At 55.0% G+C, this 57,671-nt stretch carries 53 protein-coding genes, 2 tRNA genes, 2 pseudogenes and 1 riboswitch (1 of these 58 running past the window's edge); of the genes and pseudogenes, 24 read left to right on the forward strand and 33 right to left on the reverse strand.

The features are described from left to right. The 4 genes and pseudogenes from FHW17_RS00005 to FHW17_RS00020 form a co-directional block, all read right to left on the reverse strand. A pseudogene (locus tag FHW17_RS00005) lies at nt 1-653 on the reverse strand (hybrid sensor histidine kinase/response regulator); the annotation flags it as partial. A 215-nt stretch (nt 654-868) separates the two neighbouring features. Beyond that, nucleotides 869-942: transfer RNA gene (locus tag FHW17_RS00010), tRNA-Gly, on the reverse strand. Nucleotides 943-1,034: 92 nt separating this feature from the next. Next, nucleotides 1,035-1,343 (reverse strand): hypothetical protein, encoded by a 309-nt coding sequence (locus FHW17_RS00015; RefSeq protein ID WP_182508945.1) that lies wholly within the window; start codon nt 1,341-1,343, stop codon nt 1,035-1,037. Nucleotides 1,344-1,424: 81 nt separating this feature from the next. Continuing rightward, nucleotides 1,425-2,519: a 2'-deoxycytidine 5'-triphosphate deaminase gene (locus tag FHW17_RS00020; protein ID WP_182508946.1), complete on the reverse strand. Its 1,095-nt coding sequence runs from the start codon at nt 2,517-2,519 to the stop codon at nt 1,425-1,427. 83 nt (nt 2,520-2,602) lie between these two features. Next, a riboswitch (SAM riboswitch) is annotated at nt 2,603-2,682 on the forward strand. 62 nt (nt 2,683-2,744) lie between these two features. Between FHW17_RS00020 and FHW17_RS00025 the strand changes: the two genes are divergently transcribed. The 3 genes from FHW17_RS00025 (at nt 2,745) to FHW17_RS00035 (ending at nt 4,878) form a co-directional block, all read left to right on the forward strand. Next, entirely contained in the window at nt 2,745-3,932 is a 1,188-nt protein-coding gene (locus tag FHW17_RS00025) for an O-succinylhomoserine sulfhydrylase (RefSeq protein WP_091886437.1), read from the forward strand. 169 nt (nt 3,933-4,101) lie between these two features. Next, nucleotides 4,102-4,494, forward strand: coding sequence for a Co2+/Mg2+ efflux protein ApaG (gene apaG / locus FHW17_RS00030; RefSeq protein WP_091886440.1), 393 nt, complete (start codon nt 4,102-4,104; stop codon nt 4,492-4,494). Nucleotides 4,495-4,569: 75 nt separating this feature from the next. Then, entirely contained in the window at nt 4,570-4,878 is a 309-nt protein-coding gene (locus tag FHW17_RS00035; protein WP_112528826.1) for a hypothetical protein, read from the forward strand. Nucleotides 4,879-4,901: 23 nt separating this feature from the next. Here the strand turns inward: FHW17_RS00035 and FHW17_RS00040 are convergent, their stop codons facing one another. Genes FHW17_RS00040 through FHW17_RS00055 form a run of 4 tightly spaced genes read right to left on the reverse strand, consistent with a single transcriptional unit; the run spans nt 4,902 to nt 8,317 of the window. Further along, nucleotides 4,902-5,114 carry an alkylphosphonate utilization protein gene (locus FHW17_RS00040; RefSeq protein ID WP_112528824.1) on the reverse strand — a complete coding sequence of 71 codons (213 nt, stop codon included), beginning with the start codon at nt 5,112-5,114 and terminating at the stop codon, nt 4,902-4,904. Between the two features lie 46 nt (nt 5,115-5,160). Continuing rightward, a complete protein-coding gene (locus FHW17_RS00045; RefSeq protein WP_112528822.1) occupies nt 5,161-6,162 on the reverse strand; it encodes an Hsp33 family molecular chaperone in 1,002 nt (333 codons plus the stop codon). Nucleotide 6,163: 1 nt separating this feature from the next. Next, nucleotides 6,164-7,102 (reverse strand): ornithine carbamoyltransferase, encoded by a 939-nt coding sequence (argF, locus tag FHW17_RS00050; protein WP_112528820.1) that lies wholly within the window; start codon nt 7,100-7,102, stop codon nt 6,164-6,166. A 9-nt stretch (nt 7,103-7,111) separates the two neighbouring features. Then, nucleotides 7,112-8,317: an aspartate aminotransferase family protein gene (locus tag FHW17_RS00055; RefSeq protein WP_112528818.1), complete on the reverse strand. Its 1,206-nt coding sequence runs from the start codon at nt 8,315-8,317 to the stop codon at nt 7,112-7,114. Between the two features lie 484 nt (nt 8,318-8,801). Between FHW17_RS00055 and FHW17_RS00060 the strand changes: the two genes are divergently transcribed. After that, a complete protein-coding gene (locus tag FHW17_RS00060; protein WP_112528816.1) occupies nt 8,802-9,332 on the forward strand; it encodes a GcrA family cell cycle regulator in 531 nt (176 codons plus the stop codon). Nucleotides 9,333-9,382: 50 nt separating this feature from the next. Here FHW17_RS00060 and phoR read toward each other — a convergent pair whose 3' ends face one another. Beyond that, nucleotides 9,383-10,660, reverse strand: a complete 1,278-nt coding sequence (gene phoR / locus FHW17_RS00065; protein ID WP_182508947.1) for a phosphate regulon sensor histidine kinase PhoR — start codon at nt 10,658-10,660, stop codon at nt 9,383-9,385. 97 nt (nt 10,661-10,757) lie between these two features. On the opposite strand from phoR, the gene ppk2 reads away from it, so the two are divergent. Next, nucleotides 10,758-11,666 (forward strand): polyphosphate kinase 2, encoded by a 909-nt coding sequence (ppk2, locus tag FHW17_RS00070; protein ID WP_227987256.1) that lies wholly within the window; start codon nt 10,758-10,760, stop codon nt 11,664-11,666. Here the strand turns inward: ppk2 and FHW17_RS25415 are convergent. Continuing rightward, nucleotides 11,635-13,479, reverse strand: a complete 1,845-nt coding sequence (locus tag FHW17_RS25415) for a glycosyltransferase (protein ID WP_182508948.1) — start codon at nt 13,477-13,479, stop codon at nt 11,635-11,637. The genes ppk2 and FHW17_RS25415 overlap by 32 nt on opposite strands. A 329-nt stretch (nt 13,480-13,808) precedes the next feature. Between FHW17_RS25415 and FHW17_RS00080 the strand changes: the two genes are divergently transcribed. The 3 genes from FHW17_RS00080 (at nt 13,809) to FHW17_RS00090 (ending at nt 16,836) form a co-directional block, all read left to right on the forward strand. Further along, nucleotides 13,809-14,648, forward strand: coding sequence for a transporter substrate-binding domain-containing protein (locus FHW17_RS00080; RefSeq protein WP_112528808.1), 840 nt, complete (start codon nt 13,809-13,811; stop codon nt 14,646-14,648). Nucleotides 14,649-14,755: 107 nt separating this feature from the next. Beyond that, the gene (locus FHW17_RS00085; RefSeq protein WP_112528806.1) at nt 14,756-16,414 is read left to right on the forward strand and encodes a lysine--tRNA ligase; all 1,659 of its coding nucleotides are present in this window, start codon (nt 14,756-14,758) and stop codon (nt 16,412-16,414) included. 38 nt (nt 16,415-16,452) lie between these two features. Continuing rightward, the gene (locus FHW17_RS00090; protein WP_182508949.1) at nt 16,453-16,836 is read left to right on the forward strand and encodes a VOC family protein; all 384 of its coding nucleotides are present in this window, start codon (nt 16,453-16,455) and stop codon (nt 16,834-16,836) included. Nucleotides 16,837-16,849: 13 nt separating this feature from the next. On the opposite strand, the gene FHW17_RS00095 is transcribed toward FHW17_RS00090, so the two are convergent. From FHW17_RS00095 to FHW17_RS00120, 6 genes are all read right to left on the reverse strand, one after another. Further along, nucleotides 16,850-17,722, reverse strand: coding sequence for a thermonuclease family protein (locus FHW17_RS00095; RefSeq protein ID WP_182508950.1), 873 nt, complete (start codon nt 17,720-17,722; stop codon nt 16,850-16,852). Nucleotides 17,723-17,740: 18 nt separating this feature from the next. Further along, a complete protein-coding gene (locus tag FHW17_RS00100) occupies nt 17,741-18,385 on the reverse strand; it encodes a helix-turn-helix transcriptional regulator (protein WP_112528800.1) in 645 nt (214 codons plus the stop codon). Nucleotides 18,386-18,740: 355 nt separating this feature from the next. Beyond that, nucleotides 18,741-20,963 carry a 3-hydroxyacyl-CoA dehydrogenase NAD-binding domain-containing protein gene (locus FHW17_RS00105; RefSeq protein WP_182508951.1) on the reverse strand — a complete coding sequence of 741 codons (2,223 nt, stop codon included), beginning with the start codon at nt 20,961-20,963 and terminating at the stop codon, nt 18,741-18,743. Nucleotides 20,964-20,976: 13 nt separating this feature from the next. Then, the gene (locus FHW17_RS00110; protein ID WP_091886362.1) at nt 20,977-22,185 is read right to left on the reverse strand and encodes an acetyl-CoA C-acetyltransferase; all 1,209 of its coding nucleotides are present in this window, start codon (nt 22,183-22,185) and stop codon (nt 20,977-20,979) included. Nucleotides 22,186-22,211: 26 nt separating this feature from the next. After that, nucleotides 22,212-23,384: an acyl-CoA dehydrogenase family protein gene (locus tag FHW17_RS00115; RefSeq protein WP_112528794.1), complete on the reverse strand. Its 1,173-nt coding sequence runs from the start codon at nt 23,382-23,384 to the stop codon at nt 22,212-22,214. 64 nt (nt 23,385-23,448) lie between these two features. After that, the gene (locus FHW17_RS00120; protein ID WP_182508952.1) at nt 23,449-25,242 is read right to left on the reverse strand and encodes an acyl-CoA dehydrogenase C-terminal domain-containing protein; all 1,794 of its coding nucleotides are present in this window, start codon (nt 25,240-25,242) and stop codon (nt 23,449-23,451) included. Between the two features lie 534 nt (nt 25,243-25,776). Here FHW17_RS00120 and FHW17_RS00125 point away from each other — a divergent pair. The 3 genes from FHW17_RS00125 to FHW17_RS00135 all read left to right on the forward strand — a co-directional run bounded on the left by FHW17_RS00125 (nt 25,777) and on the right by FHW17_RS00135 (nt 31,006). Further along, nucleotides 25,777-29,076: a peptidoglycan-binding protein gene (locus tag FHW17_RS00125; RefSeq protein WP_182508953.1), complete on the forward strand. Its 3,300-nt coding sequence runs from the start codon at nt 25,777-25,779 to the stop codon at nt 29,074-29,076. Between the two features lie 191 nt (nt 29,077-29,267). After that, nucleotides 29,268-30,221, forward strand: coding sequence for a sulfite exporter TauE/SafE family protein (locus FHW17_RS00130; protein ID WP_182508954.1), 954 nt, complete (start codon nt 29,268-29,270; stop codon nt 30,219-30,221). 29 nt (nt 30,222-30,250) lie between these two features. After that, on the forward strand, nt 30,251-31,006 hold the full coding sequence (locus tag FHW17_RS00135; RefSeq protein ID WP_246706729.1) for a TIGR02186 family protein: 756 nt from the start codon (nt 30,251-30,253) through the stop codon (nt 31,004-31,006). On the opposite strand, the gene FHW17_RS00140 is transcribed toward FHW17_RS00135, so the two are convergent. The 7 genes from FHW17_RS00140 to FHW17_RS00170 all read right to left on the reverse strand — a co-directional run bounded on the left by FHW17_RS00140 (nt 31,007) and on the right by FHW17_RS00170 (nt 37,797). Further along, nucleotides 31,007-31,918 (reverse strand): methyltransferase domain-containing protein, encoded by a 912-nt coding sequence (locus FHW17_RS00140; protein ID WP_112528786.1) that lies wholly within the window; start codon nt 31,916-31,918, stop codon nt 31,007-31,009. It abuts the gene before it with no gap. 6 nt (nt 31,919-31,924) lie between these two features. Then, the gene (locus FHW17_RS00145) at nt 31,925-32,971 is read right to left on the reverse strand and encodes a hypothetical protein (RefSeq protein WP_182508955.1); all 1,047 of its coding nucleotides are present in this window, start codon (nt 32,969-32,971) and stop codon (nt 31,925-31,927) included. A 337-nt stretch (nt 32,972-33,308) separates the two neighbouring features. After that, nucleotides 33,309-34,088 (reverse strand): amino acid ABC transporter ATP-binding protein, encoded by a 780-nt coding sequence (locus FHW17_RS00150; protein WP_113096697.1) that lies wholly within the window; start codon nt 34,086-34,088, stop codon nt 33,309-33,311. Between the two features lie 14 nt (nt 34,089-34,102). Further along, nucleotides 34,103-35,071, reverse strand: a complete 969-nt coding sequence (locus tag FHW17_RS00155; protein ID WP_182508956.1) for an amino acid ABC transporter permease — start codon at nt 35,069-35,071, stop codon at nt 34,103-34,105. Beyond that, nucleotides 35,068-35,964: an ABC transporter substrate-binding protein gene (locus tag FHW17_RS00160; protein WP_182508957.1), complete on the reverse strand. Its 897-nt coding sequence runs from the start codon at nt 35,962-35,964 to the stop codon at nt 35,068-35,070. The genes FHW17_RS00155 and FHW17_RS00160 overlap by 4 nt, the downstream gene beginning before the upstream one ends. Nucleotides 35,965-36,004: 40 nt before the next feature. Continuing rightward, the gene (locus FHW17_RS00165; protein ID WP_182508958.1) at nt 36,005-36,805 is read right to left on the reverse strand and encodes a deaminated glutathione amidase; all 801 of its coding nucleotides are present in this window, start codon (nt 36,803-36,805) and stop codon (nt 36,005-36,007) included. Further along, nucleotides 36,802-37,797, reverse strand: a complete 996-nt coding sequence (locus FHW17_RS00170) for a nitrate ABC transporter substrate-binding protein (RefSeq protein WP_182508959.1) — start codon at nt 37,795-37,797, stop codon at nt 36,802-36,804. The genes FHW17_RS00165 and FHW17_RS00170 overlap by 4 nt, the downstream gene beginning before the upstream one ends. Nucleotides 37,798-37,901: 104 nt before the next feature. On the opposite strand from FHW17_RS00170, the gene FHW17_RS00175 reads away from it, so the two are divergent. Together FHW17_RS00175 and FHW17_RS00180 are read left to right on the forward strand one after the other, a co-directional pair. After that, nucleotides 37,902-39,242, forward strand: coding sequence for a PLP-dependent aminotransferase family protein (locus FHW17_RS00175; protein ID WP_182508960.1), 1,341 nt, complete (start codon nt 37,902-37,904; stop codon nt 39,240-39,242). A 138-nt stretch (nt 39,243-39,380) separates the two neighbouring features. Then, entirely contained in the window at nt 39,381-40,343 is a 963-nt protein-coding gene (locus FHW17_RS00180) for a nitronate monooxygenase family protein (protein WP_113096677.1), read from the forward strand. Between the two features lie 30 nt (nt 40,344-40,373). Here the strand turns inward: FHW17_RS00180 and FHW17_RS00185 are convergent, their stop codons facing one another. Then, nucleotides 40,374-40,883, reverse strand: a complete 510-nt coding sequence (locus FHW17_RS00185) for a GNAT family N-acetyltransferase (protein WP_182508961.1) — start codon at nt 40,881-40,883, stop codon at nt 40,374-40,376. A gap of 38 nt (nt 40,884-40,921) precedes the next feature. Between FHW17_RS00185 and FHW17_RS00190 the strand changes: the two genes are divergently transcribed. From FHW17_RS00190 to FHW17_RS00200, 3 genes are all read left to right on the forward strand, one after another. Beyond that, complete coding sequence (locus tag FHW17_RS00190) at nt 40,922-41,491, forward strand: XRE family transcriptional regulator (RefSeq protein WP_182508962.1); 570 nt, start codon at nt 40,922-40,924, stop codon at nt 41,489-41,491. Nucleotides 41,492-42,068: 577 nt separating this feature from the next. After that, nucleotides 42,069-42,144, forward strand: a tRNA-Thr gene (locus tag FHW17_RS00195). Between the two features lie 186 nt (nt 42,145-42,330). Continuing rightward, the gene (locus tag FHW17_RS00200; RefSeq protein ID WP_182508963.1) at nt 42,331-44,382 is read left to right on the forward strand and encodes an AAA family ATPase; all 2,052 of its coding nucleotides are present in this window, start codon (nt 42,331-42,333) and stop codon (nt 44,380-44,382) included. Between the two features lie 144 nt (nt 44,383-44,526). Here FHW17_RS00200 and FHW17_RS25420 read toward each other — a convergent pair whose 3' ends face one another. Next, nucleotides 44,527-44,826 carry a hypothetical protein gene (locus FHW17_RS25420; RefSeq protein WP_348643699.1) on the reverse strand — a complete coding sequence of 100 codons (300 nt, stop codon included), beginning with the start codon at nt 44,824-44,826 and terminating at the stop codon, nt 44,527-44,529. 130 nt (nt 44,827-44,956) lie between these two features. Between FHW17_RS25420 and FHW17_RS25425 the strand changes: the two are divergent. Then, nucleotides 44,957-45,085 (forward strand): annotated as a pseudogene (locus FHW17_RS25425) (helix-turn-helix transcriptional regulator); the annotation flags it as partial. A gap of 254 nt (nt 45,086-45,339) precedes the next feature. On the opposite strand, the gene FHW17_RS00210 reads toward FHW17_RS25425, so the two are convergent. Next, nucleotides 45,340-45,918, reverse strand: coding sequence for a TetR/AcrR family transcriptional regulator (locus tag FHW17_RS00210; RefSeq protein ID WP_182508964.1), 579 nt, complete (start codon nt 45,916-45,918; stop codon nt 45,340-45,342). A 139-nt stretch (nt 45,919-46,057) separates the two neighbouring features. Between FHW17_RS00210 and FHW17_RS00215 the strand changes: the two genes are divergently transcribed. After that, nucleotides 46,058-46,615, forward strand: coding sequence for a DUF308 domain-containing protein (locus tag FHW17_RS00215; protein ID WP_182508965.1), 558 nt, complete (start codon nt 46,058-46,060; stop codon nt 46,613-46,615). 127 nt (nt 46,616-46,742) lie between these two features. Further along, nucleotides 46,743-47,135, forward strand: coding sequence for a GFA family protein (locus FHW17_RS00220; RefSeq protein ID WP_182508966.1), 393 nt, complete (start codon nt 46,743-46,745; stop codon nt 47,133-47,135). Nucleotides 47,136-47,164: 29 nt separating this feature from the next. Here FHW17_RS00220 and FHW17_RS00225 read toward each other — a convergent pair whose 3' ends face one another. From FHW17_RS00225 to FHW17_RS00240, 4 genes are all read right to left on the reverse strand, one after another. Beyond that, nucleotides 47,165-47,800 (reverse strand): class I SAM-dependent methyltransferase, encoded by a 636-nt coding sequence (locus FHW17_RS00225; protein WP_182508967.1) that lies wholly within the window; start codon nt 47,798-47,800, stop codon nt 47,165-47,167. 234 nt (nt 47,801-48,034) lie between these two features. Then, complete coding sequence (locus tag FHW17_RS00230; protein WP_113096669.1) at nt 48,035-48,271, reverse strand: DUF1127 domain-containing protein; 237 nt, start codon at nt 48,269-48,271, stop codon at nt 48,035-48,037. A 73-nt stretch (nt 48,272-48,344) separates the two neighbouring features. Further along, a complete protein-coding gene (locus FHW17_RS00235; RefSeq protein ID WP_175540748.1) occupies nt 48,345-48,485 on the reverse strand; it encodes a hypothetical protein in 141 nt (46 codons plus the stop codon). Nucleotides 48,486-48,560: 75 nt separating this feature from the next. Then, nucleotides 48,561-49,397, reverse strand: coding sequence for an AraC family transcriptional regulator (locus FHW17_RS00240; protein WP_210275794.1), 837 nt, complete (start codon nt 49,395-49,397; stop codon nt 48,561-48,563). Nucleotides 49,398-49,617: 220 nt separating this feature from the next. Here FHW17_RS00240 and FHW17_RS00245 point away from each other — a divergent pair, with 220 nt between their 5' ends. Continuing rightward, nucleotides 49,618-51,405 carry a M23 family metallopeptidase gene (locus tag FHW17_RS00245; protein WP_182508968.1) on the forward strand — a complete coding sequence of 596 codons (1,788 nt, stop codon included), beginning with the start codon at nt 49,618-49,620 and terminating at the stop codon, nt 51,403-51,405. Nucleotides 51,406-51,446: 41 nt separating this feature from the next. Here FHW17_RS00245 and FHW17_RS00250 read toward each other — a convergent pair whose 3' ends face one another. Next, nucleotides 51,447-52,448, reverse strand: a complete 1,002-nt coding sequence (locus tag FHW17_RS00250; protein ID WP_182508969.1) for an aldo/keto reductase — start codon at nt 52,446-52,448, stop codon at nt 51,447-51,449. A 115-nt stretch (nt 52,449-52,563) separates the two neighbouring features. On the opposite strand from FHW17_RS00250, the gene FHW17_RS00255 reads away from it, so the two are divergent. Then, a complete protein-coding gene (locus FHW17_RS00255; protein ID WP_112528742.1) occupies nt 52,564-53,469 on the forward strand; it encodes a LysR family transcriptional regulator in 906 nt (301 codons plus the stop codon). Here the strand turns inward: FHW17_RS00255 and FHW17_RS00260 are convergent. Then, nucleotides 53,466-54,662 (reverse strand): diaminopropionate ammonia-lyase, encoded by a 1,197-nt coding sequence (locus FHW17_RS00260; RefSeq protein WP_182508970.1) that lies wholly within the window; start codon nt 54,660-54,662, stop codon nt 53,466-53,468. The genes FHW17_RS00255 and FHW17_RS00260 overlap by 4 nt on opposite strands. Before the next feature lie 104 nt (nt 54,663-54,766). Between FHW17_RS00260 and FHW17_RS00265 the strand changes: the two genes are divergently transcribed. After that, nucleotides 54,767-55,255, forward strand: coding sequence for an Lrp/AsnC family transcriptional regulator (locus FHW17_RS00265; RefSeq protein WP_112528738.1), 489 nt, complete (start codon nt 54,767-54,769; stop codon nt 55,253-55,255). A gap of 38 nt (nt 55,256-55,293) precedes the next feature. Here the strand turns inward: FHW17_RS00265 and FHW17_RS00270 are convergent, their stop codons facing one another. Next, nucleotides 55,294-55,494, reverse strand: a complete 201-nt coding sequence (locus FHW17_RS00270; protein WP_182508971.1) for a hypothetical protein — start codon at nt 55,492-55,494, stop codon at nt 55,294-55,296. Between the two features lie 353 nt (nt 55,495-55,847). On the opposite strand from FHW17_RS00270, the gene FHW17_RS00275 reads away from it, so the two are divergent. Beyond that, on the forward strand, nt 55,848-56,615 hold the full coding sequence (locus FHW17_RS00275; RefSeq protein WP_348643705.1) for an alpha/beta hydrolase: 768 nt from the start codon (nt 55,848-55,850) through the stop codon (nt 56,613-56,615). A 985-nt stretch (nt 56,616-57,600) separates the two neighbouring features. Beyond that, nucleotides 57,601-57,671 carry the start of a Hint domain-containing protein gene (locus FHW17_RS00280; protein WP_182508973.1) on the forward strand. 1,051 nt of this gene lie beyond the right edge of the window, so the window shows 71 of its 1,122 coding nt (coding positions 1-71); it begins with the start codon at nt 57,601-57,603; its stop codon lies off the right edge, out of view.

Below are 57,671 nucleotides of genomic sequence, written 5' to 3' on the forward strand. Positions count from 1 at the left end.
AGACTGATGGCGTGGATGGGCTGGCGCAGATCATGGCTTGCCTGTGCCAGAAACCGCGACTTGGCAAGGTTGGCTTCCAGCGCTGCATTGTAGGCTTTGTGGACACGCGTGAGCAGAATATAGACATAGGCGGGAACCAGAATGGCGGTCATCACAAGGGTGACGACAACATAGGGTTCACTGCGCCAGAAACTGTTGAAATAGGTGGTGGCTGCCAGGGCAACCAGCGCAACGACCGTGGCCGCTATCAGATAGCGTGGCCCATACCGCAACCCGTTGCCAACAGTAACCCATAACACCATCGCAAACACAGGTGCAGTGATTGCTCCACCGACAGCCATTGCAAATGTCATCGCCAGATAGTCGTTGGACATGGCAAAGATGCGGCGTTTTAGGTTGTAACCAGGCCGTTTTACGATGTTGTGAAGCAGGAACCAGGAAACGGGGATGTAAAAGACGGCATAGATGAGCAGCGCTATGGTAACCGCATTCAACTCGCGCTCGCTCGCGGAAAGAGCGATTATGATGTAGGCTGCAATGAACGGGACTGTAACAATGCGCGATATTGCCTGGCCGCGTTCCGCATCATACCGGTTTCCTCTGTTATCGGCATAAGACGCTATTTTCCCGAAAAGGCTGTTCACCCAGTTCATATTTGTGCCCCTTGCCGATAATTCCCCAGTTGAATGTTATCATTTCGACCAATCGACAAACAGACCTCACAACGGCGCTGTAGCGGTAATCGGGAATTGCGCCTTCTGTCGCTTCATTTGATGATTTTGTCCGTGAGGTCAAAAGAACAATATAGTTTGTAAAACTCTGAATAGAGTAGGCAGGAAATTACAACCAAAACTACTAAAAAGGTTGATGGAGCGGGTGAAGGGAATCGAACCCTCGTATGCAGCTTGGGAAGCTGCCGTTCTACCATTGAACTACACCCGCATATCCGAGAGACCTGCTGGACAGACAATCGAAATCAAAAGCAGACGAGACCGATAGTCAACCGGTTTTGCTGGTCATCCTGCAATCTATTATCAGCCCCTGCGCATCCGCCCCGTCAAGACAGCCACGCCCAGTCCTATCCAACCCAGCACGGCAATCAGCAGGACCGGTGCGGCAGGGATCATCAACCAGCCCATTACGCCCATCGTATAGAGTGTGTCGCCGATATCCATACCGCCTAAAAGGCAGGGGTGAACACTGCCCTCATCCACCGTGCAGCCAAGAGTTGTGGCGATCGCATAGGTCGCCAATACTGAAAACAAGGGCAGCAGGGCAATGATCGTAATGACCGTCAGGACGATGACAATGATGCGTCGTTTGGACTGGGGCTGCTGAGGCATTGCGAATATCCAGTTCCTTCAGGAAAATCCGTCATACGCATCAGCCTCTGCCAAACCAAAGTTTTGTCAATCAGTGACTGTTCACGACCGGAAATGTTTGGAGAGTTTGAGACCCTGCGCCTGATAGTTCGAGCCGAGATCGGTGCCATAAAGGGCTTTTGGCCGCTCCAGCATGTGCTCATAGATGAGGCGGCCAACGATCTGGCCGTGCTCCAGAATGAACGGCACCTCGTGGCTGCGCACTTCAAGCACCGCGCGGCTGCCCGTGCCTCCTGCGGCGGTGTGGCCAAAACCGGGATCAAAGAACCCCGCATAGTGAACGCGAAACTCACCCACCAGCGGATCAAAAGGCGTCATCTCGGCCGCATAGAGCGGCGGCACATGCACAGCCTCACGCGATACGAGAATATAAAATTCATCCGGATCGAGCACCAGTTCGCGGGCGCCACGATCATGGATCGGCTCCCAGAAATCGAAGAGGTCGTGGGCACCGCGCTTGTCAACATCCACCACGCCGGTGTGATGCTTGCCGCGATAGCCAACAAGACCGTTCTTGTCGCCGGTCAGGTCGATGGACAGCGCAATGCCGCCGCCGGAAATGTTGGGCGTATCGGAAGCAACCAGCGTTTCATTTTTATGCAGTGCGGTCAGCTCCGTCTCATCAAGCTGCGCCCGGCCCGTGCGAAAACGTATCTGGGACAGGCGCGAGCCGGCACGCGCAACGATCGGGAAGGTGCGCGGGCTCACTTCGAGATAGATAGGCCCGTGATATCCCGCGGGCACCTTGTCGAATTCCTGAGCGCCATCAACGATAACGCGGGTAAAAATATCGAGACGCCCTGTGGAGCTTTTGGGGTTGGCCGATGCCGAAACGCCCGCAGGCAGAGCAAGGCTTTCCAGCAGCGGGACAATATAGACACAGCCGGTTTCAAGCACTGCACCTTGGCTGAGGTCAATCTCGTGCAGCTTCAGCTTTTCCAGCTTGTTGATAACAGGGGTTCCCGGCCCGGGCATGAAGCTGGCGCGCACACGATAGGCCTTTGTGCCCAGCCGTAAATCGAGACTGGCTGGCTGAATTTGATCGGCATCGAAATCCCGTTCGGTTTTCAGCGCACCGGCCTGATGCAATGCCCTGATACCACTATCCGCCAGAATGCCCGCTTCATGTATACTCATATCAACCGCCGCGACCTCACTAAATTTCACAAAAGCTTTAGCGCCTCACCCGATTGACGCAAGCCGCCAAGAGGATTAAAGCACTTTTATCCCGTGGTGATTTGGCCGGCCGGCTTGCAGCCACGTTAAATAATTTGCTAAAAGAGGCCCGGTCTCGTCCGGCCTTTTTGCGATTCCCGCAAGGCCGGTTTTTTATTGGCCAGATTCTGGCAGATTGAGAAGACGATGACCACAACCCGCAAGCTGCGCCCCGCGACACAACTCGTTCATGCCGGAACCCTGCGCTCCGGTTTCGGTGAAACATCGGAGGCGCTTTTCCTCACTCAGGGCTTTGTCTATGACAGCGCCGAAGCAGCCGAAGCCCGTTTCAAGGGCGAAGAACCCGGCTTCATCTATTCACGCTATGCCAACCCGACCACTGACATGTTCGAAAAGCGCATGTGTGCTCTTGAGGGCGCTGAAGATGCCCGCGCAACCGCCTCGGGCATGGCCGCCGTTGCCGCTTCAATCCTGTGTCAGGTCAAGGCCGGTGATCATGTTCTGGCAGCGCGCGCCCTCTTCGGCTCCTGCCGTTACATCATCGAAACACTCCTGCCGAAATATGGCGTCGATTTTACCCTGATCGATGGTTCGAAGACCGAGAATTGGGAAAAGGCAATCCGCCCGAATACCAAGGCACTGTTTCTGGAAAGTCCGACCAATCCAACACTCGAGATTGTCGATATCGCCGCCGTGGCAAAGATCGCCAATTCTGTCGGTGCCAAGCTGATTGTCGACAATGTGTTCGCGACGCCGCTGTTTCAGAAGCCGCTCGAACTTGGGGCGCATATCGTTGTTTACTCGGCAACCAAGCACATTGAGGGTCAGGGCCGTTGCCTTGGCGGCGTCATCCTTTCCGACAAGAAATGGATCGATGAAAACCTGCACGAATATTTCCGCCATACCGGCCCGGGCCTCAGCCCGTTCAACTCATGGATCATGCTGAAGGGTCTTGAAACTTTGCCCGTGCGCGTGCGCCAGCAAACGGAAAGCGCGGCAAAGATTGCTGATTTCCTCGCCGATCATCCGGCAATTGCCAAGGTGATCTATCCCGGCAGGGCCGACCATCCGCAGGCCGATATTATCGCCAAACAGATGACAGGCGGCTCGACACTTGTTGCGTTTGAACTGAAGGGTGGCAAGAAAGCGGCTTTCGATTTCGAAAATGGTCTGGAGGTGGTGCGGATTTCCAACAATCTGGGAGATTCGAAAAGTCTCATCACTCACCCCGCGACAACCACCCATAAAAACCTTACAGATGAAGCACGCGCAGAACTGGGCATTTCGGATGGGCTGTTGCGCCTGTCTGTTGGTCTTGAAGACGCCGATGATCTGATCGAGGATTTTGACACTGCCCTCAAGGCAGCCAAATAGGCCATCACCGATGCCGCACTGAAACCAATTTCAGTGCGGTTTTGGTATATTTAAGTATAAATTTAGAGATAATATTGAATATTCACATTAATTTTAACCAACTTTATGTATTGTAATGGTTGACGTAATGGCTGCGACCCGCAATATCAGTGGTGAAACAAGGTTTATTATGTATCGCGCCGTTACCCGTGACATTGAAGTTGTCGTAGAACCATTCTATCTGGAGGAGCAGTCCAATCCGGAAGAGAACAGATATGTCTGGGGATATCGGATTACGATTGCCAATGAATCCGATGGGACTGTTCAATTGCGGGCCCGTTATTGGAAAATTACCGATGGAAATGGTCAGATCGAAGAAATTCGTGGACCGGGTGTGATTGGCGAACAACCAGTGCTCAATCCCGGCGACTCATTTCAATATTCATCAGGCTGCCCTCTGACAACAACATCAGGTGTTATGGTCGGGCGCTATTCCATGGAAACCGAGGCCGGAAAATTGTTTGATATCGAGATTCCGGCTTTTTCGCTTGATTTGCCAGACCAATTGCGGACATTGAATTAACTATCGACCAAGCAGTTTGATCTATAGCGCAGTCATTTCAAGCGCCATTTTTGACAAGCAAGAGTACATGACCTGATGACCACCCAAACTGAAATACCCTATGTGAAGGCGCTTGCCTGTTCCATTATCACTTTTGCGGTCGGTTTTGGTGCGCTGCTTATGGGGTATGCTCTGCCAAGCATTCAAGCGGGAAAAGCTGGCATACCGGAACTGCTGGCGCTTGCGCTTGTTCCGGGCCTTGTTGTTGGACTGTTCGCCAAACGGTCGGTCAAGCCATGGCCATTATGGTTGATCATCAGCGCATTTATCGTGCTGCTTATCGTCGTCACCGTTGCTCACGAGGCGCTGGTTTCATGGCGCATGGCCAACGGATTGCTGAAGTAACGGGCAGCTATATTGGCAGCGCGTCAAGCCTTCTTGACGAATTCGGTTCTCAGAACCAAACCCTTGACCTGTTTGGTGTTGCACTCGACCTCACCTTCACGGCCATTCAGACGGATGTTCTTGACCAGCGTGCCACGTTTGATTGTTTCGGATGTCCCCTTGACCTTGAGATCCTTGATCAAAGTGACTGAATCGCCATCCTGAAGCTCGTTTCCGTTGCTGTCACGCACGTCCATAATGGCGATCCTTATTGCCGGGCGCGCTCACGCGCCTGAGGAAAAATCAGTTCTTTGGCAGGAATTCTGCTGGGTCGAACTCATAATGAGTGGAGCAGAATTCGCATGTTACACTGATCTTGCCATCTTCAATGCTGTCGGTGATCTCTTCGGCGGTGAAACCGGAAAGAACACCCGCAATCTTGTCACGCGAGCACGAGCAATCGTCGTTGACTGGGACCGCGTCAAATACACGGACACCGCGTTCGTGAAACAGACGATAGAGCAAGCGTTCGGCTCCAACCTGCGGATCGGTCAGCTCCGAGCTTTCGATGGTGGCAACCAGCGCCTTTACTTCGGTCCAGTCATCATCCTCATCAAACTCTTCATCATCCTGATCAGCATTGGGAGCATCGCCCGCCGGAAGATCGCGCTGGCGAATACGTAACTCGGATTGCGGCAAAAACTGCACGATCAAACCACCCGCACGCCACTGTTCAACAGGCTTACCGTCCTCGCCGCGCTCGATAAGCTTGGCGACCGATAGACGGATATCCGTCGGGATCTGTTCCGACTGGCGGAAATATGTCTTGGCGATCTCCTCAAGATTGGAGCCGTCAAGCGCAACAATGCCCTGGTAGCGCTGGGTGTATTCGCCTTGGTCAACGGTCAGCGCGAGTGTTCCGGTGCCCATCAACTGTTCGGGGGATAGCTCATTTGCAGCAATTGCCTCGGCCAAACGGTCCTCGTCATAACGGGCGTAGGCACGCACTGAATTGGGCGTACGGAAGTCGACAACAAGCATGTCAACAGGCCCATCGGACTGCGACTGAAAAATGAACTTGCCATCGAACTTCAACGACGTTCCCAAGAGAACGGTCAGGACAATGGCTTCCGCCAGCAGTTTTGCAACTGGCTCGGGATAGTCATGCCGACTAAGAATATCGTCCAGCGTCGCACCCAATTGCACAGCGCGGCCACGGGCATCCAGCGCCTCGACCTGAAACGGTACAACGGCATCATCTCCGGCGAAAACATATTCGTCGGAGCGCTTGGCAATGTCAGACATATCAGACACTCGGGCGACCTCCTTCGAGACACCAGGCTAGAATTGCTTTTTGCGCATGCAATCGATTTTCAGCCTCATCAAAAACAACCGAATGAGGTCCGTCAATGACTGAATCCGTTACCTCTTCACCGCGATGCGCTGGCAGGCAGTGCATAAACAGCGCATCGGGGTGTGCATGCTTCAGCAAAGCATCATTGACCTGATAGGGCATGAACACATTGTGACCGCGCGCGCGACCTTCCTGACCCATCGAGACCCATGTATCGGTGACGATGCAATCAACGCCCTCGACCGCAGCAATCGGATCGGTCGTCAGCCTGACATTGCCACCGGCGCTCTTGGCCCAGGCCAGATATTTGCTTTCCGGCTCGCTACCATCAGGCGTGGCAATGTTCAGGTTGAAATCAAAACGCGCAGCCGCTTCAACGAGTGAATGAAGCACGTTGTTGCCATCACCTGTCCAGGCAAACGTCTTGCCCTTGACCGGGCCACGATGTTCTTCAAACGTCATGATATCAGCCATGATCTGGCAAGGATGTGTGTCATCCGTCAGAGCATTGATAACTGGCACGGTGGCGTTCTCGGCCATTTCGGTCAACCGGTCATGGGTCGTCGTGCGCATCATGATGATATCGACATAGCGCGACAGCACCTTTGCCGTATCAGCGATAGTCTCACTACGGCCGAGCTGCATTTCGGACCCTGTGAGCATGATGGTTTCGCCGCCAAGCTGGCGCATACCGACATCAAAGGAGACGCGGGTACGCGTGGAAGGCTTGTCGAAAATCATCGCAAGGACCTTGCCTGCGAAAGGTTTTTCAATGTTGCCAGCCTTGAGCCGGTTCTTGCGCGCACGCGCATCGTCAAGGATCGAACGCAGCACACCGGAAGAAAGCGCCGAGATATCCGTGAAGTGACGGAGGTCCTGCTTGATTGTCATGACAGTTTCCTACGCACTCTTCTGCCGGGCTGTGACCGACAGGCGTTCGGCAGCCGCTTCAATCCGCGACAGAGCCTCGCGCGCTTCTTCTTCCGTTACGACCAGAGGCGGCAACAGGCGAATAACATTGTCACCGGCACCAACGGTCAACAGATGCTCGTCGCGCAGGGCCTGCACAAGCGCTGTGTTTGGAACAACACTCTTGATGCCCATCAACAGACCACGGCCACGCACCTCGGCGATAATATCCGGATAGCGATCGGAAATTGACGCAAGACCCTGCTTCATGAACAGTGCAACCTGCTGAACGTGCTCAAAGAAGCCATCGGCAAGAATGACATCAAGCACAGCATTGCCTACAGCCATAGCGAGCGGATTGCCGCCATAGGTAGTGCCATGCACACCTGCCGTCATGCCCTTGGCCGCTTCAGCGGTTGCAAGACAGGCGCCGAGCGGGAAACCACCGCCAATACCCTTGGCAACGGCCATGATGTCAGGCGTGATGCCCGACCATTCATAGGCGAAGAATTTGCCTGTACGTCCGACACCCGACTGAACTTCATCGAGGATCAACAGCAGACCGTTCTCGTCGCAAATCTTGCGCAGGCGGCGCAAATCTTCATCGGGAACCGGGCGCACACCGCCCTCACCCTGAATCGGCTCGATCAGGATCGCAGCAGTCTGCGGACCAATAGCCGCCTTCAGTGCTTTCTCATCGCCAAACGGCACCTGATCAAAGCCTGATACTTTTGGTCCGAAACCTTCGAGATATTTTTCCTGACCGCCAGCAGCAATCGTGGCCAGCGTCCGTCCGTGGAAGGCGCCTTCGAACGTAATGATATGGAACCGCTCCGGGTGGCCATTCACATAATGATAGCGACGCGCGGTCTTGATCGCACATTCCAGAGCTTCCGCACCGGAATTGGTGAAAAAGACTTTGTCCGCAAAAGTGCTGTCAACAAGGCGCTGACCAAGGCGCTTCTGTCCGGGAATTTCGTATATATTGGACAGATGCCACAGCTTATCAGCCTGGGTCTTCAGGGTCTCGACAAGATGCGGATGCGAATAACCGAGCGAATTGACAGCAATGCCAGCGGCGAAATCGAGATAGCGGTCACCGCCCTCGGTTATCAGCCAGACACCCTCTCCTCGCTCAAAGCGCAGATCCGCACGAGCAAAAGTGTCGTATAGCGGTTGCGCGTTTGCGTCCGTCATGTCGTTTCGGGCCTCCAATACCCTATTTGGATCTGCTGTTTGCTAAGATGAAACCGGCAGCGATGAAATCAAAAAGCCGCCCACAAGGGCGGCCTGACGCAGGTAATATCATCATTCAAATTGCAATTGTCAAATAAACACTTCAAAAACCGGACGAGATATTACCCTTTGCAAAGAACGGTCTTTCCTCAAGTTTTTCAAAACTATAACCGTACCGTCATACGGAAAGCGACATGTCCTCAAGGAAATGTCATTTATCGTGCGTTTCCACGCGCAAGTTGGGGAAAACCCAAAAAAGCATAGCTGCTTCCCATGCCCGACTCTTGTCACAGAGTCATCGCATATTGTAGCTTGAGAAACGGAATAGCTAGATTTCGTGCGGCGGACCTCGTCACCTGGATAGATATAGTATCTGCAATCTGGAGCAATCCAGATGTGAAGGAAGGATTCAGCCTAGAGTCCGCACAATACGGAGCCAAGGAAGATGAACTGGACAGATGAGCGCGTAGAACAGCTGAAAAAGCTTTGGGCCGAAGGTCTGAGTGCAAGTCAGATCGCAGCACAGCTGGGTGGTGTCAGCCGCAATGCGGTCATCGGTAAGGTACACCGCCTGAAATTGTCAGGTCGCGGTAAGACCACATCGACACAAACGCGCAGCAAAAAAGTCAATACAACAGCCTCAAGCGGACATCGCAGCGGTGTTACAACATCCGCACAGATGACAAGCCGGGTGGTGACCAAGAGCGTTGGTGCAACGGCGTTGCAGCAGGAATATTTTGCTGACACCGTGACGCAGACGGTCATGAAAACTTCGTCCACTGACGTCGTTGTGCCCATTTCGCGCCGCCTCGAATTGGTGCAGCTGAGCGAGCGTACCTGCAAGTGGCCAATGGGTGATCCGTTACAGCCTGATTTTCACTTCTGTGGAAATGATGTGGCTGAAGGTGGACCCTACTGCACTTATCACTCCCGCTTGGCTTACCAACCGGCATCGGATCGCCGACGCGTTCGATAAGCGGAAATGCAACTGGAAAAGGCGCCTGATGGCGCCTTTTTTGTTTGTTCTCACGCCTTGGTTTTTTGCGGACCAAAAGCGACCGTAAAAGATGATCCTTCGCCGACACGAGAGCGGACCACAAGGCGAGCGCGATGGCGCGTCAGAATGTGCTTGACGATTGCCAAGCCAAGTCCCGTGCCTTTCTGGGCGCGGCTTGTCTCTATGTTTACCCGATAAAAGCGCTCGGTGAGCCGCGGGATATGTTCTTCCGGTATGCCGGGACCAAAATCCTGAACAGTGGCTTTGATACCGTCGCCATTGTTGCTGAGTTCAACAATGATCTTCTTGCCTGATTGGCCATATTTACAGGCGTTCTCCAGCAGATTTTGAAAAACCTGCGTCAGTTCATCCCGGTCGCCAAGGACCATGACAGGTCCCGGATCAATGTTCCGTTCAATCTCAATGTCCAGATCGGCAGCAAGCGGGCGGAGCGAGTCAACCACATGGTTCAGAACCGTGGTCAGGTCGACCTGATCCTTGACGGCGATATGGGCTTTCATCTCAATGCGCGACAAAGACAGAAGATCATCAATCAATCGTGCCATGCGTTCGGCCTGCTTCTGCATAATCTCAAGAAAATTATCGCGGGCGACGGCATCGTTGCGCGCTGGTCCGCGCAAGGTTTCAATAAAACCACTGAGCGAGGCAAGCGGCGTGCGCAACTCGTGGCTGGCATTGGCGATGAAGTCTGAACGCATGCGTTCCAGCCGATGCGCCTCGGTCAGATCACGGAACGACAGGAGATACTGCCGGTCCGGACCACCCTGATCGAGACGAAGGACGGTGGCGCGATACCAGCGCTCGACCGGAACACGTTCGGAATAGTCAATCGATCCGGCCTGCGCATCGGACATGACTGACTGAACCAGGGTCTGCATTTCTGGCGCACGAAAATGCAGGAGCAGCGTTCCACCCCGTGCCAATGGACCGAATGCACCATTGGCAGCGGGGTTCACATAGAGAATTGTGCCCTCGTGATCGAAGATGATCAGCGGATCAGGCAATTGTGCAGCAAGCTGCTGGCCGGATAGGCGAAAGATCGCGGCATCGTTTATGGGCTGGACTGCGCTCGCATCATCAATGCGCGGAATGCTCGCGGAGAGCGCAACCACACCAAGCAGCAGCAACATCAAAATCGCAAAGCTCAGCCACCAGGAGGCACCGGAATTGAGCACAAGCGCAGTGAGAAAGGCAGCGGCGCCCAGAATGTAGCGCGCACGGATGATCCGTTGCAACGCTCTTTGCCGCAAACCGCGGCTTTCCCGACCCGAACCCAATATGCTCATGCGTTCAACTCCCTGCCCTGCCATGCTTTGTCATCGACACTGGACGCCACAACGCTGTCCCAATAACATGGCTTCATGTCAATTGAGGGAGGCTGTATTGGCCAAGAATTCGAAAAAGAAATCCGACCAGCCACAAGTCGGTAAGACAACGCTTAAACTCAAGATTGATGGGAAGAAGCGCAGCTTCAATATCGATGATCCCAAATTGCCCGATTGGATTGATGATGGTGCCCTTGCATCTGGGGATTTTCCCTACACGGAAAAAATGGACAAGGACGAGTACGCAGACACCTTGGAACAGCTGCAAATAGAACTCGTCAAGATGCAGAGCTGGTTGCAGGAAACCGGCCGCCGCGTGATATCTGTTTTTGAGGGCCGTGATGCTGCGGGCAAGGGTGGTACGATCTTCACCTTGCGCCAATATATGAACCCTCGTAATGCGCGCAATGTCGCGCTGCCCAAGCCCACCGAGACGGAAAGCGGACAATGGTATTACCAGCGTTACGTCTCACACTTCCCGACAAGCGGAGAATTCCTGACGTTCGACCGCTCCTGGTACAATCGCGGTGGCGTCGAACCCGTCATGGGATTTTGCACGCCCGAACAGCATGAATCCTTTCTGGAGGAAACCCCCGGCTTTGAGCGAATGATCGTGGCTGACGGTATTTTCTTTTTCAAATTCTGGCTCAACATCGGTCAGACCATGCAGCTCAAACGCTTCCATGATCGCCGCCATAGTCCGCTGAAGAACTGGAAGTTCTCGCCGATGGACATTGCCGGTGCCGAGAAATGGGATGACTACACAAAGGCTCGCGACGAGATGATGGCGCGGACCCATACGGCCCATGCGCCGTGGACGGTCGTGCGTTCCAATGACAAGCGCCGCGCGCGCATCGCCGTTATCCGCCGCGTTTTATTAAGCCTGCCCTACAAAGATCGGGACCTTGAAGTTATTGGCAATGAAGATGCGCTCATCATTGGTTCTGGCCCGGGGTTTCTTGAATAGATCGCGCGGGGCGATGCGGTGTTTTTTCCCACAGGAATGGCAAGCGGTTTAATTGCCGCAAAGCCCGCCATGCGGCGAAGGACATGAACAGCCAATAAAGCGGTATCCATGGTAAAATCGGGCCGGGCATTCGGGTGCCCGCCAGCGCGCGTCGTCCCAGCGTGTGGAACGATAAATACCCCATGACGATATTGAGGATATCGAGAAAAAGAAGTTCCCGGATATCCGCAAAGACGCCATACCCGGAAAGCCAGCAGAAGGTGGCTCCGGTAATAAAAAACAGAGTGAACGGATAAAGCAGCGAGGAAATAATCATCCCCGCTGCCAACAAATGATAGGCAAGGAAGCGCTGAATGCCCAGTTGCCTCAGCAATATAACAGGCCGGCGCATCTGAACGAGCCAGGTCTGTATCCAGCCTTTGAACCAGCGCGTGCGTTGGCGAAACCATATGTCAATTTCGGTCGGTGCATCTTCAAGGGTTGGACGCGAAATCATATCGATCCGATACCCCAGTCGAGCCAGGCGGGTTCCAAGCTCCGCATCCTCCGTGACGTTGTGCGGGTCCCATCCTCCAGCGGCTCTCAGGCAATCATAACGAAAATGATTGGAGGTGCCACCAAGCGGCATTACCAACCCATGATGCGCAAGCCATGGCAGGAAGCTCCTGAAATGAGCCGCATACTCGAACGCGAACATCCGCGCGATCATGCTTTCATGGGCATTGGCCACCTTAAGTGGAGCCTGAAGACATCCAAGTTTTTCATCAGCCGATTGGAAGCGTTGGAAGGCTTCGAGCAACTGGTCCGGATGGGGGCGATCCTCCGCGTCATAGATGACTACAAATGACCCTTTCGACAGCAACAAGCCGTAATTGAGCGCCTTTGGCTTCGTTCGCGGACCGCTGTCGGATATTGGCAGGATGTCAAAACACTGAGGCATTTCTTCACGTTTGAGCGCAGCCAGCGTCGCCTCATCGTCCGCTTCGCACAGAAACAGAACCTGTAGTTTCGATCGCGGCCAGTTCAGCCCCAACATGGCTTTTACCAGTTGCGGAACAATGTCTGCTTCCTGATAAAGCGCCACCATAACCGTGTAAACAGGAAGCTCATCAGGTCTGATTTCAAGCAGGGGTGATAGGCTATCGCTACTCAGGCTCCTGCAGGCAACCAATCGCAACAGGACGCAGGAAAGGAAGAACAGGGAAAAAATAACGTGCAGCCCCTGCCATGTCAGTCGTGCGTTGTGAAAGACCAACAACAGAAAACAGGTTGCCAATCCGCCGACCAGAATACCTTGCCGGCCTGTCAGGACAATTTTCGCTGAATATTCCTGATGCGTGTCCTCAACCATTCTCGATGCTTCATCGACGAGCAACTTTTCGTGGCCGGATCTTAGAAGCTCACGCACACCTGACGGCGTGGTTACCCTCAATCGTGTTACCAAATCGCCGCGCTCTGACAAACCGCGCTTGATAACAGCAATGTCATTGATGGTTGGCGCGATATAAATCACCGCATTATTGTGGCGGGTGAGCACCGTTGCGATGCGTGCGCGTGGCAGAATGCTCATATTCGGGCCCGTGCGCAAAACAATGGTCGTGCTTCGGGGAACCTCTTCAAAAGCCACCCCCGCAACATCAGCAATACACTGCCCGATCAACCCATCTTCGCCGCATGCACTTGCATAGAGTTCATCGATGAAAGAGGTGTTGTTGTTAATGGAAGCCGTGAAGGCAGCTTCTATCAGCGCTTTCGCCAAACCCGCACGATAGAGTCGCGCGGCCAGAAGAACTTCAATTTCACGGGAAAGCACTGGCCGACTACTGGATATAGGTTTCCTGAATGCTCGCGATGGACAGAACGTGTTTCTTTCGCAATGAACAAGCCAACATTATAAACTCAACCCACAATTCGAAATTGAAAATGAAGTTCAGAACAATTTATAGCTTTATAAACAATAGGTTATACTTGTAGGCGTGATTTACATCTATAACAATCCATCGAAAGTCGAAGCCAGTTATCAAATCCGGTCCTGCCCGGCAGATGGGTACGATGGATAAACCCAACCACAACCATCAAACCTGTCATGTCGGAACCAGCCGTGCTAATCTTCAGGCAAATCACATCAGATTCTGAGATCGAATGCATATCCGGACAATCGCTTTTTGCACTGCAGGTTTCCTCATGGCGGGGCTGTCCCAAGCCGTTGCCGCATCGGATTTTCCGCATTACTGGGATGGGCGGGAGCACGTCGCAAAACCAGACCTTTCCACGGTCGAACGTATCCGGTTTGTCACCACCGTGGATTATCCGCCATTCAATTTCGTTGACGCAAGCGGGCGCATTTCCGGTTTCAATATCGATCTGGTGCGAGCCATCTGCAACGAGTTGAATGTGACTGCGATTTGCCAGATCGAAGCACGGCCATGGAACGAATTGCAGCAGACCGTAGAAAACGGCGAAGCCGAGGCAATCATCGCTGGGTTGAAACCCACAACAGCGCTGCGGGAAAAGTTCGCATTCACCGCTCCCTATATGCGCTTGCCTGCCCGTTTCGTTACCTTAAAGGAAACGGCCCTTGCGGAGCCTTTGGCTGACAAGCTTGAGAACAAAGTGGTTGGCGTCGTTGCCGGGTCCGTTCATCAGGCGATTTTTGCCGACTATTTTCCCAAAGATCGATGGGTCGGCTATCCCACGCGTGAATTGATGTTGAAGGATTTGCTGGACAAGAAAATCGACGCTGTTTTCGGCGACGGATCTGATCTGTCCTTCTGGATTGGCAGCCCGGAAGCCAAGAATTGCTGCACGTTTGCCGGTGGACCTTACATTGCGCCGCAGTTTCTGGGCGATGGTATGATGATCGCCACCACGACGAAAAACACTGATCTCGTTGATGCCTTCAATTTTGCATTGAAATCCATGGAAGAAAAAGGCACGACCTCTGAACTCTATCTGCGGTACTTCCCCGTCGATTTTTATTAAAACCGCCTACCAACAGTCCTGTGTGACGCCGTGGCAATTGACGCGGCGAAGCTGCCGCCATAGTGTCCGCGCGCTTCACCACATGGCAGGAAAACAGGAAACCGAGAATGACTTCGCGCCCCAATACCCAAATCGAACTGACCCCCGAGCTTATCGCGGCGGCAGCAGAGGCCAAAGCGTGGCCCTTCGAAGAGGCGCAGAAGATTATCAAACGGTATGAGAAAACAGGTTATCCTGAAACCGTGCTGTTCGAAACGGGTTACGGTCCATCCGGCCTCCCCCACATCGGCACGTTCGGCGAAGTTGCGCGGACCTCGATGGTTCGACACGCCTTTCGCGTCCTGACAAAGGACAGCGTCAAGACAAAGATTCTGTGCTTTTCAGACGATATGGATGGATTGCGCAAAGTTCCAGACAATGTACCAAACCGGGATATGATGGCGTCGTATCTGGGCAAACCGCTCAGCCGCATCCCTGATCCCTTCTCCAACGAATATCCATCGTTCGGCGCCGCCAATAATGCCCGGTTGCGGGCATTTCTCGACCGCTTCGGCTTCGACTATGAATTCGCATCCGCCACGGATTATTATACGTCGGGCCGGTTTGACGAGACGCTGCTCAAAATGCTGGCGGCCTATGATGATGTCATGAACATCATCCAGCCAACCTTGGGTGAGGAACGCCGGGCAACCTATTCGCCCTTCCTGCCTATCAGCCCGACCACAGGCATTGTCCTGCAGGTACCCATGATTGCCCGCAATGTGCAAAAAGGTACCATTACTTATGAAGATCCGGATACCGGCGAGCACATAGAAACGGAAGTCACTGGCGGCAAGGTCAAGTGCCAATGGAAAGCCGATTGGGCCATGCGCTGGACCGCGCTTGGTGTCGACTATGAAATGGCAGGCAAGGACCTGATCGACTCCGTTACGCTGTCATCCAAGATTTGCCGCGCTATTGGCGGCCGCGCGCCCGAAGGCTTCAATTATGAGCTTTTCCTTGATGACAAGGGCCAGAAGATTTCGAAGTCGAAGGGCAATGGCCTGACCATTGATGACTGGCTGACCTATGCCCCGACCGAGAGCCTGTCGCTCTATATGTTCCAGAAGCCGAAGACCGCGAAAAAACTCTATTTCGACGTGATCCCGAAGGCAGTGGACGAGTACTTCACGTTCCTTTCCGCGTATCAGCGGCAGGAATGGAAGGAGCGGCTGGGCAACCCTGTCTGGCACCAGCATTACGGCAACCCGCCCGTACTTGATATGCCTGTGCCTTTCGCCATGCTGCTCAACCTTGTCAGCGCTTCAAACGCCGAGAATGCCGACGTTCTCTGGGGCTTCATTTCCCGTTATGCACCTGATGTGACACAGGAGAACAATCCGAAGCTCAATGAACTCGTTACCTATGCGATCCGGTATTTCAACGACTTCGTCAAGCCGACGAAGAAGTTCCGCCCGGCTGATGAGGTCGAGCTTGAGGCCCTGAGGGGCATTGACGCGCAGCTCGCGACATTGCCTGCGGATGCGGATGGCAATGCGATCCAGAATGCCATGCTGGACGTCGCCCGTGGCATTGAACGCTATCAGGATCATACCAAGAAGAGCCCCGAGGGTGGACCCGGTGTATCCGTGTCGTTCTTCCAGATGCTCTATGAGGTGCTGATCGGGCAGGAACGCGGACCGCGCTTTGGCTCTTTCGTCGCGCTTTATGGCATCAATGAAACACGGGCGCTCATCAAAAAGGCATTGACGGGTCAATTGGCTTAGTTCTTCCATATCAGGAGTAGAATCCTCGGGAGGAACGGATGATTGACCACACCGGAGTGAATGTCAGCAATTTCGAAAAGAGCAAGAAGTTCTATCAGAAAGCGCTGGCAGCCATTGGTTATGAACTGATTGTCGAGTTTCCTGCCTCTGTCACCGGCAGCGCTGATGTTGCCGGTTTTGGCGAAGGCGGCAAACCGGATTTCTGGATTGCCAGCGGCACGCCGAACAATCCCCCTGTCCATGTTGCGTTTCGTGTTAGCAATCGTGCGTTTGTGGATGCCTTCCATAAGGCGGCGCTTGAAGCGGGTGGCAAAGACAATGGCCAGCCCGGACTGCGCGCCCATTATCATCCCGATTATTATGGGGCCTTTGTACACGATCCGGACAGCCATAATGTGGAAGCTGTCTGCCACGAGCGTTGAGGAGTTAAGCTCTCTACTGCGGCTTCGGCGGAAAGGATGCGTCAGGTGCAGTCACCGGCGGCGGCGCGGGCTGTAGCTCTGGCACATCACCGGAAGAATCAAGCAATGGCGCCTCGTCAATTGCCGGAAGCGTTGGAGGCGGGCTGCCAAAAATGCCAAGCTTCGCCTCCTGCGCCCTTTTCATGTTTTCAGCCAGAGATGTGCCATCTGCGGCCCGTGCCCAGCCATTATCAACCAGCCATGCGGCCAGATTGGTGGTGCCAAGCTTGCATTGGGTCGAAATAACAGCCTCCGGCGGCTGACCGGGAACATTGCATTCAATGGCTTTCGAGCGCAGCCAATTGCGAAAAGCCGTGCGGGCAGCCATGCCGCAAGGCCATGATGCACCACCGTCAATTGCACAGGTTTCATCAGGGGATAGAATGTTGATGCCCTCAACGGTGATCCTGTAGCCGGAGGCCTCAACTGTCCCCGCAGCGGTCGCCACTGGCCGGTAAAGCAATTTGGGTCTTGCCGTATTATCAACCGGCACAGGCGGTGGTGGAGGCGGCGGTACTGCCTGCCCGATCTCGCTCAGCGGTTGACGCGGTTCGATGCGTTGCAGAGGTACTGTTTCCTTACTCGTAAAGGAAAAACCATCCGGATCAACCTGCCGTGCGGCAGTTGTTGTTTGTGGTGCTGGAGGTGCCGCTTCCTGCGGCTGGTCAGAGTTACCCGGCGCTTCACCGCCCGCATCATCGGGTATCTGAAAGTTTTCCGGAGCAATCGTTACATCTTGCCCGCTTACACCTGATGATGGCAGCCCGATATAAAACGGCGAGATGAAGACATAGGCCAAACCAAGCCCGACCAGAATGGTCAGAACATAGAGCGGTATCTGACGCATGGGGGAATTCGCTCCCTGTTATTGGCTGGCCCACAATATCCGGGCAATCCAGTCGATATGAACGGCATCGAATGTCCGGTTGGCGTGCTCCGGGTTCATTGACAGCAGTTCAACAGTGCGCGGGGTCTGGCGTGCGAGAATTTTGGCCATGACCTCACCCTCTTTTGTGCGGACAACGACACGATCGCCGCGACGCACGGGAGCACCGGGCGCGACAATGATTGTATCGCCATCGCGATAAAGCGGCAGCATGGAGTCGCCGGAAACTTCCAGCGCATAGACGGCATCACCCGATCCAACGGGAAATTCGACCACATCCCAGCCTTGCCCCACCGGAAAGCCGCCATCGTCAAAGAAACCGCCCGCCCCCGCCTGGGCAAAGCCCAGCAGCGGTACGGAGCGCATCACACCGCTTCCGGCCCTGTTGCCCTTACCGCCGATAACCAGCAGCATGAATTCATCCAGAGACGCGCCCGTCGCTTCCATGATCTTGGCCAGCGATTCCGTCGAAGGCCACCGCGCACGGCCATCAACCGCATAGCGCTTGGATTTGTTGAATGTGGTGGGGTCAAGCCCGGCACGCTTCGCCAATCCCGAAACGGAAAGCGAATGGCGTTCCGCCAGCGCATCAATGGCCGCCCAGATTCGGTCGTGTGAAAACATCAGATTCTTCCAGATAAAGGAAAAAATACCTTCACTAAAGTTCTAGGAGCGATTTGAGGAAAAGTCGAGTTAAAACGCGGAAAACTTTCTTATTTTAGTGGTGTGGTTCGTGGTTCTTGGTTCGACAAGCTCACCATGAGGGAGAGTGGGGATGCAACGCTAGTCGCAAAGGGTGCAGCACAAATATTGCAGATCACTAAGGATGCAGAACTTGACTCCCTTGCATCACCCCTCTCCCTCATGGTGAGCTTGTCGAACCACGAACCACACAACAACCACGCACGATATTCATGCAAAGCTTGAACTATCTGCAATAAAAATGAGGGGATCAGTATCTGACCCCCTCATTTTTCAATCACGCAGCTTTTTTCTTCTTGGCTTCAACCGGATAGGGATTGAAGCGCTCATAGAAGGTTTCACCTGTTTCAGCCATATCAAGCAGCAGTTTTGGTGCCTTGAACTGGGCGCCGTACTTCTTCTGCAAGCCTTTGGCGATCTTCACGAAATTCGCTGCACCGATGCCATCGATGTAGGACAGTGTTCCGCCCGTATAGGGTGCAAAACCGAAAGCAAGGATCGAGCCGACATCCGCTTCGCGCGGATCGGTAACAATGCCTTCTTCCATAACGCGGGCAGCTTCCAGAGCGATGGTGAAGAGGAAGCGCTGCTTCAGTTCTTCCACATCGATCTTGTCGGCATCCTGCTGCGGATAAAGCGTCTTCAACTCTGGCCAAAGATGCTTCTTGGCTGGCTTGGCCGGATAGTCATAAAAACCCTTGCCATTCTTGCGGCCACGGCGGTCATACTTATCGACCAGCGTATTGACCAGTTCCACATGACGCGGGTCGACAGCTTTCGGGCCAAGATCGGCAAGCGTTGCCTTGAGGATTTTCTGCGACAGGTCGATTGCAGTTTCGTCGTTGAGCGCAAGCGGTCCGACCGGCATGCCAGCCATGCGCGCAACATTCTCGATCATTGCAGGCGGAACGCCTTCCACGAGCATGTTGTAGGCTTCGGACATGTAGCGCAGAACGCAGCGATTGACATAGAAGCCCCGCGTATCGTTGACGACAATCGGCGTCTTCTTGATTGCACGAACGTAGTCGAGCGCAACAGCCAGTGCCTTCTCGGAAGTCTTCTTGCCCAGAATAACCTCGACCAGCATCATCTTGTCGACAGGCGAGAAGAAGTGAATGCCGATGAAGTTCTTTGGCCGTACCGAAACCTTGGCAAGGCCGGTGATCGGCAATGTCGAGGTGTTGGATGCAAACACAGCTGCGGGCTTCAACACGGCTTCGGCCTGTTCCGTTGCCTTGCGCTTGACTTCACGGTCTTCGAACACAGCTTCGATGACAAGATCCGCGCCGTCAAGTTCCGCATATTGCGTTGTCGCCGTAATCAGACCGAGGAGCTTTTCCTTGTCCTCAGCAGTCGCCTTGCCCTTCTGGACTTCCTTGGTGATCAGGTCAGCCGTATGCGCCTTACCCTTATCCGCAGCTTCCTGAGTCTGGTCGATCAGAACGACAGGAATACCGGCTTTGGCGGTGACATAAGCAATACCTGCACCCATGAAACCGGCACCGATAACACCGACCTTCTTGAACTTGGTTGGCTTGACGTCAACAGGACGGCGCGCACCCTTGTTCAACTCCTGCAGGGAAACGAATAGCGAGCGGATCATCATGCCAGCTTCGGTGCTCTGCAGGATGTTGGTGAAGTAGCGCTGCTCGATCTTCAGACCCGTATCGAAAGGCACGAGAAGGCCTTCATAGACGGATTTGAGGATCGCGGCGGCACCCGGATAGTTACCATAGGTTTCACGGCGCAGAATGGCCGTGGCGGCTGGCCAGAGATTGGCACCCGCTGCCGAATAGATCGCACCGCCGGGAAGCTTGAAGCCCTTTTCGTCCCATGGCTGAACAGGCTTCAGGCCTGCCTTGATCATCTTCTTGGCGGTTTCAACGAGCTTCTTGGCCGGAGCAATTTCATGTACCAGACCCATGGCCTTGGCGCGCGCAGCGGTCAGGCTGGAGCCCGTCGTCATCATCTGCAGGGCGTCCTGCTGGTTGGTCAGGCGCGGGACACGCTGTGTACCACCGGCACCGGGGAAGATGCCAACCTTGACTTCAGGCAGAGCCATTTTCACCGATGGATCATCGGAAACAACGCGGCCATGACAGGCCAGCGACATTTCGAATGCGCCGCCCATGCAGGTGCCGTTGATGGCCGAAACCCATGGCTTGCCCGATGTTTCAAGCTTGCGGAACAGACCACCCATCTTGCCGGTGTTTTCGAACAGAAGCTCAACGGCCTTCTTGGGGTCCTTGGCTTTTTCATCCTGAAACAGCTGGAACATGCGCTTGAGCATGGTCAGGTCAGCACCGCCGGAGAATGTATCCTTGCCAGAGGTGATGACCGCGCCCTTGATGGCTTCGTCCTTGGCAACCCGGTCAACGATGGCGTCGAGTTCCTTCATCACCTCTTCGGTGAAGACGTTCATCGATTTGTCAGGCATATCCCATGTTACGAGCGCAATGCCATCAGCGTCGACGTCGAATTTGAAGTTTGTATAGCTCATCTTCTGCTCTCCCTCAGACGCGTTCGATAATGGTTGCTGTGCCCATACCGGCACCAATGCACAGTGTGACCAGTGCTACATTCAGGTCGCGGCGTTCCAGTTCGTCAAGAACCGTGCCGAGGATCATCGCACCGGTTGCACCGAGCGGGTGGCCCATGGCGATGGCACCACCATTCACGTTGATCTTGTCGCGCGGAATATTGAAAGCCTGCATATAGCGCAGGACAACAGCCGCAAAAGCTTCATTGAGTTCGAACAGATCAATGTCCGAAATCTTCATCTTGGCGCGCTTGAGCAGCTTTTCGGTGACATCAACCGGACCTGTCAGCATCAATGCCGGATCGGAACCAATATTGGCAAAGGCGCGGATACGGGCGCGCGGCTTGGCGCTGAGCGCCTTGCCCGCACTCTTCGAGCCGAGAAGAACGCCAGCAGCGCCGTCAACGATACCGGAGGAGTTACCGGCATGGTGGACGTGGTTGATGGTTTCAACTTCCGGATGCGCCTGAATGCCAACGGCGTTGAAGCCGCCCATTTCGCCGGGCATCACAAAGGATGGGTTGAGGGAAGCCAGCGCCTGCATATCCGTGGTCGGACGCATATGCTCATCATGGTCGAGGATTGTCAGACCGTTCTGGTCCTTGATGCTGAGCACCGAATTCTTGAAGTAGCCCTTCTTCCACGCTTCACCGGCGCGCTTCTGGCTTTCGACCGCATAGGCATCGACGTCATCGCGGGTGAAACCATATTTGGTAGCAATCAGATCGGCTGATACGCCCTGCGGCATGAAATAACCGGGCAGGCCAACGGATGGGTCCATGTACCAGGCACCGCCGGACATGCCCATGCCAACGCGCGACATGGATTCCACACCACCAGCGATAACGATGTCATCGGCACCCTGCACGATCTTGGCGGCGGCAAAGTTTACCGCATCGAGACCTGACGCACAGAAGCGCGAAATCTGCATTCCCGGTGCCTTGAAATCGTAACCGGCTTCAAAAGCCGAAGAGCGCGGAATAACAGCGCCCGCTTCACCAACGGGATCAACACAACCATAGATGATGTCATCAACCAGTCCCGTGTCGAGACCATTGCGGTCGCGCAGTGCTTCCAGCACCTTGGCGCCGAGACGGACAGCAGGCACTTCATGCAGGCTGCCATCCTTCTTGCCCTTGCCGCGCGGTGTGCGGACGTGGTCATAAATATATGCTTCGGCCATTTCATTCTCCCTTTTCGAACCGTAGCTCAGAGGCTGCGGGCGATCAAAAGCTTCATGATTTCATTGGTTCCGCCATAAATCCGCTGAACGCGGGCATCGCGGAACATACGTGCGATCGGATATTCATTCATGTAACCATAGCCGCCATGCAGCTGCAGGCACTCATCGACAATCTTGTTCTGCAGGTCACTGAGCCAATATTTCGCCATGGAGGCAGTAACAGGATCGAGGCCGCCATTGACGTGGCGCTCCACGCAATGATTGTAGAAAACGCGGCCGATGGTGGCTTCCGTCTTCATCTCTGCCAGCTTGAACTGGGTGTTCTGGAACTCGATGACCGCCTTGCCGAAAGCCTTGCGTTCCTTGACATAATCAGAGGTGATTGCAATGGCGCGTTCGGCCATGGCAATTGCTGTACCACCGATCTGAAGGCGCTCCTGCGGCAATTGCTGCATCAGTTGGACGAAGCCCTGACCTTCCTCGGTTCCAAGCAGATTGGAGGTCGGCACACGGACATTGTTGAAGAACAGTTCCGACGTGTCGTTCGATTTCAGCCCGACTTTATCAAGGTTGCGGCCACGCTCGAAACCCTCCTGTCCATCGGTCTCGACGACAATCAGCGATGTGCCCTTGGCACCCTTGGCAGGATCGGTCTTGGTGACAACAACAACCAGATTGGCCAGCTGGCCATTGGTGATGAACGTCTTTGAACCATTGATGACGTAGTGATTTCCGTCCTTCTTGGCGCTTGTCTTGACGCCCTGAAGGTCAGAACCTGCACCCGGCTCGGTCATGGCGATAGCGCCAATCAACTCGCCGCTTGCCATCTTCGGCAGCCACTTCTTCTTCTGTTCTTCCGAACCATAGTGAAGAATATAGGGCGCCACGATTGAATTGTGCAGAGCTATGCCGAAGCCATCGACGCCCACATGGCTGATGGCTTCAAGAATGGCGCTCTCATGGGCATAAGTACCGCCCGCGCCGCCATATTCTTCCGGCATCGAGGCACAGAGCAGACCATTCTGGCCAGCCAGTTCCCAGACAGAGCGGTCAAAAATTTCCTGCTTCTCGAAACGGTCGTAGTGCGGCAAAACTTCGGCTTCGAGAAACTTCGAAGTCATGTCCTGCAACATCACCACATCTTCGGTTTTCCAGTCGGGTTTTGGAACGCCCAACACATCTTCCGGCCGAATAGACATTTCTAACCTCCCTAGAAATCATCGCTCATCACAAATGGGGGCCTCCGCCCCCATTTGCCAGAAATCAGAACGCTTCTGCGGCCAGCGTCATCATCGTGTCCGCGCCGGTCTGGATGCGGGCGAGATGAGCCGATGTCTCGGGCATCACACGTTCCATGAAGAACTTTCCAGTGACCAGTTTGGTCTCGTAGAAATCCTTCTTGGCGGTGCCTTCTGCCAGTTTCGCATGGGAAGCCTTGGCAATCTGCGCCCACATGTAACCCAGCGAAACCAGCCCGAAGAGATGCATATAATCAGTCGAGGCTGCACCGGCATTATCAGGGTTCGCCATGCCGTTCTGCATCAGCCACATGGAGGCAGCCTGCAGATCGTTAAGGCCTTTCTTCAGATGCTTGGTGAAGAAGGCCAGCTTTTCATCGCCGCGGTTCTCTTCGCAGAAATCGCCGACTTCCTTGAAGAAGGCCATGACGGCACGGCCGCCATTGGCACCAAGCTTGCGGCCAACGAGATCAAGTGCCTGCACGCCATTGGCGCCTTCATAGATCATGGCGATACGTGCATCGCGCACATACTGGCTCATACCGTGTTCTTCGATATAGCCATGACCGCCATAGACCTGCTGTGCCATCACAGCATGCTCAAAGCCCTTGTCGGTCAGAACGCCCTTGAGAATGGGGGTCATCAGGCCAAGAATATCGTCGGCAATCTGCTTGTCGCCTTCATCGTCGGAACGGTGTGCCACATCAGACTTGAGGGCAGACCAGAGAATGAACGCGCGGCCCGCTTCATTGAATGACTTGATGGTCATCAGGATACGGCGAATATCCGGATGAACGATAATCGGGTCGGCCTTTTTGTCCGCCGCCTTCGGTCCGGTCAGAGCGCGGCCCTGAATACGCTCGCGGGCATATTCCACCGCATTCTGATAGGCGATTTCGCCAATGGACAGACCTTGCAGGGCAACACCCAGACGCGCTTCGTTCATCATCGTGAACATGGCGCGCAGGCCCTTGTTCTCGCCGCCGATCAGATAGCCTGTCGCTTCATCATAATTCATCACGCAGGTGGAATTGGCGTGGATGCCCATCTTCTCTTCGATCGATCCACACGACACACCGTTGCGGGTGCCGGCATTGCCGCTGTCGTCAAGATTGAACTTGGGAACGATAAACAGGGAAATACCCTTCACACCCTCAGGCGCGCCCTCAATGCGGGCAAGCACCAGATGGATGATATTCTCGGACATATCGTGTTCGCCAGCCGAGATGAAAATCTTCTGGCCTGATATTTTGTACGAACCGTCAGCATTCGGCACAGCCTTGGTACGCAGCAGGCCAAGATCGGTGCCGCAATGGGGCTCGGTGAGGTTCATTGTGCCCGTCCAGGTGCCATCGACCATTTTTGGCAGATAGGTCTGCTTCTGGTCGTCTGTACCGTGGGTAAGGATTGCCGCAATCGCGCCCTGCGTCAGGCCGGGATACATCACCAGCGCCATATTCGCCGAGGACATATATTCCCCAACGGCCACATGCAGCGCATAGGGCAGGCCCTGACCGCCGAATTCCGCCGGTATGGAAAGGCTCATCCAGCCGCCTTCGCGGTACTGGTCAAAGGCAGCCTTGAAACCCTTTGGTGTCGTGACCGTGCCATCCGCATGGCGCACGCAGCCTTCATGGTCGCCGGACTGGTTGATCGGAAACAGAGTGTTTTCCGCCAGCTTGGCACCTTCGCTCAAGATTGCTTCGACTATATCCGGGGATGCATCCGCGAATCCTGGCAGATTGTTGTAGCGTTCATAGCCCAGAACATCGTTCAAAATGAAAAGCGTGTCTTCAACGGGCGCGCGATAACTCGGCATCAGTTTCCTCCAAAACATAAACGAGCAAAACGGCCCGGAGACTTCGGTGCCGTCGGATTTTCCATCTCTCTAACAAATTTTGACGTTTCCGTAAACGTCAAAATTTTGTGATATTTTGCCCCTGTGGATCAATCTTTCTGAATTGGGTGTCTTGTTCAATGAGATTGCGGCGATGAAAAATGGATTCGAGCGATTTCGACGAGTGCCTGAGTTCATAGATTACAATGGTACCGTATCACATTTTTAACGTTTGCAGCCCATCTCTTAACCACTTGTTTACCACGTTTCGCCAATGTCACGGTGTCGGTGAACCGTGTCTATAAGTGATTTGTTTTTCACGGCTTGTCGGACCGCATGGGGCGAACAGTCCCGGCTTTCCGGATAGCAATGTGCAGAACGCATTCAGAAGCTTCGGAAGACCGAGACGACAACGCCAGGAGTGACAGGCGAACATAGCCAGTACTTCCGGCCCTGCCCCGTAGGACAGAATTAACCCGCCAGACCACTGGCGTAACCACGGCAAAGCAGGCGTCCATGACGAACCAAAGGTCACTACTGGAACAGGTCAATGTGAACCGCTCACGCCGCGAGACTTCATCGCTTGATGGTATCAATCGCACGCTCGAAGCGCTGGAAGCCCAGCTGCGCGACTCGATGGAACCCGAATATCCCGAAGATGATCAGAGCGATATTGCTGACCGTTTTGCCGCCCTCGCCTCGCGGGCAGGGAGCACACGCGCTCCAATGCACAAGCCATCCGACGATCTGCCTGCCTTTGCCAGCAAGCCACAGAACGGCAAGCACGATCTTTCTGCCATCGCTGCCCGTATCAAGCAGCTGCGGGAAGAAATGCGCGACGATAACCGCGCGCCCACACGTCCCTATACTGAACCACACACACAAACCTTGCAGCGGTTGAACCAGTCAACGGCCAGCCGCCAGCCGAACAATGTTATCGGTCGTGGCGATGAGAACCATCTCTCAATGCTGCGCGGTGATCTTGACGAGCTGAAGCGCACCGTCACGGCACTGGCTCGTGATGAACAGGTCAAGAGCCTCAACAATCGCCGGGATGCGATGGACGAGCATATCTCAAACACCGGTACGGCAGGTTTAAACAACCATTTCATGCGCCAGATGGATGAGAGGCTTGACGAAATCAGCCGCGCCATCGTCGCAACAGCCCGTCCCGTCCAGACAAGCCATCACGATACCGATGCGTTTGAACGTCTCGAAGCACGTATCGCGACATTGAGCAGCAAGGTCGAGGCGGTTGCCTATGACCGTACCTCTGACACTGTTCTGCAACGTATGGGCGAATTGGCCGAGCGTGTGGATCATCTGGCTGCCATGCGCATGGCTCCGACAGTCAATCTTGATGCCCTTTCGGAACAGCTGTCTGCCGTTACCCGTCATCTGGAAAACACACCAGCCTCCATCAGCATTTCCGATTTCCGCGATCTGGAAGACCGGGTGCTGCACATCATCCACCGGCTGGAAACGGCGCCCCAGCAGGCACCCGCCGCCGATCCCGTATTCATGAACCAGATCGACCAGCGTTTTGAAGAGTTGACCCGCCGTCTCGATGACCATCACATGATGGCCGAGCACAGCGATATCAGGCTGACTGACAATCTCGAAGCCCGCTTTGACGATATGGCGCGCTATATCGCCCAGAACGTCCCGCAGGCCGACGGCGCGAATGATGCCATTCGCAATCTTGAATTGCAGATCGCCGGTCTTGCCGAGCATCTGTCCCAGTCGAATGAACGTTACGCTGAATTCTCAGCCATTCCACCGCGCCTTGATGCGATCGAGGAATCAATGGCCATGAACCGCGACTTTGTCGTGGAGGCAGCGCGTCAGGCGGCAGCAGAAGCCATTCGCAACTCGGCCAATTTCGGCAATACCCATGATGGCGCCATCGCCCGCGAACTCGCGGATGATCTGAAAGCGCTGGAGGGCCTCGCCCGTAAATCGGAAGACCGCAACGCCAAAACCTTCGAGGCTATCCACGATACGCTGCTGAAAATCGTTGACCGTCTCGGCTCGCTGGAAAGCGGTGGGGTGGAGGGGTCACGTGCCGCTGCAAAGGCCATGGCAACGGTCGATGCCTATCAGGCACCGCAGCGCGCGGCAGAGAGCGCCTTTGAAACGCCCGTTTTTTCCAAGTTCGATGACATCTCGGCACAGGTAACACTTGCTGGCGATGACGCTGACGAACTCGAACAGTCGGCTCCAGCGCGCAAATCACTGCTTGGCAACCTGACACGCGGCATGAAATCTCGCAGTAAGCAGGAATTGGCGTACCGGGAACCGACTATCGAAGCGGTTGATAGCGACGAACAGACCGATGACAAGGTTGACCTTGATTCCGAGATTCTGAACCGTCCGCTTGAGCCCGGCTCCGGCATGCCTGACCTGAATTCCATTCTCAAGCGCGTTCGCGATGAACGCCGCGAGATGAACCTTGCGGGTGATGCCACTGTTGGCAAGGCGGATTTCATCGCGGCCGCCCGCCGTGCTGCACAAGCCGCCGCTGCGGAAGTTGAAAGCCAGACCCGTGGTTCCGGCCATGGCAAGGATACTGCGGAAGGCAAGAAGGGCAGCCTTCTTGCGCGCCAGCGCAAACCCATTCTTCTTGCCATCGGCGCAATCATGATTGCCATTGCGGGACTGCAATTGAAGAACGCGTACTTTAGCGGCCCTGCTGCTATCAGCAGCGATGCGGGTTCCGTCGCGGCGCCGCTTGTGCCAACAGTCGACCCCAAGCCACAGGTTGCCGCGGCCGTCGCCCCTGCCACGCCTGAGACATCTCCGGCTGCTATAGCACCGAAGGTTCCCGCGGAAAGCAATCAGGTCGACGATCAGGCCACGGCGCCTGCTCCAACGCAGGAAACCGTAGGCAGCCTGATTGCCGCACAGTCAGCGACAGACGTACCGGCGTCAGCAAAGGTTGATATAGCAGCCACGCCGATTCCCGCCATTCCAATGGAAGCAGGCCCCGAACCACTGCGCGAGGCCGCAGCCAGCGGCAACCCCAAGGCTTTGTTTGAAATCGGTGATCGCTACATGGATGGCCGCGGCGTCCAGAGCGACTATGCCAAGGCCGCCGAATGGTACAATCTCGCCGCCGATAAGGGTTTTGCACCGGCACAATATCGTCTTGGCAATTTCGCTGAAAAGGGCCTCGGCGTTGCGCGCGACCTTGCCAAGGCGAAAACTTACTATCAACTGGCCGCCGAACAGGGCAATGCCAGCGCGATGCACAATCTTGCCGTGCTGTTTGCGGCTGGTGCGAATGGTACACCAGACAATGAATCCGCCGCCATGTGGTTCACGAAGGCAGCAGAACTCGGCGTGAAAGACAGCCAGTTCAATCTGGCCATTTTGTCCGCCAAGGGCATGGGTGTTCCGCAGAACCTTGAAGAAAGTTACAGGTGGTTTGCGCTTGCTGCCAATGCCGGTGACAAGGATGCCGGCCAGAAGCGCGATGAAGTTGCGAAAGCCATGACGGCCGATCAGCTGACCCGGGCACGCGAAGCCACCGAGCTTTGGAAGCCAAAGGCGATGAACCCGGAGACCAATGCGCTCAGCACACCGGCAGAATGGCGCGAAAGCCCTGTTACAACGGGTTCGGTCGACATGGAGAAGGCAATCCGCAATATCCAGCTGATCCTCAACAAGAACGGCTATGATGCTGGTGGTTCGGACGGCAAGATGGGGACGAAGACCCGCGATGCCATCATGGCTTTCCAGAAGACCAACGGGCTGAAGCCAACGGGTAATATCGACAAGGATCTGGTCAAGCGGCTGCTTGAAAAGAACACCTAAATCGACAACGGCGACTGTTGCGACAAATCGTTTCGCCTTTGGGGCAACACGTTGCCCCCGCAACAGTCATTGTTTGACTTGGCGCTTGGCTGAGGGCAAGAAACTTTAAAGCATCCTGTGTCAGTCTACAGCCAGAATGCATTAAAGAATTTCTGTCATCATGGTGTGCGAACAATCGCCACAACGCCGTGATGGGTTCGGGGTCTGAATTGGGTATCTACCTGCCTATAGCCGAGATTTCGGTCAATATCTTCGTGCTGTTCGGCATGGGGGCAGCGGTTGGATTCCTGTCCGGCATGTTTGGTGTCGGCGGCGGATTTCTGATCACGCCACTGCTGATCTTCTACAACATCCCGCCTGCCGTCGCCGTTGCAACAGGTGCCAATCAGGTTATCGCATCCTCCTTCACCGGGGCGCTGACGCACTTTAAACGCGGCTCGCTTGACGTGAAACTGGGAACGCTGCTCGTTATCGGCGGTATAGCCGGGGCCGGTATTGGTATCTATGTATTCGTGCTCTTGCGCGAACTCGGGCAGCTCGATCTCATCGTATCACTGCTTTACGTGGTATTTCTGAGCACAATCGGCGGTCTGATGCTGGTGGAAAGCGTCAAATCCATGCGCCGGACCAAGGCGGGACAACTCGCCACCCTCAAGAAACCCGGCCAGCACAATTGGGTGCATCGCCTGCCCTTCAAGATGCGGTTCCGCGCCTCGAAGATCTATGTGAGCATTATCCCGGTTCTGGTGCTTGGCGCAGCCATCGGCTTTCTCTCATCGATCATGGGTGTCGGCGGCGGCTTCATCATGGTTCCGGCCATGATCTATCTTTTGAAAGTGCCGACCAATGTGGTTATCGGCACATCGCTCTACCAGATCGTTTTCGTGACCGCATTCACCACCGTCATGCAGGCAACGACCAACCAGTCGGTTGATATCGTGCTCGCGTTCCTGCTGATGAGCGGCGGCGTCATCGGTGCTCAATATGGCACGCGTATCGGCCAGAAACTGCGCGGCGAACAATTGCGTGCCCTGCTCGCCACATTGGTTCTGGCCGTGGGGCTGCGCCTTGCCATCGAACTTTTTGTAACGCCCGATGATCTCTATTCAATCGCCATTGCGCTCACAGCACCGGCGGCGTCATGAGAACTCTCATCGTTGCATTCCTTCTGGCCATGGCATCGCTGTCCGCAGCCTTCGCACAGCAAATCCCTGGCAATAAGGAAACTGTCGAGATCGGGCTCTCAACCGATACGATTGCGATTACGTCAGGCTTTCGCGGGACAGACCTCACCGTCTTTGGCGCTCTCGACAATGCCGATCCACTGATCCAGCGGCAGGGACGCTATGATATTGTCGTGATCCTGCAGGGACCCGAACGCAATTTTGTCGTTCGGCGGAAGGACCGGTTCTTCGGCGTCTGGGTCAATTCAGAATCGGTGACATTCCAGCACATCCCGGCATCCTATTCACTGGCCTCAACGCGTAGCCTTCAGGACATTGCCGTTCCCAAGACATTTGCCCAACTGGCGCTTGGCGTGAACAATATCTTTTACGAGCCCATGCCGGATGGCTTCGGCTCCAGCGCATCGCTGCGGGAATTTACGACGGAATTGCCGCGCTTGAAACTCAAGCAAAATCTGTACAGCCAGCGTCCGGGAGATGTTCAGTTCCTGTCATCCACGCTCTTTCGCGCAACACTGTCGCTACCGGCCAACGTGCCTGTCGGCAAGCATGTGGCGCGGGCTTTTCTGTTTCGCAATGGCGAATTCCTGCGTGAAAGCTCCACCAGTCTTAATATCGTAAAAGCCGGTTTGGAATATCGCATCTACAAGGCAGCACATGAAAACAGTCTGCTCTACGGTTTGTTTGCGGTGTTTCTGGCGGTCTTTACCGGCTGGATGGGCCGCCTGATGTTCCGGAAAGATTGATCAGGCGCGGCGGGCGACGATGATCAGACCTTGCAGGGGTTCGCCGCGATCAAAACGGATCGCCTCGCGGTCAATCGTCAAAGCAACCAGACCATGTTCGGCCAGAACCCGGCGCACATAGGCTTGCGAATGCGTATAACGCAGCGAGGATTGCAGGATCAGTTCTCCATCCTCGACGTGGGTTTCCACGGAGAAGGCGAATAGTCCATCGGAGCCAAGCGCTTCGACAAGGCGCGAAAAGGCCTTGTCGAGATCGCCGACATAGACAAAAACATCCGCTGCAATGATGAGATCGGCCGAACCTGCGGGATAATCGAGTTCATTGACGTCACCTTTGAAGAGACGATCATAGACCCGCTTTTCTTCGGCTTTCTGCAGCATGGCCTCGGAAAGATCCATGCCAGCCATATGATCCACATCCGCCCGGAAATAATCCCCCATCAGGCCGGTGCCGCATCCAACGTCAAGCATGGAGCGATAATGCCTTGCGGGCGCTGCTGCCTTGATAGCCTTTGCCAGCAATTCCGGTACGCGGTAGTGCAGCTTTTCCAGAAGCGCCGTCTCAAATGTCGGCGCATAGGCATCAAACAAAGTCTCGACATAGGCCGTCGGCGGATTATCAGGCACGACGGCATAACCCGAAGCCGCCAGCTTCAGCGTCGCGCCAAAACGATCACCGGGATCGCGTTCCAGCAGGCGGCGCCATGTTTCGGCAGCCGCATCGTCATCGCCTGCAGCTTCTTCCATTTCGCCCAGACGGAACAGCCCGGCGGTCCAATCCGGAACAATTTCCAATGCCTGCCGCATCAGGTCGGCGGCGGCTACATGGTCGCCGGACTCGAAAAGCATATCCGCATAGGAAGCGCGGCGGTCCGCGATCAGATCACCCGATGACAGGAAAGCCCGTGCCATGCTGGTTCAGTTCGAAACCAGAACGCGGATAGAAAAGACGTCGATCGCCTTGCCGGTGCGGGCAATATCCGAGTTGATCTTGATGAAACCGCCAGCAGCGGGCTTTTTGCCTTCAGGGAATTGCAACTCGAACAGATATTCATTGCTCGCATCGGTGACATCGTAGCGCTTGCGTCCGCAATCACCGAGCGTACCGAAATCGCAACTCACAGCCATTTGTGTGGCGGAGCCGTCCTCGGCTTTGGCGATAATGTCAAAGATGGCGTGCTTTCCCGCCAGTTGCTGAAGCACACCCTGCCCGACCTGGAAGGTAATATCATCATTCTCGCCGGGTGACTTGATCCGCACGAACTTCTGCACGTTGTCGCCTGCAACGCTGGCTGTCGCCCGGCCTGCCATCGAAACACGGGTCATATCAGCCGGATCGAAAATCGAAATCCAGCTGCCATCAGCGGAAAGTTGCCCTTCCTTCATCGGCTCATGGCTGCCCACAGCAGGGCCACCGCTCGATGCTGGCGGTGTGCTGCCAGATGGCTTTGAATTGATCAGGCCCGATGCAACAAGCCACAGCAAACCGATTGCAACCAGCAGTATCGTAAAAATGATGATGAATTTGGTAAGACCACGCGCTTTCTGATGTTCACGCGTCTTCTTCACCCGCGGCTGATTATAGGCAGGACGGTAATTATCAGCGCGGTTATTATCTGTAGGGCCAAGATCGGAATCGAGCGATGCATCCATGGATGGCTCAACGCGGCCAGATGCCGCCTGTCGCCGCTGCGCAGGTTCTGGCGAAATGGATGGCTCGCGCCGCTCCACAACGGGCTCCGGCGCGCCGCGCGAAGGGTTGCGGGCTTCACCTTCAATGCGGGTAATTGCGGCTTTCAGGCGTTCGCGACGTTCCTCGCGCTCTGCTTCATCGAGCGCACCATTGGCGGTCAGGGAGCGTTCGTGCGCTGTCCACGCCGATTCGTAAATCTTCTGGCGAACGGCAGGATTACTCACATCCGCTTTGGCGAAAGCATTCCGGATGGCTTGTTCAATCGCTTCCAACTGGACGATTTCCCCTTCAAAGCAGCTCGTATGACCGGGCTAGTGGAACGAATTTGACATTCGCGACCCATTTGACATCACCCGGAATATGCGAATGTCAAATTCAAAGTTCCACTAGAATCATAGACTTGATAGTGGTCCTTTGATCCTGGCATTTGCCTTGCTGGTTCGTATCAAAGGGTTGCAAATGCCAGAATCGGACCACTACGCATAGACGATTTAACTGCTTATTCAAGACTACCGCGGCGCAATGATGGCGGTTTTCGTCCTAAGTGATGCTCATTTCAAACAAGTCTCACCCGGCAGCTGTGCGAGCGCGTTGCCGGGTGAACAATATTCAGATGAAGCGGCTGAGAAATGCCCGTGTGCGCGGATGTTGCGGATTGCCGAGAACATCTTCGGGTTTGCCCTGTTCGACGATATAGCCACCATCCATGAAGACCACCCGGTCAGCAGCCTCCCGCGCAAATCCGATTTCGTGGGTGACAACGATCATGGTAAGCCCCTGATCAGCGAGATCACGCATGGTCGCCAGCACCTCGCCGACAAGCTCCGGGTCAAGTGCCGAGGTCGGTTCATCGAATAACATCAGCTTCGGCCTGATCGCCAAGGCTCTTGCAATGGCGATGCGCTGTTGCTGTCCACCGGACAATTGCCGGGGATAGGCGTCCGCCTTGTGCGTGAGCCCGACGCGCGCCAGCAGTTCCATCGCCAGTTCGGTGGCCGCCTTGCGGCTTTGTTTGTGTACACCAATGGGTGCTTCGATGATGTTCTGCAGGGCAGTCATGTGCGGATAGAGATTGAACTGCTGGAACACCATCCCGATCTGCCGCCGCTGGACAGCGATAGCCCGTGCAGGAAGTTTGTTGAGGCGTCCATTGCGTAGGGAATAGCCGATCTGTTCGCCAGCAACGACAATCGAGCCCCGGTTGATCGTTTCCAGATGATTGATACAGCGCAGAAAGGTCGATTTACCTGAACCGGAAGGACCGAGAACAACCACAACCTCACCCGGAGCGACATCAAGATCGATCCCCTTCAACACCTCCACGTCGCCGAAGGATTTGTGGACATTGCGGGCCCGCACCAGTGCATCGCCGGGTTCTGTGCCATTCATTGAAAATTGCGCAGTCATTTGCTCATCTCCTGCGACAGGGCTGGAAGGGCTTCTGCAGCAACGGCAACAACCTTTTCCTGCTTCTTTATAGTGGAAGAACCGCGTTCACCGCGACCGTAATAGCGCTCGATGAAGCCCTGTCCGATATTGAGGATCGATGTGATGAACAGATACCAGATCACGGCAACCATCAGCATCGGAATAACCTCGAAGGTTCGGTTGTAAACAGCCTGCACCGAGTAGAGCAGGTCAGCCATGGCAATAACGCTGACAAGCGATGTTGCCTTGATCATGCTGATCAACTGATTGCCTGTGGGCGGCACGATGGAGCGCATGGCTTGCGGAATAATGATACGCCGCAGCGCACGCGTGCGCGTCATGCCAAAAGCTTCGGTGGTTTCGATCTGGCCCTTATCAACGGACAGAAGTCCACCGCGAATGATCTCGGCCATATAGGCAGCCTCGTTCAAGGCAAGGCCGGCAATAGCTGCGGTCATTGGCGTAATGAGGTCGTTGGTATTCCAGCTGGCCAGCGTCGGACCGAAGGGAATCGCAATGGAAATTTCCGGGAACAGCGTCGAAAGATTGTACCAGAAGATAAGCTGGACCAGCAGCGGTGTGCCGCGAAAGAACCAGATGTAAAGACCCGCAAGCGAGCTGGCGAGGCGGTCATTTGACATGCGGGCAATGGCAAGAATGAGCCCTATGACAACACCAATCGCCATGGCAACAACGGTCAGACCCAAGGTGACATAAAGGCCGCGCAAAACAGTCGCTTCGGTGAACCATTGGAACACAACAGGCCAACCAAAATTCTGATTATTGGCAATGATCCAGAGAAAGTTCGCGGCAACGAGAAGCGTTATGCCCCACAGCAGCCAGCGATCCGTGCGAAAAGGCCGATGCGCATTCGCCACATCGCGAAGTGCAGCCTCTGCATCGCCCGTTATGGGCGACGCCAGTGTTTGCGTGTTCTGGCTCATTTTGCAGCTTTACCGGCGAGATTGATCCCCGGCTCCTTCAACATGTTCTTCTCAAGGCCCCACTTCTTCAAAATGGCGGCATAGGTGCCATTATCCATCAGGGTCTTGATGCTTTCCACCAGTATGGGGCCAAGTGGCGAACCCTTGGCGACCACCGCTCCCTGAAAAATATCGTCAAAGCCGTTCTTCAGGCCCGTGCCTGTCAATTCGAGCTGACCATTGGCCTGCTCGACGAAATAGATCAGCGGGGCCTGCGAGGAGAAGAAGGCGTCGGAACGCTTGGAGCGAACAGCCAGAATAGAAGTCGGCTGGTCAGTAAAGGACTGGACTTCGATAGCTGGTTTGCTGTCCTTCAGGCATTTTTCTGCCTGTTCCTTGATGACTTTTTCAGCCGAACCGCCAGCCATGACGGCAATACGGCTACCGCAGGTGTTGTCGAGCGAAGTAATGCCCTTGGGGTTGCCCTTCTGCACGGCGAACACCACGAACTCCTGTACGTAGTCAACAAAATCATTGGCAGCCTGACGCGATGGATAATCACCGACCGGCCCCATGGCGAACTGGTACCGCCCGGAATTGACGCCGCTCAGGAGTGCGGGAAGACCACTGACCGTCGCATGTTTGATCTCGACGCCCCACAATTCACCGACAGCCTTGGTCAAATCGGCGCTGGCACCCTCCATCTCTGTATTGCCGGTGACAATCTCATAGGGCGGAAAGGAACCATTGTTAACGGAAGTGATGCTGCCAGCCTTGCGGATTTCCTCGGGCAACTTGGCGCGGAGCGCCTCGTTGACAGTCTGTTTGGCAATAGCCACCTCCGCAGCCATTGCAGGTGCAGCGAACAGAGTTGCCGCAAACAATGCAGTATAGGTCAGGTGTTTGAGTTTCATTGTCGTTCCCCTTTTTATTATCTTTGAATGGGTATGGTGTTCAGTTGGCCTCATCGGCCAGTTCAGGCCGGGCAAAGCGGCGATTGGCCAGAACCGGCAGGATCGCACGGGCATGGCTTATCCGCTTTGGATCAATATCCGCGAAGATGAGTGACGGGCCTTCCCCTGCCCGCACAACGGCCACACCCAGCGGGTCGACCACCATGCTCGCACCGATATTGCGCTCGCCGCACTCGCCGACGGCGACGATATAGCAGGTGTTTTCCAGCGCCCGCGCCGTCACCAGCACTTCCCAATGAGCCTCCTTGCCAGGCCCTTTGACCCATGCGGCTGGCAGAATCAGCACATCGGCACCATCAACCGCATGACGGCGAGCCAGTTCAGGAAAGCGCAAATCATAACAGGTCATGAGGCCTAGTTTGAGCCCTGCGATTTCGATCAAGCCCGGGATTTCACCGCCCGGCTGCACATTGGTCGATTCCTTGGCGGCAAAAGCGTCATAAAGATGAAGCTTCAGATATTGCGCGACGATCTCGCCGCCGCGAATTGTTACCAGATTGTTGAAGACGCGCTGACCACCGGTTGGCACATGTATGCACATCATCACAGTCATATCGCTGTTCCGGCTTTCCGCCAGCAACTGCGTCATGAACGGACCATCCAGCGGCTGCGCCGTTTTGAGCACAATATCGGGATCAGTTATGTCGCGGGCAAGAATACCTTCCGGCAATACCAGAAGATCAGCACCACCAGCATGGGCGTCACGCATCAGCTGCGTGCAGATATCGGCATTTTCCTGCCAGACCTTGCTGACGGCGAACTGCCCCAGCGCGACCCTCATGCCGGAACTCCCGCATGGCTGGTTGCGCCAGATGACTGGCTAGTTTGATGTGGAAAAAGATCGGTGGGCGACAGAAGCATTGGTGTCAGTCCTTGCAGGTGCAGTTGTTCGGCAAAATCTGCGATCATCCGTTCATTGGCGGCAAAACCGCTATCGTTCCAGCTGGCGGGCAAATCTCGCGCAACATGACCGAGTTCGTCGATGATCCACGGCGTGGTGTCGGCATATTTGCGGCGTTTTTCCAGCCAGACGCGCTGGGATTCATCAAGCAGATTGCTCAGCTCTTCCGGCAGCCAGGGGTGTTCGGCGACAAAGGAGGCCTTGAGGCCCAGAAGGTGCATGCCGGGGATGTAACCAACCTCGTGGAAATAGGCGAGTTCTTCAGTGCGGAAATCCGTCAGCACATGGCGGAATTTGGAATCAGGACCAAAAAAACCTTCCGGCATGAATGGCGTGAACACGGCGTCAAGTTCGCCGGTTTCCAGCAACTGCATCATCGGGCGCTCGCCCGGCACCGCTTCAATACGACCGTGACGGCCAAAACCATCGAGCCTGTCGGTGATGGGATGCGCCTCTGTCAGTCGCCCGGCAAACCAGAACGCGTCCTCAATGCCGACACCCGCATGGGAGAGCGCAGCGCGGGTCCATGTGTTGCCCGAGTCGCGCCAGCCGGTGACGCCGATCTTCTTGCCTGCCAGATGCTCAAGCCGGGTAATCGGACTGTTTTTTGCCGTGATGATGCACCGATGGCGGAAACCGCGCATGACGAAATTTGGAACACCAATAACATCCGTCTCACCAGTGGCCCGACCAGATGCGTAGCGGCTGAACGACATTTCAGCGGCATCATGATGCGGATCAGCCGCAACATTACCGACAAGCGTGCCAACGCGGTCGACTTTGACATCAATCCTGTCCGAAGTGACATCCCCCAACGCCAATGGCGTATAATAATCCCAATCGCGAACGGCCAATCGAACAGTGATACGCAAGACATTTCCTCATTGCATTTTCGGTTTTCATGAGGGAAGCTAAATGTTCATTATTGACTGATCAAATGCTTTTACGTTACTGAACATTTAAAAGAGGGACAGAAATGAGCGAATTGGCCTCCGTTCAGTGGTTTGCCGAGAAATTGAGTGACCGAACGATGCGCGGCATCGCCGTTGAGACCAGCGCGCTCATCCGCGCGGGGGCCATACCCGTGGGCACCAAACTGCCTGCTATCCGCGACCTCGCCTACACACTCGGCGTCAGCCCAGCCACGGTCTCGGAAGCCTGGAGCGAATTGCGGCGGCAGAAGATCATCACCGGGCGCGGGCGCAACGGCACATGGGTCAGCGGCGACCGCATCGCGCCAAAGCCCCTGCGGCTGGCCAGTTCAGGCGATTACGGCGATGGCGTGCTCAACCTTGCCATCGCATCCCCCGATGTCAGGCTGCTTCCGCCATTGGCAGAAGCATTGCAACATGGAGCGACAGCAGAAGCACTCAACAGTTATGAGCGCGTTCCCATCCTCCCCGAATTGCAGGCTGCCGTTGCACCAAACTGGCCCTATAAACCGGAGGCATTTCTTGCCACCAATGGCGGCTACAATGCGGTCTATGCGCTTTTGCACGCGCTCGTTATGCCGGGGTCATTCGTGGCGATTGAAGAGCCGACCGCTCTTCGGCTTCTCGATATTCTTGAGGACCTCGGCGCTTACATATTGCCCGTCGCATGCGATGAAAACGGGCCATTACCGGAGGCCCTTGCCGAAGTTCTCATGCGCAAGCCCGCCGCTTTCCTCTTCCAGCCACGCACCCATGCGGTAACAGGGCGCGGTGTCAGCCATGACAGATTTGCCGCGCTTGGCGATGTGCTTGCCGACAGTGACACGCTTATTATTGAGGATGACGGTGTAGGCGATATCTCGTCTCTGCCCCCGATCAGTCTGGGCGATCGTTTTCCGGGCCGGGTCATCCATATTGTCTCCTACTCGAAATCACTCGGTCCCGATCTGCGGCTTGCGGTTCTCTCAAGCTCGACGCGGATTGTCGAACAGATTCAATCTTACCGCAGTTTTAGCGCGGGCTGGACCAGCCGTGTGCTGCAATCAGCCGTTGCGTTCCTTATCAATGATGACGCAACGCAGGCGAGCTTGCAGCAGGCAAAGGCGATCTATCGGCAACGGCGCGATGGGCTGATGCAGGCGCTGCGGGAACGCAGCGTTCATCTGGCGGGGGGCGAAGGGTTCAGCCTGTGGGTTCCCGTTGCATCGGAGCAGTTTGCGCTGGTGACACTTGCCGCAAGAGGCATCGCTGTCGGCATCGGCCGCAAATATGTGGTGAACCCGTCACCCCATATCCGCGTTGCCACCAGCATCTTGCGCGAGCGGCAGGATGAGGTTGCCGATGCGATAGCCCTTGCGGTGAGGCACCCGGATCATCTTTACTGACGCTGGAGCGCGCCCGGTCACGTGGCTTTGATCACGCGGGAACATCAGCCACAACCTTTCGCTTGATCACGGCACGCGGTCTGCTAAAAAGAGTTACGTTTACGGAAACGTCAAAATTTGTTCCATGGGAGGAAAAACATGGCATTGCCCGAAATCCTGACGAAGAAGCTGCGCATTCCTGTTGTTGGTGCGCCGCTGTTCATCATTTCGCATCCAGCGCTTGTGCTGGCGCAATGCAAGGCCGGCGTTGTCGGTTCCTTCCCGGCCCTCAATGCCCGTCCCGAAGCTCAACTCGACGAATGGCTGGCCGAGATCACCGAGGGCCTGCGCGACCACGACGCCAAGAACCCGGATCGTCCCGCCGCGCCCTTCGCCGTCAACCAGATCGTCCACCGCTCCAACAAGCGGCTGGAACATGATCTGTCGATGTGCGTGAAGTATAAGGTGCCGATTGTCATTTCCTCCCTTGGCGCGGTGCCCGAAGTCAATGCGGCCATCCATTCCTATGGCGGGATCGTGCTGCATGACATTATCAACAACCGCCATGCCAATTCGGCTATCCGCAAGGGTGCGGACGGGCTGATTGCCGTTGCTGCCGGTGCTGGCGGCCATGCGGGGCCGCTCTCACCCTTCGCGCTCATTCAGGAAATCCGCGAATGGTTTGACGGGCCGCTGCTGCTCTCAGGCGCCATTGCCACCGGCAAGGCGGTGCTGGCGGCGCAGGCGATGGGCGCTGATCTTGCCTATATCGGCTCGCCCTTCATTGCGACGACCGAAGCGCGGGCTGTCGACGGCTATAAGCAGATGATTGTCGATTCCGCCTCGTCGGATATTGTCTATTCCAATTATTTCACCGGCATCCACGGCAATTACCTGAAGCCATCCATCACCAATTCAGGCATGGACCCGGATCACCTGCCGGAAGCCGATCCATCCAAGATGGATTTTGAAGCGGCAACCACAGGCGCCAAGGCGTGGAAAGACATCTGGGGTTGCGGTCAGGGCATCGGTGCCATCAAGGAAATCGTCGGCGCTGGCGATCTCGTTGACAGGCTGGAGCGCGAATATCGCGAGGCGAAAGCCAAGCTTTGCGCCGCCTAGAACATCCTACTGTCCATTGGGGGCGATGTTCTAACGCGGTGCATCCCTGTCGAGCGTGATCTGCATAAATGTCAGATCAAGCCATTTGCCGAATTTGGTGCCCACTTCAGGCATATGGCCAACGCTCTGAAAGCCCAATTTTTCATGCAGGCGGATGGACGCTTCGTTGCCGGATTCAATTCCGGCAACCATCACATGCTTGCCAAGCGCGCGGGCCCTGTCGATCAACGCCAGCATCAGCGCCTTGCCAATGCCGCCGCCCCGCGCTGTTTTGTTGACATAAACCGAATGCTCCACCGTGTGGCGATAACCATCAAAGGTGCGCCAATCGGCAAATGAGGCATAGCCGGTGACATTTCCTGCCTCATCTACACTGACGAGCACCGGAAACCCCCTGGATTGCCTGTCCGCCATCCATGCCCTGCGGTTGGCAAGATCCACCTGCGTTTCGTTCCAGATCGCCAGTGTGTTCGCCACCGCATCATTATAAATTTCGAGAATGGCAGGTAAATCACCTTCACTGGCCTCACGCACAATCACAACTTGCATCCTTCCGGTCTGTCTACTATAGTTTCAATATGTCTCATAAAATAGATAATGTCGATGCGAAAATCGGTGCCCGCATCAGGATCGAACGCGAGGCGCGCGGCTGGTCCCTGACGGAGCTTGCGGAAAAATCCGGCGTGTCGCGCGCCATGATCAACAAGGTGGAGCGCGGCCAGAGCAGCCCGACGGCCATGCTGATGGCGCGTTTTTCCGGTGCCTTTGGCCTGAGCATGTCAACGCTGATGGCGCGCGCCGAAATGCAGGAGGGACGCCTGTTGCGCCACAAGGACCAACCGCTGTGGATCGACCCGGACAGCGGCTATACCCGCCGCCACGTCTCCCCCGCTTCGGACCTGCCTGTGGATGTGGTGCATATCGATCTGCCGGCAAAGGCGCGGGTGGCGCTCCCCGCCTCTTCTTATGTTTTCCAGCGGCATCTGATCTGGGTTTTGCACGGCACACTCAGTTTTACCGAGGGTGAAACGTTTCATCAGATGGAACAGGGCGATTGCCTGGAACTTGGCGCCCCCAGCGACTGTGTGTTTGCCAATGAATCGGATGAACCCTGCCGCTACGCGGTGATTGTGGTGAGCACGAGGTAACGCAAACACGGGTGTGGGATGGTGCGTGGGGCGTGGTGCGTGGTTCGCCCTTCGGCAAGCTCAGGAAGCTCACCATGAGGGAGATTGGAGATGCAATGCTAATCGCAAGGGTCGCAGAATTTAGCTCCGCCACCCCACCCATCTCGGTCATCCTCGGGCTTGACCCGAGGATGACGGGTAGGGGTATGTCCCTCCCCACAAGGACGGAGATGGGTGGGGTGGCGGAGCTAAATTCTGCAACCTTGGCGATTAGCATTGCATCTCCAATCTCCCTCATGGTGAGCTTCCTGAGCTTGCCGAAGGGCGAACCACGCACCATACAACATGCCCACCCCAATCAATATCCCCGCCCTCTTTCCACCGACAGGATTAACCGCCCTTGCCCCCTTGCTGATCGGCAAAACAGAACACCCCAATCCAGTTATCCCACGCTGGTTGAAGGACAGAAATTTTAGTGGCTCGCGCTAAAAGCTGTTATGACGAGGCTTGCAATTCGGGTGCAATAACGCTATCAGGCGCGTCATCCTCCGGCGTGTTTTTGACGGGCCGGGCGCAAGGATCGGGAAGTCCCTTCCCCGCCGCTTTAGCTCAGTTGGTAGAGCACATCATTCGTAATGATGGGGTCCTCGGTTCGATTCCGGGAAGCGGCACCAGTTTTTTCACGCGAGATTGGATGTTCAACGAATGAGCTTAGAACAAGCCATCTGGTCGTTAGACACGGACTAATACTGTCACTTAAACTCCCACTTTATTAAATAGTGAAAATCACAGGTTTCTACTTGTACACTGTCTTCTTTCCGGGCAACTTCACACGCAAAGTGAACAAGCCGGGGAAATAAATGTATATCAGCCACTTAGTCATAAAAAACTTCCGAGCAATCTCCGATCTAAGTGTATCTTTAAATCAGTATATAAATGTGATCGTGGGTCCAAATGGCGTCGGCAAAACGACAATCCTTCAGGCAATCCGCGTGACGAAAGCAATTGCTGCTCCAAGGACTCAGCAGGAACCACTACAGGTTCTTATTTCGTTAGGTGCGGCTTCACCTCATTTCCCCCAAAGGTTGTTTCTTAATAGCTTGGCAAGAGACCAGTCTCAAACAATAGAGGTCCGTTGCACTTACACTTTGACAAAAGAGGAAATACAAACCGCCAAACAGTTTCTCCCTGAGGTGGTTCAAAATCTAGTCGCTTCTCGGTTAGGTCAGAATTTTTCCAATCCGGCGATGCTTGTGCAATTCTTGCAGTCTCCACAAGGAGTTGCTGCTACAATGGCCGCTACGACGGAGTTAACGGGTCTAATGGGTCGATTGGATGTTGAACCAACATTGACGCTTGGAGTGGCTTTAAATGGGGTAACTGGGCAAATAGCTGTGACCGATCCGCTAGCCGGCCCACTTATAGGGTTTCTGGACCAACGGCTTCCACCGTCACTTTCAACGTTTTCATATTTTCCAGCAGACCGGGCTTTGCCGATGGGCGAGGCCACCCTTCAATTGGGAGGCCCCGATTCTCAGCAGCAACTAGAGATGCATAATTCCCAGCCTCAAATAAAGTATCAGAGATTGAAAAACCTGATTATCAACTCTCTTGTTATTGACGAATTAGAGAGAGAAACTGTTAGACAAGAATTCGAAACGATATTCTCTAAATTACTTAAAGGGCGAAGCTTAAACAGAATACAGGTGAATGAGCTTGGCCTTCTTTCCGTAATGACGGAAGAAAAGTCAACTGGCCGCCTTATTGAGCTGGATAGCCTAAGCAGCGGCGAGAAAAATATCGCCCTTACTTTCCTTATTGTCGCAAAATCAGTTTCTGACAATGGTATCGCCCTATTTGATGAGCCGGAATTGCACTTAAATCCTGCTGTAAGCCGAGATATTTTGCCGTTTATGCTCAATCAATATTCGAAACCTCGTAATATCCAGTTCATTATGTGCACTCATTCCCCTGAAATATTATCTGGCGCATTCTCAAGTGATGATTGCGCATTACTTCATTTGAAGTCTGCATCAGATATTACGAAGGTCGGTAAGAGAGCACTAGACGAGTATGCCGACGCCCTTCATAGGCTGGGAACCTCGGTAAGTGAGTCACTTTTGTATGAAGGCACTATTCTGGTTGAAGGTGACGACGATGTTGCATTCTTGGAGACTGCGTTCCCCGAGATTACCAGAAAACTGAAGATTACGGACCGTGGCGGGAGACGTGAAATTGAAAAGACCATTTCACATTTACAAGAGCTCGAAAAAAAGGGGCAGCAGGTTGCACCAATCTACCTTATTTTTGACAGAGATGATGAACTGACGAACTTGGTAAGCTCGACCGCAGTAAAGGTGATGCAGTGGAAGCGTCGATCTATTGAAAACTATATGCTTGATTCAGATGTGATATCTGAAATTCTAAAGGATGAAAGCGCCACTCGACATCCAATTGGCAGTGAAGGTGATGTTCACAAACTCCTTCGCGACCTTGCTTTCTCGCAGATCGACGCTATTGCAGCAAGGGACGAGTATAATTCTCTAGGATACAAAAACTCCTCGCTATTTAAGAATGATGTCTCTGATACGGGCCTAGACGTTATTGCAGGTAAGTTGTTCGCTCGGATGTCGGCTGCACGTGCTTCTATCCCTGACGTTGAACAGTCGAAATGGACCGAGACCTTTATTGCAGCTGCTCAGCAACGGAAATCGGAGATTTCGTTGATTTGGGAGGCTAAATGGCGTGATCTTTGTGATGGAAAACAACTGCTTTCTGACCTTTATAAGCGATCAGAAATGAAGATGTCTGAGTCTGCATTCAGAACTCGCATCACTCAGAAGATGCGCGACTTAGGTTCGGAAGATTGGCGATTAGTTCAGGGTCTGCTCAACGAGCTGCTTCAGAACTAAATAAGGCTAAGTTGGCAATTAATGATGTGTCAAGAGATGAGATAGGCCTAATTCCTCCCCACATTCCCCGTTATGGTTCGCGGTGAAATTGGTCGAAATGGGCTGGTCTTGGGCAGGGAAAACCCGTCTTCTAAAATAATTTGATCAAATTCCAGTCAGCTGCCGCCTGATAGCCTTCCGCACACGGTACCAATAGGTCTGCTCGGCTCCATCGCAGCGACGCCATGCGCGGTGGTGGCGGGCAAAAGCTTCGCCCTCGGGATCGCGGTGGTTGGCAATGATGTCTTCCGCAACGCTATCGATTTCACTTGCGGGGATTAGTCGTGGCTCAATGGTGCTTTTCCAAACAGCCCATAAAACCAAGCTTATGAATATGAGCACTTGGCCGCCGCAAAAGGCGATAACAAACCAGATCGCGGCTTTGAAAAGAACATCGAATACCATCAAAGAATTAAACCTCAGCATCCTATCCGATCAGTATGAGATGATATACTTCTCAATTATGAGAATGAAAAGCTCTCATTTCTCGATTTGAGCATCTGGTTGCCGCCTCTGTCTCACAAGAGGTGCGCAAATGGAACTTCAACGTCTTTTTGGCGCGAATGTACGCCATCACCGGAAGGCCAAGGGCTGGACCCTTGAACAGCTTTCGGAGAAAACGGGCATTTCGCGCGAAACCATCGGCAAGATCGAGCTGGGAAAAGCCGCGCCGCTTTTTGACACCGCTGATAAGATCGCGTCAGCACTCAATGTGCCGACGCCGGTTCTGTTCGGGGCTGGCACCGTGCCGGGTACAGGCGAGCGCGCGCGGCTTCTAACGGATATTCATCGAACGCTTTCGCGCATGAATGATGAACAGCTTGATCGCGCTGCCAAAATGCTCAAAGCGTTTATGGGGTAATCTGGCATGGGCGATGGCCGTGCCAGACCATGCCTCCACCGGTAGCCGTGCGCTGACTATTTTGTCAGCTTGGCAAGCTGGGTGGTGACGATTGTGCTGAACAGTTCAGGATCGCCTAAAGCCCTTGCCGAGAGCATTGCCCCATGGACCGATGCCAGCAGCATCTGGGCCTCATCCTCGGGCTGTCTGTTCAAGCGGAACAGGCCCTGCTCCGCTCCGGCGCGCAGCACCAAGGTAAGCCATGCCGCAAGACTGTGAAAATGGCTGCGAACGCGGGATGCGACCTCATCGGGCAGCATCTGCATCTCGCCAGCCAGCATCGCGCAGACACAGAAGGGTTGCGAGGCATCGCGAATGCATGTCTGCCAGTAATTCAGATAGGCTTGCAGTTGTTCGGCGGGGCTTGCGACCTGCTCGCGCAGCGCATTCAGCCCCGCTTCCGCCTGCCGCCTGTAGCGATCCACCAGCACCGCGACCAGCTCGGCCTTTGCCGGGAAATGATGGTGGATACTCGCCTTGCGGATGCCGATTGCCGCCGAGATATCGGCATAGCTGAACCCGTTATAGCCTCCCGCAACAATGAGAGACTGGGCGACATCAAGAATCTTTTCTGACGTGGAAGCCGTTGATTTCATAGCACCACCTACCTTCTGGTAGGCCGGATGTCAAGCCTCGCCAGCGCTTGCGCTTCTCACAATGAGGTGTTCAGGCAGCGGGTTGACTCTGCGGCACAACCTTCCTACTGGTAGGTAGATTTTAACAGGGAATTTACCGATGCAAAGCCAGTCTTCAACCCAGTCCAATTGGCTGTGGTCCTATTATCTCACACGCGCCATATTCTCGGTCGCCTGGGTTGCCGCCGCCATTCTCTTCAGCGCGCAGGCCAATCTCGCCGCGCTTCTGCTCGTCATTTATCCGGCATGGGACGCCCTTGCCAATCTGGTTGACGCCAAGAGCAATGGCGGCTTGCAGGCCAACCGGTCTCAGGCGTTGAATGTCGCGGTCAGCACCGTAACGACGCTCGCCGTCATCGCGGCTGTCAGCAGCAGCATGTATGCGGTTCTGGCCGTGTTCGGCGTCTGGGCGATCTTTTCGGGTCTGCTGCAGCTCAATACGGGGGTAAAGCGCTGGCGTTCCTACGGCGCGCAATGGGCGATGATCCTGAGCGGCGCGCAGTCCGCCCTCGCCGGCGGCTTCATGATCAGCCAATCCATCGGCGTAACCGTGCCGACAATTCTCGACATTGCTCCCTATGCGGCATTCGGCGCGTTCTACTTCCTGCTGTCCGCAATCTGGCTTGTCGTCACTGCCTATCGCAAAGCGGAGGCGTAAGCGCGGCATCGCTTTACCGGCCCTACAGCCGCGCCGCCGCGCGCGGCTGTCATTGCCATGTGGCGACTGTTCATTGTAAATATGCGGGTAAATATCCGGCCTGTTTGCTTTTTGGAGGAGACGCAGCATGGACCTGTTCACCGGCGGTTGCCTGTGCGGTAGCGTCCGCATTGTGGCTTCGGGACGCCCCTACCGGGTTGGCCTTTGTCACTGTCTCGACTGCCGCAAGCATCATGGGGCGCTGTTTCACGCCTCGGCCATATTCCCTGAGGATGCGGTGACAATCGAGGGCGAAACCCGCGATTATGCCGGGCGGTTTTTCTGCCCGCGCTGCGGTTCACCGGTTTTCGCCCGCAGTGCCGACGAGATCGAAGTGAATCTGGGATCGCTTGATGCCCCCGACCAGTTTATACCAACCTATGAACTTTGGACCATCCGCCGCGAATCCTGGTTGCCCCCATTTCCACTGGCAAAACGATATGAGCGCGATCGCGAGTCCACCAGCCGCTCTGAAGAGTAGGGCGCGCGAACTGGGCGCAATCCTTGCGGTTATCTCTTGCGCGCCACGATATAAGGTCTGCTGTCGTTGCGGCTGGTTGCGTGGATTTCGCTGGCAAGAATATCGAACCCTGCCTCGCTGATAAAAGCAGTCAATTCTACCATACGGAAAATGCCGGCATAGGGAGCCTTGCCGACAGCGCGCATCACAGGCAGGGCCAGTCGGATGAGCGGATTCATTTCCCCGACACAGGGGGTTTTGGAGATGAACAGGCCGTTTGCATCAAGAAGGGCATGGATGCTGCGCAATGTGCCGGGCAGGTCTCGCACCAGATGCAGATAGTTGAAACCCAGAACCGCATCAAACCGGTCTGCCCCTGATGTGATTGTCTCGGCGGTTGCCGTGCGGAAGGTCAGTCCCGCGAGAGGATTGGCAACGTGCTTGTCATTGGCAATCGCAATCATCTCGGCAGAGATGTCAGTGGCAAGATAGCTTTGCACACCACCGGCAAGCTGCAGCGCCGTTGTTCCGGTGCCGCAGCCCAGCTCCAACACGCGGCATGCGGGGTCGAGCAAAGCGCGGGTACGGTCAAGCGTGCGCTCATACCCGGCCTGATCCGAAACCGCAGATGCGGCATATTTCCGCGAACTTCGATCCCAGAAACGGGCGTCGCTGGCTGTGTTCATATGGTCTGTTCCCTGCAATCCTGATCAGTGCAATCGCTCCGCTTTGCCCTGCGCGCTCTTATTATCGGCAGAATTTCATGCGGGAACATTACCGGCAAGCCAACATCCCTTCCTATTGTAAACGCGGTTTTGTTGACTACAGTCGAGCCGATGAGTGGGGCGACCGGACAGCCAAAGAAGACGGTTAGAAGCCAGCCCTCAACACAGATGTATGCGCGCGGAAAGCACGAGCCTCTATCCCGGGCTGCGCCGCCAAAGCACCGGGTTGTCACACGATCGGATAACAGGTTCGCACATCTCGTCCATGACCGCGTGCTTCACGCGCCGTTCGAAATAGGCTTCCGGCCAGCCAATATCCGCAAGGATATGATCAGGAAGTTCATTGATGTGCCGGTACGTGCGCGCCGCGCGCCAGTGGCTCGCCAGCCTGAAAAAGAAAGACGCAATATCAGCCATATCGGCCTCCATCATTTTGGTTTCCTGAGTTGCGTGGGTTTGGCGGGGGTGAGTTTCACCCCCCGCCCCGTCTTTGCCGGTTGCATCCTCACGCGGATTTTGCTGTCGCTTCGCGCAGCTTGTCGGCGCATTCCTCGCAGCAGACTTCGACTGTCTGGTCGCCGATTTTGACTTCGATGACGGTTGCCTCAAGCTTGTCATCACAGACAGCACAGGTTCTCTCAGCCATGATACTTCTCCTTTTCGCCCGCCAATCGGGCATACCAAGGAGACCACCACGGGCATTTTGCCGCTATCGAGATCTTTAGCTGTTTTTGGAATGGGCCGATTGCGCAAAAGCGGTTGGCGAGCGGCCATAGGCCTGCCGGAAGGCTGCCGTGAAATGGCTGTGGCTGGAGAAACCCAGGTCCAGCGCAAGGGCCGAAAGGTCGTCATAGCCAGCCAGAAGATCAAGCGCGCGGGCAAGGCGCAGACGCAGGTGATAGCGATAGAGCGGAATGCCTTCGACCTGTTGGAACACCTGTGTGAGGTACACAGGCGAGCCGCCGATTTCCCCGGCAATTTCGGCCAGCGTCCAGCGACGGGAAAGATCACTTGCCAAAAGCACTTTGACCCGGTCCGCCAGACGGCTGCGGGCAAAGGTGGCGCGCGGCGCGTGCGAGGTGCGCGGTCCAAGACTACGGGCCACCAATGTGAGCAGCAGGCTTTCAGCTTCCAGAGGTTCTATCGTGGCGTTTTCCAGATGATGGCGCAGCAGCGCGACCAGCGCCTGCGCACGCGGGTCAATGCGCTGGTGCTGGCTGCGGAAACCAAATTCGCCACGCTTCTTGATCAGAGACGCCGGGGCCAATTCCTGCAGGACAGTTTCGGATAGCGTTATCGATAGGCTTGAGTCACCGCCGCCAACGGGGTGGCTAACCTGATAGCCCTCGCCCGCATTGAAAAACAGAACATGGTTGGCGTCAGCCACCGCCTGCTCGCTGCCGACATGCCTGATATAGAGCCCGCGATAGGGGAAGACGAGATGGGTGGCGGACGTACACTCCTCGGCGCTGCGATGCCGGCAATGGCCATGGCAGCGCACATTGCTCATGGAAACGACATCCGTATCCAGCAATGCGCTGACTTCAAATTCGGGCAGGTCTGCCACGTTACAAACGTCATTCATCGAATTCCAATCCCGTTCCGGAACAGATGAACACTACTGTATGGCTCCTGACATCCTCCTGTCAGGAGCGTTGGGGCGGACATGGGTTGAGCACATATAAGGCAGTTTATTGGGGATAAAGCCATGTTTGCCTCGATATTGCCACGTTAAGGAATAACTGCTCGCGGACGATAAAAATGGCCTACGGGACCTGATGACGCGATCAAGCGCAGAACAGACAATTGAACCTGCAATCAACGAGAAGTTTGGCGCCACAAGCCAGATCTCGCGCATCATACGCTTTTCATTTTTCACCCACGCACGCTTTATGGTTGCAATCTTACTGGCCGCGATTGCGTCTGCCGGCATGTTCGCGGGGATTCTGACCGTGATGGGCAAGCGTCCGCCAGTCGCACTTGCCACAGCGGCGCCGCCGGCCCGGCGGCGGCCGGAAGCTGCCCCGAAGGGGGATCGTTTACCACCACCGGCTGTCGCGCAGGCAATCCCCGTCGCCAAGGTGATTGAAAGCCAGGCGGATGGTTCCACCGAGAAATTCGCCTACCATCAGGTGAAAATTGGTGCAGATACCGAAGTGCCCAAACAAGGTAGCCCCGGCCATACCACTGTTCTCAAACAGCGGTTCGCCAGCGCCAGCGGCGATCCGTTCAAGGCTATTCTGACGGAAAAGACCAAGACGGCGAAAACCGCTGTCATGCCGGTGGCGCTGGCAAGCCTTGGTGAAGAGCGCATTCTTGTGCGCGGAACACCTGTCAATGTCAGTACGGCAAAGGTACAGCCAGCACCTGCCGTCGAGCAGGTGGTTGCGCTGCCCACCAAAGACGGCGACATCAACAATCTGCTTGCCGCAGCCAATATGGCCAGCGAAGACCGGGTGGCATTGCAGACTGCGCTGAGTGCCAGCAATGATCAATCGCCAGAGCGGATTGAATTGCTTCTGGAAAAGGCGCCGCACAAGGATGCCCCGGAACGGCTGCTGATGGCACGGCTCTTCCGGCACGATAGCCCGCCTGATGATCTTGGGCGCGACGATGGTGGCATCCTCCAGCGCGTCAACAATCCGCGGCTGTATGAGCGGCTGGCGCATGATGCACATGCGGGCGGTATTGATGCCGCAAACCCTGACACCACCACGGATGAGCGGGCACAGGCCGCCGAGAAGGAATTTCCGGCAGCCATGCAGCAGCTGGAAAAACTGAACGTTCCCGTCCGCATGGCGGCGCGCATTCTGGAGCTTGCCAAGGAAAACGGCATCAAGCTCACTGATGCTGCCCTGCTCGACCAGTCCGTCGAGCTTGTTTTCCGCACCAATGAAAAAGGCGAATCCGAGCCGATTGCCGTCACCTTCAACATGAAGGACAAGACGAAGCGGTTTTATCATTACCGTGCGGCACCGGGAAACAAGGCGGAATTTTTCGATGAGGACGGCCAGTCCGCTTCCAAAACGCTGATGAAAAATCCGGTTCCAAACGGGCGCCTTGGCGATGGTTTTGCGTGGCGCACCCACCCGATTTTGAAAGTGCGCAAACATCACAACGGTGTGGACTATGCGGCGCCGTTCGGCTCACCCATTCTTGCGGCTGGCGATGGCGAAGTGGTGTTGATCTCGTTTGAGCCGGGCTATGGCAAATATGTCCGCATCAAGCATGATGGCGGGTTTTTCACCACCTATTCGCATATTTCGCGCACACCGCCGTCGCTGAAGGTTGGCCAGCGCGTCAGTCAGGGTCAGGTGATCGCCTATATTGGTTCCACCGGTCTTTCCACCGGTCCGCACCTCTATTACGAGCTGCGCATGGGCGATAAATATTACGACCCGACTGCCACCCAGCTGCCTGCAGGCACGGATCTGGAAGGCGACCGGCTCGATGATTTTCGCAAGCAAATCAGACATGTCGAAAATATCGAAAACACTATCGGCTCACGCATCGCCAATGCGTTTGCGCCGCAGGATGATGGCCGGGTACATACGGCCATTCATTAGAGCTGACCGGCCAATGCCGGTCAGTCTGTCTGTTTTGGTGCTTAATGGGCACCCACTTCACTATCGAGATGCGCCATCTGCGCGGCGGCATAACGATCACCAGCAGCTGCACCTTTCGGTACGGCCTGTTCGATACGATCAAGATCATCCCTTGTCAGGACCACATCGAGCGCGCCAAGCGCTTCGGTCAGGCGGTCGCGACGGCGGGCACCCACAACCGGAATAATGTCATCGCCCTGTGCCGCAACCCAGGCTATGGCAATCTGCGCAACCGTCACTCCCTTGGCCGCGGCGATCTCCTGCAAGGCATCCACCAGAGCCAGGTTCCGGTCGACATTCTCGCCCTGAAAACGCGGGCTATGGCTGCGGAAATCCGTTGGGCCGGTGGCATTTTTTTGCCAATGGCCGCTGATAAGGCCGCGCGAGAGGACACCATAAGCAGTAATGCCAATGCCAAACTCGCGGCAGGTTGCAAGAATGCGATCTTCGACACTGCGCGAAATCAGCGAATATTCGATCTGAAGATCGACAATCGGATGCACCGCCGCGGCACGGCGGATGGTTTCCGGGCCAACTTCGGACAGGCCGATATGTTTGACAAAACCGGCTTTCACCAGTTCGGCAATGGCACCAATCGTCTCTTCAATCGGCACATTCGGATCGAGGCGGGCTGGACGGTAAATATCGATATAGTCAACACCGAGCCGTTGCAGCGAATAGGAAAGCGCCGTTTTGACAGCGGCGGGTCTGGCATCAAAGCCTATCCAGCCACCCGCCGGATCGCGCTGCGCACCAAATTTGACGCTGAGAATGGCATCATCGCGCTTTGTGCCCTTGAGTGCTTCGCTGATCAGCAGCTCGTTGTGGCCCATATTGTAGAAATCGCCGGTATCGAGCAGGTTAATACCTGCCTCAAGTGCCGCGTGAATGGTTGCAATGCTCTCGGCCCGATCTGAAGGACCGTATATGCCGGACATGCCCATGCAACCAAGGCCCAAAGCGGAAACTTGCGGGCCGGTCGCACCAAGTGGACGAATTTGCATCGTATCGAACTCCTTTTTGCTGCCGCACACCATGCGGCAGGTAGGCTCTTATAAACCGGAGCGGTTTGTGCGATAATCCAGTTCATTATGCACGGGTTGTACGGAAAATCGGACAATGACTGAACCCAATCTCAGCGATCTTGATGCGCTGGTGGCCGTGGCCAGTTCACGCAGCTTTCGCGGCGCCGCGAAGCTGCGCGGTGTATCCGCCTCCTCGTTGAGCGATGCTATCAGGCGTCTGGAGGAGCGGGTGGGTGTTCGCCTGCTCAACCGCACCACCCGCAGCGTGACACCGACAGAGGCGGGCATGCGGCTGCTCGAGCGGCTGACGCCTGCACTGGGTGAAATCACCGGAGCGCTTGATGCACTCAACAGTTTTCGCGACAGCCCGACGGGAACATTGAAGCTCAATGTTCCCGGCATTGTTGCACAGCGCGTCCTCTCGCCAATCGTGAACGCGTTTCTCACCGCCTATCCGGGCATCACACTTGAAGTATCAACCAATGACACATTCATCGATGTGCTTGCGGCAGGTTTTGATGCGGGTATCCGCTACGATGAAAGCATTGAACTCGACATGATTGCCGTGCCCATCGGCCCGCGCAGACAGCGCTTCATCTGTGTTGCAGCACCTGCCTATATCGAAAAACACGGCACGCCACGGCATCCAAAGGATTTGCTTGAACATGCCTGCATACGTCACCGCTTTGCCAGCGGCGCGGTCGCATCCTGGGAGTTTGAGCGGGATGGTGAACTGGTCAAGGTCAATCCAACAGGACCATTGATCGCCTCCACCATGGAGCTTGAATATGGTGCGGCTATAGCGGGGCTGGGTATTATCTGCACCTTCGAAGAGTTTCTGCAGGAGGGGCTCGCAAGCGGGGCGCTGCTCCCAGTCATGCCGGAATGGTGGCAGAGCTTTTCCGGACCTTTTCTCTATTATCCAAGCCGCAACCACATGCCCACGCCGCTGCGCGCTTTTGTTGATTTTATCAAATCCGGCAGAGACCAGAGAACTTAGGCATCCTCGCCAATAACCGCATGCGGCGTAAGCCCCACAAGGCGCGTATAAAGCTCCGGATCTGTGGCACCCTCCGTGTTGACGATGAAGACGCGCGAATGGCTATCAAGATGAATGGCCTCACGCACCGCCTGATCTCCTGCGACAGCAAATAATCCCGCAAGACCAGCGCCACCGCTTTCCCCGGCAACAACAGGCGTATCGTTGCCCAGCGGCCGGGCCAGCCGGTTCATGGCGCGGACGGCACCTTCTTCTTCCACCGTCATAAACGCATCGGCAGCACGGGTAAGAACCCGCCACGCCACGGGCGAAGGTTCATAACATTCAAGCATCGCCATGACAGTTGCTTCACCATGGGCAATTTTCACTACCTCACCCGCCGCCGCACTGGCAAAGATACAGGCCGCGCGTGCAGGCTCGACCACGATAAAGGTGGGGCGCCTGTCACCGAAGACAAGTGCCAGATGTCCCGCCAGAGCCGCAGCCACACCGCCCACACCTGCCTGCACGAATACATGGGTTGGCAGTTCAGGCAGATCACGCAATGCCTCGCAAATGATGGCCGTATATCCTTGCATCACCAGCCCCGGAATGCGCTCATAACCCGGCCATGATGTATCTGAAACAACGGTCCAGCCCTTCGCCTCGCTTACCCGCGCGGACTCGCGAATGGAATCATCATAGGTGCCATCAACCCGGATCATCTCGGCACCATAACGGGCAATGGCAGCCACCCTTTCATCGCTCACTCCGGCATGGACGAAGATCGCTGATTTTGCGCCGACAAGCCGCGCACCTGCCGCAACCGACTTGCCGTGATTGCCATCTGTCGCGCAGCCGAAGGTCATGCGACTGGCTATGGCCCGCACCTCTTGCGTATGAAGTTCGCTGACATCAACGATCCGCCCGAGTTGGCGATTGGCTTCCTCAAGCACAAGCCTGATGACGGCGTAAGAACCGCCCAGTGCCTTGAAACTCCCAAGACCAAGACGCTGCCCCTCATCCTTGACGTGGAGCGCCGCAATGCCAAGTTCTGCGGCAAGGCCTGGCAATGCATGGAGTGGCGTCGGCACATGATTGTCGCGATGGGATAAAAACCGCTCAACCTCTTTGGCCGCCTCTGCTCCAAGCGTCTGCGCATCGCTTATATCGAGTGGCTTGTTGTGGTCGGGGTGCTGGTTGAGGATCAGCATTGCTCTTTCGCTCCTGTGGTTGGCGTATTTATATTGCGATACAGGTGATAAAAGCGCTCTGATTTGACCATACTCGTGCAAGTTTGTTTCGTGAAAGACATCCAATGGCAAAGAAATCATTGATAGGAGGAAATGATCTGGATCACTTCGATCTTGCGATCCTCGACATCCTGCAAAGGGATAATGCCACGCCGCAGCGCGTTATTGGCGAGGCGGTCAATCTGTCCGCGCCAGCTGTGCAGCGCCGTATCAAACGCATGGAGGAAACGGGCATTATTCAGGCAAATATCGCCGTGCTTGATCCTGCAAAGGTAGGGCAACCCATCACACTTTTTGTCGAAGTTGAGGTTGAGAGCGAGCGTATCGACCTGATTGACGCGGCCAAAAAGAGTTTTGCTGCTGCCGCGGAGGTACAGCAGTGCTACTATGTTACCGGCGAGGCTGATTTTATTCTGGTGGTCATCGTTGCCAGCATGACCGAATATGAAGCCCTGACCCGCAGACTGTTCTTCGGCAACCACAACGTCAAACGGTTCCGCACTGTTGTTGTGATGGACCGCGTCAAGACAGGAATGACCATTCCGCTGACGTAAGAGCGGCGCGATATTGATAGCGCTAAAACCAGAGGGCCTTATTCGGCCTCTTCATCATCATCTTCGTCCTCGTCATCGGACTCAATTACGTCCCATATAAAGGCGTGCAGACGCTCCTCGATGCTTTTTCTGGAAGCACCGGCTTTTTCCATCTCGCGCTTGATTTTCAGGAACTGGGCCTTGTCCTCCGGCGAGAGGTATTTTGCGGCGTTTTCGAGCGACGATAATGAACTGGACATGTGCGGCTCATACCTTCTCAAGCACGACAATGGAAGCAGGATATCACGACAGCCCTAGTTGTCGATGAAATCGCGCTCAAGCTTGTTATGGCCTGACGGATCGAGCCCGTGTCCTAGCGCTTAATGCAGTGGCAACCCGTACAGAAATCTTCGGTTTTCAAAAAATTTTTGAGGCAATGTAGAATCGGGCTTGGCTCGAACGTCCTAGGGCTACAAGCCACATTTGAAGGGATGGAACCATCATGAAACACTCAATATTCAAGGCAATCGTCGGCGCGTTCTTCATCGCAGCAGCAATACCGCTGGCGCATGCACAGGATGCGGCAAAGTCCGCCTATGCCGAAGTCAACGGTATGAAAATCTATTACGAGGTTTCCGGAAGCGGCGATCCGCTCATTGTGCTGCATGGCGCCTATATGAATATTCCATCGATGGGCAAAATCATCCCGATGCTGGCCAAGAACCACAAAGTCTATGCGCTGGAGTTTCAGGGTCACGGACGCACCAATGATATCGACCGGCCAATCACCTATGCAAACCTGGCTGACGATACTGCTGCGTTCATGGATGCCGTGGGCGTCAAGAAAGCCGATGTCTTCGGTTATTCCATGGGTGCCGGCGCCGGGCTGCAACTTGCCATCCGTCATCCGGATAAAGTGACGCGGCTGGTGGCAGCGTCCACCGCCTATGACGCCGAGGGTTTTCAGCCTGAATACAAGGCTTTCATTCCGCAGATGAGTGTCGAGATGTTCGTGGGAATGCCGTTTGCTCAGGAATATCGCAAACTTGCTGCCAATCCTGATGGTTTTCCCGCCCTCGTCAAAAAGCTGATCGCACTTGAACATGAACCGATGGCATGGGGAACGGATGTCAAGGCGGTCAAAGCGCCGGTACTGATTATCACAGCTGATGCCGACGTGACGACACTGGAACACTCCGTGGCTCTGTTCCGGCTGCTTGGCGGCGGCGCGATGGGCGATATGGGCAAGCCTCTATCAGCCTCACGGCTTGCTGTCATGCCCGCCACCTCACATACCGCAATCATCACGCAGCCGGAATTGCTGGAAGCCTTTGTGGAGCCCTTCCTGAAAGATGAAACGCCGAAGGGCATGTTCCAGTAGGCCCATCTTCAACCATCTGCCGGGCGCTGAATGGATCATACGAACCATCCATTCAGCTCCTGTCTGTATGAACTTTGCAAGTTCATGAGCCGCACAGTCATTGCGCGGCAAATCTCGACCGACACTATGAAAGATGATAAAAGACAATCTTCAATGTGTGATAAATATTCAAATACCATTATTATTGTATAAATTTCAACGTCTTACGTAAAACACCCATCCACTCCATAACAATACAAAGACTTACTACAACTATTGAAACACATTACGGATATGATAAATTTTCGCCGCTGATGAATGATGGATTAATATTTCACACGACGCTCACGTCTGCTCTGGCGTCTTTTAAAATCCAAACAAAGCGATATTGTCACGAAGGGGGAAGGTCGTGGTAACAACAACTTGGATTGGCCCATCAGATAACATGCAGGGATGGGATAATCCGCGGGTCGATCCTGTAACAAACCCGTGGAGCGGTAATAACTGGGACGCGGGTAGACCAGGAGGCTGGGATACAGCGGTGCTCAACAACACGAGCACGACCGCCTATGTTGTCGGCGTAGGGAGTTTGATATTAAACAACTCCGCGCTTCTGGTTAGTAATACAATAACGATTTCATGGGGGTCTCCACCAGGAATCATCTCTGGCGGCTTGATATATTTGTATTACGCCCAATTCTTTGCTGGTCCTGGTACTATCGCAACGGGCACAGTCAAAATGGGGGAAGGCTCATCCTATGAATGGTATGGAGCGAACTCCGCTCAAATAATTCAAATGCCTGCTGGAAACTACCCTCATTCGAGCGGCGCAACCTTTACTTTCCACACGCAGTTTGACGGAATAATAGAGTCTTTTTATTTCCGTGACACGATCATATGCGCCATAGATAGGGCGACCATATCCGGGACGGATATAAACGGGCACACGTTAACATTCATAACAAATATGGGAAATTACACCCTCAATTTTGGCAATGGGGTCGACATGGCCGATCTGGCCTTCGACCCAAGTACGGGAAAGCTCACAACAACCCAAATTGACCCCAATGCGCCCTG

This window comes from Phyllobacterium sp. P30BS-XVII, from assembly GCF_014138335.1.
GTDB lineage: Bacteria > Pseudomonadota > Alphaproteobacteria > Rhizobiales > Rhizobiaceae > Phyllobacterium > Phyllobacterium meliloti.

Coding starts and splice junctions, on each gene's coding strand:
- FHW17_RS00015 (WP_182508945.1), bottom strand. CDS start 1,343: ATGCCTCAGCAGCCCCAGTCCAAACGACGCATCATTGTCATCGTCCTG.
- FHW17_RS00020 (WP_182508946.1), bottom strand. CDS start 2,519: ATGAGTATACATGAAGCGGGCATTCTGGCGGATAGTGGTATCAGGGCA.
- FHW17_RS00025 (WP_091886437.1), top strand. CDS start 2,745: ATGACCACAACCCGCAAGCTGCGCCCCGCGACACAACTCGTTCATGCC.
- apaG (WP_091886440.1), top strand. CDS start 4,102: ATGTATCGCGCCGTTACCCGTGACATTGAAGTTGTCGTAGAACCATTC.
- FHW17_RS00035 (WP_112528826.1), top strand. CDS start 4,570: ATGACCACCCAAACTGAAATACCCTATGTGAAGGCGCTTGCCTGTTCC.
- FHW17_RS00040 (WP_112528824.1), bottom strand. CDS start 5,114: ATGGACGTGCGTGACAGCAACGGAAACGAGCTTCAGGATGGCGATTCA.
- FHW17_RS00045 (WP_112528822.1), bottom strand. CDS start 6,162: ATGTCTGACATTGCCAAGCGCTCCGACGAATATGTTTTCGCCGGAGAT.
- argF (WP_112528820.1), bottom strand. CDS start 7,102: ATGACAATCAAGCAGGACCTCCGTCACTTCACGGATATCTCGGCGCTT.
- FHW17_RS00055 (WP_112528818.1), bottom strand. CDS start 8,317: ATGACGGACGCAAACGCGCAACCGCTATACGACACTTTTGCTCGTGCG.
- FHW17_RS00060 (WP_112528816.1), top strand. CDS start 8,802: ATGAACTGGACAGATGAGCGCGTAGAACAGCTGAAAAAGCTTTGGGCC.
- phoR (WP_182508947.1), bottom strand. CDS start 10,660: ATGAGCATATTGGGTTCGGGTCGGGAAAGCCGCGGTTTGCGGCAAAGA.
- FHW17_RS00080 (WP_112528808.1), top strand. CDS start 13,809: ATGCATATCCGGACAATCGCTTTTTGCACTGCAGGTTTCCTCATGGCG.
- FHW17_RS00085 (WP_112528806.1), top strand. CDS start 14,756: ATGACTTCGCGCCCCAATACCCAAATCGAACTGACCCCCGAGCTTATC.
- FHW17_RS00090 (WP_182508949.1), top strand. CDS start 16,453: ATGATTGACCACACCGGAGTGAATGTCAGCAATTTCGAAAAGAGCAAG.
- FHW17_RS00095 (WP_182508950.1), bottom strand. CDS start 17,722: ATGCGTCAGATACCGCTCTATGTTCTGACCATTCTGGTCGGGCTTGGT.
- FHW17_RS00100 (WP_112528800.1), bottom strand. CDS start 18,385: ATGTTTTCACACGACCGAATCTGGGCGGCCATTGATGCGCTGGCGGAA.
- FHW17_RS00105 (WP_182508951.1), bottom strand. CDS start 20,963: ATGAGCTATACAAACTTCAAATTCGACGTCGACGCTGATGGCATTGCG.
- FHW17_RS00110 (WP_091886362.1), bottom strand. CDS start 22,185: ATGGCCGAAGCATATATTTATGACCACGTCCGCACACCGCGCGGCAAG.
- FHW17_RS00115 (WP_112528794.1), bottom strand. CDS start 23,384: ATGTCTATTCGGCCGGAAGATGTGTTGGGCGTTCCAAAACCCGACTGG.
- FHW17_RS00120 (WP_182508952.1), bottom strand. CDS start 25,242: ATGCCGAGTTATCGCGCGCCCGTTGAAGACACGCTTTTCATTTTGAAC.
- FHW17_RS00125 (WP_182508953.1), top strand. CDS start 25,777: ATGACGAACCAAAGGTCACTACTGGAACAGGTCAATGTGAACCGCTCA.
- FHW17_RS00130 (WP_182508954.1), top strand. CDS start 29,268: ATGGGTTCGGGGTCTGAATTGGGTATCTACCTGCCTATAGCCGAGATT.
- FHW17_RS00135 (WP_246706729.1), top strand. CDS start 30,251: ATGGCATCGCTGTCCGCAGCCTTCGCACAGCAAATCCCTGGCAATAAG.
- FHW17_RS00140 (WP_112528786.1), bottom strand. CDS start 31,918: ATGGCACGGGCTTTCCTGTCATCGGGTGATCTGATCGCGGACCGCCGC.
- FHW17_RS00150 (WP_113096697.1), bottom strand. CDS start 34,088: ATGAATGGCACAGAACCCGGCGATGCACTGGTGCGGGCCCGCAATGTC.
- FHW17_RS00155 (WP_182508956.1), bottom strand. CDS start 35,071: ATGAGCCAGAACACGCAAACACTGGCGTCGCCCATAACGGGCGATGCA.
- FHW17_RS00160 (WP_182508957.1), bottom strand. CDS start 35,964: ATGAAACTCAAACACCTGACCTATACTGCATTGTTTGCGGCAACTCTG.
- FHW17_RS00165 (WP_182508958.1), bottom strand. CDS start 36,805: ATGAGGGTCGCGCTGGGGCAGTTCGCCGTCAGCAAGGTCTGGCAGGAA.
- FHW17_RS00175 (WP_182508960.1), top strand. CDS start 37,902: ATGAGCGAATTGGCCTCCGTTCAGTGGTTTGCCGAGAAATTGAGTGAC.
- FHW17_RS00180 (WP_113096677.1), top strand. CDS start 39,381: ATGGCATTGCCCGAAATCCTGACGAAGAAGCTGCGCATTCCTGTTGTT.
- FHW17_RS00190 (WP_182508962.1), top strand. CDS start 40,922: ATGTCTCATAAAATAGATAATGTCGATGCGAAAATCGGTGCCCGCATC.
- FHW17_RS00200 (WP_182508963.1), top strand. CDS start 42,331: ATGTATATCAGCCACTTAGTCATAAAAAACTTCCGAGCAATCTCCGAT.
- FHW17_RS25420 (WP_348643699.1), bottom strand. CDS start 44,826: ATGGTATTCGATGTTCTTTTCAAAGCCGCGATCTGGTTTGTTATCGCC.
- FHW17_RS00210 (WP_182508964.1), bottom strand. CDS start 45,918: ATGAAATCAACGGCTTCCACGTCAGAAAAGATTCTTGATGTCGCCCAG.
- FHW17_RS00215 (WP_182508965.1), top strand. CDS start 46,058: ATGCAAAGCCAGTCTTCAACCCAGTCCAATTGGCTGTGGTCCTATTAT.
- FHW17_RS00220 (WP_182508966.1), top strand. CDS start 46,743: ATGGACCTGTTCACCGGCGGTTGCCTGTGCGGTAGCGTCCGCATTGTG.
- FHW17_RS00225 (WP_182508967.1), bottom strand. CDS start 47,800: ATGAACACAGCCAGCGACGCCCGTTTCTGGGATCGAAGTTCGCGGAAA.
- FHW17_RS00230 (WP_113096669.1), bottom strand. CDS start 48,271: ATGATGGAGGCCGATATGGCTGATATTGCGTCTTTCTTTTTCAGGCTG.
- FHW17_RS00235 (WP_175540748.1), bottom strand. CDS start 48,485: ATGGCTGAGAGAACCTGTGCTGTCTGTGATGACAAGCTTGAGGCAACC.
- FHW17_RS00245 (WP_182508968.1), top strand. CDS start 49,618: ATGACGCGATCAAGCGCAGAACAGACAATTGAACCTGCAATCAACGAG.
- FHW17_RS00250 (WP_182508969.1), bottom strand. CDS start 52,448: ATGCAAATTCGTCCACTTGGTGCGACCGGCCCGCAAGTTTCCGCTTTG.
- FHW17_RS00255 (WP_112528742.1), top strand. CDS start 52,564: ATGACTGAACCCAATCTCAGCGATCTTGATGCGCTGGTGGCCGTGGCC.
- FHW17_RS00260 (WP_182508970.1), bottom strand. CDS start 54,662: ATGCTGATCCTCAACCAGCACCCCGACCACAACAAGCCACTCGATATA.
- FHW17_RS00265 (WP_112528738.1), top strand. CDS start 54,767: ATGGCAAAGAAATCATTGATAGGAGGAAATGATCTGGATCACTTCGAT.
- FHW17_RS00270 (WP_182508971.1), bottom strand. CDS start 55,494: ATGTCCAGTTCATTATCGTCGCTCGAAAACGCCGCAAAATACCTCTCG.
- FHW17_RS00275 (WP_348643705.1), top strand. CDS start 55,848: ATGAAAATCTATTACGAGGTTTCCGGAAGCGGCGATCCGCTCATTGTG.